This is a genomic window from Coleofasciculus sp. D1-CHI-01 (assembly GCF_040218875.1).
In the GTDB taxonomy this organism is placed as follows: Bacteria; Cyanobacteriota; Cyanobacteriia; order Cyanobacteriales; family Coleofasciculaceae; genus Coleofasciculus.
Genome location: NZ_JAVJQP010000001.1, coordinates 1 through 50,793, shown reverse-complemented (window position 1 = coordinate 50,793; position 50,793 = coordinate 1). Strand labels below are relative to the sequence as shown.

Here is a 50,793-nt window from a genome sequence, read left to right as displayed (position 1 = left end):
TTTTTTCCAAAATTCTCACGAAGCGGGGTGGCTTGAATGTCAAGGGAACCGAAGATGTAGAGGAGGTCATGAAAATTGCCCACGCGGGAGATGCAGATATTATCTTGATGGATGTTTCCCTGGCTCACAGTGTTTACCAAGGTAAGCCAGTTGATGGCATCAAGATTACCCAAATGCTGAAAGCGGACGATCAAACCAGCCATCTGCCCATTATATTAGTCACGGCTCATGCTATGGAAGGCGATCGCGAAACCTTCCTTAAGCAAAGTGGTGCTGATGGTTATATCTCTAAACCTGTTGTTGATCATCAACAGTTTGTCGATCAAATCCTGGCACTTTTGCCCAAAGATGATTAAGCAAACCTGAGTAAGAGCAACACCTGGAGATAACCCTTGTTGGTATAGAACGATTCATCCTCGGAAACTGGGTGCTGACATTGCCGAACCCCTAGAGTCTTGCTAAAGTACACCTGTACTGTACCACAACCGTTTCGGCAAAATATAGAGGATGAAAAACGTCAGAAAGCTTGCGGTTACTTTTGCTTATACATCCCCTGATACCATACCTTAGCAGCGTAGAGACGCGCCATGGCGCGTCTGGAAACACTCAAATTTTGATTCAAGGGGTAACGTCCACTTGTACAGGAACATTGTTACCGGGGGCAATGGTTGCCTGAATTCTGGGGTTTGCCAAGAATTTTTGAGTATCAGAGATCAGACGTTCCCCCCAAAGATTTTCCTTAAGGAAATCTAAATCAGCATAACGCTCATCTGAGCGGAGGGCAGTTTCTCCTAGGGTAAGCCCTCTGTCTTGCTCCCCTTGACTATAAAGGGCTACCGCTACAGCCAGCTTCGGTTCAGCCGCTTCTGGATCAATCGCGATCGAATCTTGCCATTTGTCAATCGCGCCAGCCACATCCCCCTGTTCATACTTGACTAACCCAATATTGTTGATCGCGGGCCACACGGGCCACGTATCGCTCGGTTCCTGATCGGCAGCTTTTTCATAAGCTGCGATCGCCATTGGATACTGATCCAGCATATAGTAGGCGTTGCCTAGATCAAAGAGCGCTTCGGGAACCTCAGGTTCTATCTTCAAGCCAGCTTCTAAACTAGACACAGCTTTTCGATATTCCTCTTTCTGAAAATAGGTATTGCCTAAGGAGAAGAGAACACCAGCCTCTTCAGGTTTTAAGGATTGAGCCTTAGAGAGTGCCTCAATTCCCTCGTCGAATTGTTGGTTTTGGACATACAAGGTTCCCAAAATAAACCAAGTTTCAAAACTGTTGGGGGCAAGCTGAGTAGCGAGTTTAGCTCTAGATAAGGCAAGATCGTATTGCTGAAAACGGGTCAGCTGAACAGCATCCTGCGCCAGATTCAAGCCTTGTTGCTCCAATTCCTCAGCATCGAGCTGTAGGGTATAGGGAAGCAGGGCTTGTCCAGAAACAGGAGCAGGCTTGGTTAGGAAAGCAAGTAGAACAAAAATGGGCAATAACAGGATACGCTTGAACACGGCGAAGTCTCAAACCACAATAAGGAATCTTTCGCTACGTTAACATTCTTGCTGGCGTTCTCGTGCAGGCTACACAGATCTCCGACAACTTCTACGAAGTCGGGGATCTTGCTGGAGTAGGTTGTACTTCATCAACCACCAAATTTGCTGTAATGTAAGCGTCTGGCTCACTAACTTGATGAAGATTTGATTTTTTTTGTGGCAACATTGCCCAGTCCCTGTCAGACTGATGATCAAAGCGCACTTTTTTTCAAAAGACAACTTTCTTGATGCAACGCCCATGAAAACCGTTCTGATTGTAGAAGACGATCCCATTAATCTTCGCGTTTTTTCCAAAGTTCTCACCCAGAGGGGTGGCTTGAATGTCAAGGGAACCGAAGATGTAGAGGAGGTCATGAAAATTGCCCAGGCGGGAGATGCAGATATTATCTTGATGGATGTTTCCCTAGCTCACAGTGTTTACCAGGGTAAGCCAGTTGATGGAATCGAGATTACCCAGATGCTGAAAGCGGATGCTCAAACCAGCAATCTGCCCATTATATTATTATCCGCTAATGCTATGGAACGCGATCGCGAAGCCTTGCATAAGGCAGCTGGTGCGGATGGTTATATTAGAAAACCTATTGTTGATCATCAACAGTTTGTCGATCAAATCTTGGCACTTTTGCCCAAAGATGATTAGTACATCAGCGTAAATAGGACTTACGCTTTCTTGACGGCACAGGCGCTACTAATTGCCCAGTCCCTGTCAGACTGATGATCAAAGCGCACTTTTTTTCAAAAGACAACTTTCTTGATGCAACGCCCATGAAAACCGTTCTGATTGTAGAAGACAATCCCATGAATCTTCGCATTTTTTCCAAAATTCTCACGAAGCGGGGTGGCTTGAATGTCAAGGGAACCGAAGATGTAGAGGAGGTCATGAAAATTGCCCAGGCGGGAGATGCAGATATTATCTTGATGGATGTTTCCCTGGCTCACAGTGTTTACCAGGATAAGCCAGTAGACGGTATCAAGATTACCCAGATGCTGAAAGCGGATGCTCAAACCAGCAATCTGCCCATTATATTAGTAACGGCTCATGCCATGGAAGGCGATCGCGAAGCCTTGCTTAAGCAAAGCGGTGCCGATGGTTATATCTCTAAACCTATTGTTGATCATCAACAGTTTGTCAATCAAATCCTGGCACTTTTGCCTAAAGCTCATTAGTACATCAGCGTAAATAGGGCTTACGCTCTCTTGACGGCACAGGCGCTACTATATGATGTGTTTGTGCGTAAGTCCTGGTAAATAGAGACGTTGTGGCGGAATGTCTCTACCACGGTTGTTCACGAGTATGACAAATCACCGAGTTTTTTAAATGACCAATTGGGTAAGCCAGCCGCTTGGTTTATGTCGTTACCATAGAGAAGAAGAACAGAGAAACTTGAGCGCAAAAACTCTGTTGTAGCAGACTGATGGGGAAACCTGACACAGACTATGGGTAAAGTCAATAATCCTCTCCCTTGGATAATGGGAATCATTACAGCCAGCCTTCTTGTCGCGGGTGGTGCGGGATATTTTGTGATTGCGGCAAAACCAGACACAGTTGATCTTGATGAACTAACTGTGCCAGTGGATGTGCAGGATTTAGCAGTACGGATCACGGCAAATGGTACGGTACAACCGATTCAAACTGTCAACCTCAGTCCGAAAACGTCGGGTCGTTTGGTCAAATTAGAAGTCGAACAAGGGGATCGGGTTGACGCGGGAGATGTGGTGGCGGTAATGGAACAAGAGGATGTTAAAGCTCGGTTTTTAGGAGCCAGAGCTGACCTAAAACAGGCACAAGCCCGTCTCGCTGAAGCCAAAGCGGGTCCTCGTCCGGAAGAAATTGCCCAAGCTAAACAGAGATTTCAGCAAGCACAAGCCCGTTTAGCAGAAGCCCTGGTTGGTAATCCCAGCGAAATTAACCAAGTAGTAGCTCAAGCCCAAACTGCCAGTTCCCGCTTAGATTTAGCTACAGTACGTGTCAAACGCTATCAATATTTAGTAGAGGAGGGCGTTGTATCCCAAGATCAATTTGATGAAGCCTTAACAGAAGCCCGCACTGCTCAAGCCCAGCTTGAAGAAGCCAAACAACGTTTAGCCCAAGTCCGCAATACTAAAAACACTGAGGAGCAAACTAGCCCAGAGATTGTTCGACTCAAAGCGGCGGTGAATGAAGCGGGTTTTGCGGTGCAGCAACTGCTCAAAGGAACTCGTAAAGAGGAAATAGCTCAATTTGAAGCTGCCGTAGAAGCGGCGAAAGCCCAAACCCAAGCTGCCTACATCCAACTACAAGATACGATTATTCGTGCGCCTTTTCCGGGAATTATCACTCAGAAATATGCCACGGTTGGCGCATTTGTCACGCCAACAACCTCGGCATCGAGTACAGCTTCAGCTACCTCGACTTCAATTGTGGCATTAGCCACCCAACAACTAGAGGTTCTGGCTGAAGTTCCAGAGGTTGATATTGGACAAATTCAAGAAAAACAGCCCGTACAAGTTATCTCAGATGCGTTTCCGGATCAGGCTTTCCGAGGTCAAGTGAGACTAGTTGCCCCAGAAGCCGTTGTTCAGAATGATGTCACCTCCTTTCAAGTGCGAGTTGCCCTAGCACCTGAAGCACAAGAAAAGTTGCGATCAGGGATGAATGTTGATCTGACATTTTTAGGAAAACCGATTAGCGATGCTCTGGTTGTTCCGACAGTGGCGGTTGTGACTCAAGAGGGCGAAACTGGAGTTATGGTTCCTGATTTTGAAGATCAGCCTAAGTTTAAACAGGTCACAATTGGAGCAACTATTGAGGATAAAACTCAGATTATCCGGGGATTGAGAGAAGGAGAAAAGGTTTTTATTGATTTACCTGAAAACTACAATCCTGAAGAAGAAGAGTAGAACAAATGTGGAGAAGTTTAAGGGGAACCAAGATCGCTAATTGCCAATCCGTCTTTGTCACCTCTTTTATATCTTGGTCTTCCGAAAAACCCTCTCTAGGTAAACATTGTAGGGGCGACCCGCCATACATTGGTGTCAACTTAAGCCACAACCCCCTCACCCCCAAGCCCCTCTCCCAACCCCCCTCGTTCCCCCCTACCCCCCTCGTTCCCCCCTACAAGAGGGGGGAGGACAGAGGATGCTTCGCTTTTATGGCACGGGGGATGACTAAGGATGCTTCGCTTTTATGGCAGGGGAGAGGGGAGCAAGAAAGGTGTTATATTCCAGATATAGGCAGCTACATCTTTTATCATTAATCATTTCGGTTCCCCTTCTCCCTTGATGGGAGAAGGGGTTAGGGGATGAGGGTGAAACGCTTGCCAGTATTAGTTATCACCTTAAGTTGACATGCATGGCCGCCATACCCAATTAACATTACCTAACCCTTAATTTTACCGCGTCGCCCCCCGCTTACAGGTGTAGCTTTTTTATTTTATGGTTGGGACAAGACAAGAGGAACAAGGTGATAAGAAGACAAGTGTATTTAGACAGGGGCGAGTCGATATAGGTTAATTCTTACACCGCCTACTATGTGCAGCGACTCGCCCCTACAACCACGATAATCCTATAATGTAATGACAAATGACCAATGGATATTGTAGAAAGCATCAAAATGGCATCCACCACGTTGATGGCGAACAAGCTACGCAGTAGCTTAACCATGCTGGGCATTATCATTGGCAATGCCTCAGTGATCGCGATGGTGGGAATTGGACAAGGAGCGCAAAAGCTAGCCTCTGAACAGTTTGAAGCTTTAGGACCTAATGTCCTATTTGTGATTCCCGGCTCTCGTGAAGCGCAACAGACAACGGTTGATTTTCCCAAAACATTAGTTTGGGAAGACGCTAAGGCGATCGCGACTCAAGTTCCAGCCGTTGCTGAAGTTGCCCCGCAAATTAATCTGAGATATTTAATCACATATCGCAATCGCAATAGTAATTCATTGGTGATAGGAACGACTACAGAATTTCCATCTGTTCGCAGCTTTAATATTGCCAAAGGACGGTTTTTCAACGATATTGACATCAAGCGCAATAACCAAGTTGCGATTCTGGGTTCTGAAGTCGTCGAAAAATTATTTGGTTATCAAGATCCGATTGGTCAATCGGTGCGGATTAAAGATGTTAGCTTTGAAGTTATCGGGGTGATGGAACCCAAAGGGACTTTTTTAGGAAATAACCAGGATGATACAGTGTTTATCCCTCTGAGTACGATGGCGAATCGATTGCGGGGACGCACTTCTCCTTACGGGGTTCAAATTAGCTGGATTGCTATTTCTGCTAGGAATCGAGATAGTATTAGTGCCGCACAGTTTCAAATTGAAAACTTACTGCGGCGACGCCACAAGATTGTAGGTGAAGATGATTTTGGCGTTCAGACTCAGGAAGATATCTTACAAATCGTCAATACGGTGACAGGCGCATTAACGATCATGCTTGCCGCGATCGCAGCCATCTCTTTAGTTGTTGGCGGTATCGGCGTGATGAACATTATGCTGGTATCAGTTAGGGAACGAACCCAGGAAATTGGACTGCGGAAAGCCGTGGGTGCTAGAAAAGAGGATATCCTAATTCAGTTTATGATTGAAGCCATTATTCTCTCCGCCGCCGGGGGGATCATTGGAACGGCAATTGGGGTAAGTGGTGTTTTACTTGTCGGTGCTTTCTCGCCATTAAAAGCTGGAATTTCTCCCATCGCTATTCTCGTGGCGGTTGGTGTTTCTGGTGGAATTGGCTTATTCTTTGGCGTTGTCCCCGCCCGACAAGCCGCGAAACTTGACCCAATTGTAGCGTTGAGAAGTGCTTAGAGTGCCATGGCACATCTGTCAATTGTAGGGGCGGGTTTAGGCACAATTGCAGGGGCGGGTTTAGGCACAATTGTAGGGGCGGGTTTAGGCACAATTGTAGGGGCGGGTTTAGGCACAATTGTAGGGGCGGGTTTAGGGAATCAATTCAGCTAGTCACCGATAAATAAACAACAAAACCCGCCCTCCTCACCGATAAATAAACAACAAAACCCGCCCTCCTCACCGATAAATAAACAACAAAACCCACCCTCCTCACCGATAAATAAACAACAAAACCCACCCTTATTCAAAATTTCCTCGTCTCCCTTGTCTCTCCCGCTCCCCTACTCCCCAAGAAGGGCGGGTTTAGTTAAGTTAGGGGTTAGTCTCCAACGTTATCGGTTAAACCCGCCCCTACAACCCTGCACCTGTTCACCAATAGCTTCCCCTAGAATTGGGAATTAGGTCTACAATTGAAAGCTTGAGACCCGAAATCAATCCAGCATGGCAGACCTGACACCGAATTCCAGTTTCAGTTTAACGATTCGTATCCAACTTCCCAATCGTTCTGGGATGTTAGCCACTGTTACTCACGCGATCGCACAGGTAGGGGGAAACCTGGGACAGATTGATCTGATTCACCAAACCCACAAAATTACGACTCGTGAAATCACCATCGATGCGACGAGTACCGAACACGCTGAACAGATTGTGCAAGCGGTTAAGGAACTTACCCATATCAAGGTGATCGATGTCTATGATCGCACGTTCAATCTCCATCGAGGGGGCAAAATTAGCATCGAGAACAAACTTCCCCTGAAAACCCAAGCTGATTTAGCCATGGCGTATACGCCGGGGGTAGGTCGAATTTGTAACGCGATCGCCGATGATCCCCAAGATGTTTACTCCCTGACAATTAAAAGTAATACAGTAGCAATTGTTACAGATGGTAGCGCCGTATTAGGATTAGGCAACTTAGGCGCCCAAGCAGCATTACCCGTCATGGAAGGGAAAGCCATGCTGTTTAAAGAATTTGCCGGAATTGACGCCTTTCCTATATGTCTGGCAAATCAAGACACCGATACAATTATCGAAACCGTTAAAAATATCGCTCCCGTTTTTGGCGGGATTAACCTAGAAGATATCAGCGCCCCCCGTTGCTTTGACATTGAAGTCAAACTGCGGCAAGTCTTAGATATACCCGTTTTCCACGATGATCAGCATGGGACAGCTATTGTCAGTTTAGCGGCGTTAATTAATTCCCTCAAACTGGTGAAGAAATCCCTCGAAGAGGTGCGAATTGTGATTAATGGTGCTGGGGCGGCGGGAATTGCGATCGCGCGGCTATTGCGTCAAGCTGGGGCGAAGAGGATTTGGATGTGTGACTCCAAAGGAATTCTCTCAACCAAACGCACGGATTTAACGTCCCAAAAGCAGGAATTTGCCGTTGAATCCAGTGGTACTTTAGCCGGTGCAATGGTGGGGGCGGATGTGTTTCTCGGCGTCAGTGTGCCCGGTGTTTTGACCCCAGAAATGGTACATTCGATGGCACGAGATCCAATTGTCATGGCAATGGCAAATCCGATCCCCGAAATTCAGCCAGAATTGGTGTTAGATGATGTAGCGGTTATGGCAACGGGGCGCAGTGACTATCCCAATCAGATTAATAATGTTCTGGCGTTTCCTGGTGTTTTTCGTGGCGCCCTTGACTGTCGCGCTTCAGTAATTACCAGTACGATGTATCTAGAAGCGGCAAAAGCGATCGCGTCTTTGATGTCTACGACGGATTTAGACGCTGAACATATTATCCCATCTGTCTTTGATAAGCGCGTGGTGACAGCCGTTTCAGCCGCCGTACAACAAGCCGCACGGAATGAAGGGGTAGCAAAGCGGTAAACACTGATTTCACTGATTTATGTTGAGGGATTGGGGTGGGGATGTGGGCAGTTGGTAGCACTGATGACACTGATGTGTTAAGTAGGTGGGGACAATTAAACTTAACGGCGGAGAACTCGCTTTCGCGAGAAGCAAGCTACGTCATTTGTCATTTGTCATTTGTCAGGGAACAGGGAACAGGTAAGGTAGAGTTTTGAGTTAACTCCCTCAGCTCCCTCAGCTCCCCCTGCTCCCTCAGCTCCCAGACGTGCCATGGCACGTCTCTACATTGCTCCCTCAGCTCCCTCACCACTTATTCAGCAGCCCCTAGTTATTAGTACCCCATGGGTAGAGGATTGTTAGATTACAAGTTTAGACATTGGCTAGTTTTTAAGATCACCAGTCTCTTCTTAGGTTTGCTGGTTACTCCATTATCCGGATGTCAGATTATATCAACGATTAACAAGGGTTTCCATAATTCTCGAATTTCTAGCGAAAATGCTGTTCCTGTACAATTTACTTTCCCGTTTGAGTTAGAGTCGGGACATGATTTTTCTCAGGGGTTAGCGGCGGTTAAGTTGGAGGGGAAGTGGGGCTATATTAATCAAAGCGGAAATTTGGTAATTAAACCGCAATTCGAGTTGGCTGATTCGTTTAATGAAGGGTTAGCCCCGGTCAAAGTTGATGGGAAATGGGGTTATATTGATCAAACAGGTAACTGGGTAATTTCAGCCAAATTCGATGGCGCTCAATCGTTCGCCGAAGGATTAGCCCCGGTTAAACAAGGTGAGGATTGGGGCTATATCGATAAAACTGGCACGGTAATAATTTTACCTCAATTTTACGATGCTGATTTGTTTTCGGAAGGATTGGCAATTGTCGAAAATAATAATCAGTATGGTTATATCGATAAAACCGGAAACTGGATTACTCCACCTCAATTTCAGGAAGCAAAACCGTTTTCTGAGGGGTTAGCTACGGTCAAAGTTAATAATCAGTATGGCTATGTCGATAAAACTGGAAACTGGGCGATTCAACCTCAATTTCAAGATGCGAGTTCTTTTTCCGAAGGCTTGGCGTCTGTAACTAATCAAGCGATGAAATCGGGGTATATTAATCATCAAGGCGAGTTTGTGATTATGCCTTATTTTGATTGGGCGGGGGATTTTGTCCAAGGTGTGGCTGGAATCTCGATGCACGATAAAATTGGTTATATTGATCAGCAGGGAAATATGCTAATTGCTCCCCATTTTGATAACACGTATGACTTTTCTGAAGAGTTAATCGCCATCAAAATAGGCGACAAGTGGGGTTATATTAACAAAATAGGTAATTTAGTCATCAAGCCTCAATTTGATAGTGCTTGGTCATTTCAGCAGGGGGTAGCCAGAGTTAGAATTGATGACAGGTATGCCTTTATCAGTCATCCTCTCAAATAACAAATTATCAGGATAAGCTTAAGAAAATTCATTGTCAATAATCGTGCAATTCTTGTAGTGCGAGCATCTTGCTCGCTACAAATACCCAATTTCAATGTATGACAGTAAAGACGTTGTATGCAACGTCTCTACATTCGGATTGCCAATATGAAAACACTATAAATTTATTCCGACGGACTGTCTTCCTCTTCAGAGTCATTGGGGGGATTTTCAAATTCTGTTTCCTCATTGGGAGAAGCCGTTTCATCCTCTATTGACTGCTTTTTCTCTTCAGAAGAGGACGGCTTTTCAGGAGAGGGAGATGCGGACGGACTTTGGTTAGCCGGTGTCGGTGTTGGTTCAGAGATTGATTCCTCTGTTTCAGTATCAGAGTTATTAGGAGTAGCTTGGTTTTCAGAGGGGTCTTTTTCCTCTGTAGCGGGTTCTGTTTCCTCTGTAGTCGGTTCTGTTTCAGACGTTGATTCCTCGTTTTCCGTATCGGATGGCTCAGTTTCTTCAGGTGTTTCCTCTTTTGTTTGCTCCCATTCTGATAAGGGGCGATTGACAGCATATTCAAAGTCCATGGGGACTAAAAAGACGTTAGATTGCTGGGATTTATCTGAGAACGGATCAATTTGAGCATAGAGGAAACTGTTATTAAAATCTGGTTGTCCCAAAAGAATTTCATGGGTTTCATCGTTTGTAAGTCGCACCGTTACCATGGCTTGGGGTTTGTCTAAGCCATACTCCTTAAGGTTTTCAGGGGAGACATTGGGAATTATGCGATCGCTCTTTCCTTCAACTAGCAAATTTAATAGGAATGCAACCGATGGATCACTAGCGGGGACATCCTTTGGTTCCGTCATTCGCCAACCGGGTTCAGGTTCACTCACCCGTTCAAATTTTCGGCTTTCTTCCTGAATATAAATGTTAACCCGTTGAATCTCATCCTCTTCAAAACTAAACAGTTGCTTCTCAGCTTCCTTCGCGGCTTCCCGTTGGGGAGTTCCCACGATTTCATAAAAATAGACAAACCCTCCCAGGAAAAGGGCGACAATTAATAAAACCCAAGTAGTCTTCTGTAGCTTCATTTGTTATTCGTCATTGGTCATTTGTCATTGGTCATTTGTCATTCGTCATTGGTTATGATCCCTCTGCGTTCCTCTGCGTCAACCTCTGCGTCCCTCTGCGTTAAAAAATATAATCAGACGTGCGAACAATATCACTTGATCGGGGCGGGTTTAGTCACATCTGGGTGACAAATAGATGATAATAGTAAAACCCGCCCCTACAGACATGGGATGGTTTTACCGCCGCAACCACCACAGCATCCCTGCGGTCAAAAAGCCAAACGCTGGAACAATTAACAGGGCTAACCATCCCAATATTCCAGATTGGACTGGTGTTAAATTAATTCGGCGATCTTCGGGTTCTTTGGGACTAATCGAAAGGGCTTGTTCATCTCGCTTGCTTAACCAACTCACAGAGTTGGTAAAAATATCAGGATTGAGTTGCTGATCAAACCAACTATCTGTGGCAAAATTTGAATTACCATACACAATTAATCGTGATTCAGCTTCGTCTTCTTGAGACTGAGACTCATCAGTCTGGATTGGTGAAGGTGAGGCTTCTGGGGATTCCTCTGGCGAAGCCGTGGGAGATGCTTCTGGAGTGTCTGCTTCCGGTTCATCGCTGTCTTCTGGCGACACTTCTGGAGTTTCTTCCGCTTCGGGTTCATCGGTGTCTTCTGGCGACACTTCTGGAGTTTCTTCCGCTTCGGGTTCATCAGTTTCTTCACCTTCAGCTTCTGGAGTTTCTTCCGCTTCCGGTTCTGATGTTGGTGAAGCGCTGGAATCTTGACGACTTAACGCCACCCCTAATACTAAAGGACCAGGGCGATCGCCTTCTTGTTCGTTAAACTCTAACGGTTGTTGTTCTGGCGTATTTTCCGCCCAACTTTGGGGGTTTGTGATCACCAAAGGAGTTTCCTGAATCCCTTCTACAGGTTCCATATCCACGGGTTGCGCTAGGGGATAAATCGAAAATCCGCTACCAAAATCTTGGGTAATCGGATGATCTCCATATTGCGTAACCAAGGGGGTTGCTGGACCTAAACCCACTAACCTCCCTTGACCCGACGCATCAATCACAATCTGATTCGTCAACGTCACTCCCCAATCTGAAAGTAAGGGTTCTAATCCGGGATTAGTATCGGGATCTATCATCACTAACAGACTTCCCCCATCAGCCAAATACTCCTCTAACGCTTGCACTTCCGGTTCAAACAGCGCTCGTTTCGGTCCAGCAATTACGATTAAAGACGCATCATCGGGAACGGCTGGCTGTTCAGCGAGATTTAGGGGTTCGACGGTGAAGTTTTTTGTCTCTAACGCACTTACGGCTTGAGATAATCCACCTTCGTCTGACGCTTCTAAGGGGCGTTCACCATGACCTTGGAGAAAATAGACCTTATCTGTGCGATCGCCTGTGATGCGTTCAATTGCATTGGTTAGCTGGACTTCCGATAACCGTTCCCCTGGGCTAATGGTTTGGACTAACTCCCGTTGATTCCCATATTCTAAGTAAACCTCCCCTATATAATTTACATTAAACTTTTGGGCTAATTCAGGTTGTAGCTGGGGGTCAACAAACTCAAATTCTAAATTTGATCCATAGCGGCGGTAGTTTTCCAGGAGTTCTTGATCGGCGGGATTAGCGGGACTCTCAAACACCCAAACTTTCACCGATTGATCTAAATTTCTCACCACCTGCTGTGACTGGGGTGAAAGGGTAAATAGTTGATTTTCGGTTAAATCAATCTGTACCCCATAACGCACGCCTAAAAAGTTAATTAACCCGATAATCACAAACATCGCTAAGGTGGCGATTATCGCATTAGTTCCCACTTGAGTAGAACGGCGTCCCCAAAAACCAGGGGCGATTTGATCCAGAAGTAGGAACCATAAGCCAATGATTAATAGCCCCGCAATTAGCAGCGCTAAGGAAACAGGAGACCACTCCCCCGCGACTTCTTGGGCGGTAAGTCCCATGATTGTCAGGATCGGTCCGAACCAAAATAGATATTTTAAATACGTCCACTTAATCGGCTTTGTTGTCATAGTTTATAGCGTTTTGATTGTGTAGGGGCGGGTTTTACGATTATTGTTTCTGACCTAACCCAGATTTGACTAAACCCGCCCTGACTGAGTGATAAAATAGTTACAGGTTTGTCATCAATACCAAAATGCTTAGGGCGCTAAAGCGCAACTACGAACTTAAGATCGCTGAAAGCGGAAAGCTTCAATAGACTGAGCGGTAAGAAATATGCCCAAAAAGATATAACTAGCAAATAAAATAAGACTACTGGTATCCAGAACACCCCGAACTAAATTGGTATAATTCTCCATCAACGATAAATAACCTAACGCTTCGCCAAAAGCACCACCGATAAGATTAGCAATTAAATCAATTACCCAGAGGAACAATATCAACACAAACGTGAGGAAAGCTGCCAGAATTGAACTATCGGTTAACGAGGAAATAAACATTCCCAGGGAAAGTACCGATGCGGCGAGTAAAATTAATCCAGCATGGGCTAATAAGGGAACCCAAGGTTGAATGGGTGGATTGGCGGCATTCAAGGCGATCACTTCATAAAGGAGTAACGGTAGCACCATAATCGTAAAGAAGGTTAGCACGCCTAATAGTTTGCCCACGGCTACCGCCCAATTTGTCACTGGCGAAGTTGCCAACAGTTCTAACGTTCCCCGCTTCCGTTCCTCCGAATAGAGTCCCATGGAGAGAATGGGTAAAACAAATAAAATCAGAGAACCCATGACACTCAAAAACATATTCAAAAATTCATACGCCACATCCACAGGAGGTGTAGGCATTCCCAGTTGATCGCGTTGCGCCACTTGCTGAATAATCCCATCGGGACTTAATAGAATCCACACGAAAAAGAACCCCGACAACAGCCAGAAAAACCCAGCCACTATATAAGCCAAAGGTGAAGCAAAATAGCCCTGCAATTCCTTGCGGAAAATTGCCACAATATTGCCAAAGAGTATACGCATTAACGATCTTCTCCTGATTGGGGAACGTCTGATTCAGGAACCTTTGATTCAGGGGCTTGGGATTGAGAAACATTGGATTCAGGGACTTCTGATGGAGAATCAGAGATCGGCGATTCAGCTAAATTGTTCCCTGTCTCTATTTCCGGGTTCTCAGCCCTCCGTTCCTGAGTCGTCAGTTCTAAAAAGACATCTTCCAGGGTAGCGCGAGTGCGACGCATTTCATGCAATCCGATCCCAGCGCCTACGGTAACAGCCGCAATATCTCGTCCCGGATCAGTACCCGGTACCGTCACAATCCGAATTAAGGAGCGATTTGGGAGTAACTGTTGAGTGGGGACAATTTCGACTAAGCAGACTCCCTGCAACACTTGTAATAGCTTTTGCAGTTGAGTCGCATCCCCATCCACTTCTAACTCATAGCCCGCCCCTCCCGTCAACTGCGCCATCAGGTTTTCTGGGCTATTGGTGGCGACGATTTTACCTCGGTTGATAATCGCCACCCGACTACAGGTCATGCTCACCTCTGGCAGAATATGGGTAGACAGGATAATCGTATGTTCACCTGCAAGGCTTTTGATCAAGTTGCGAACATCAATAATTTGCCGAGGATCGAGTCCGACGGTGGGTTCATCTAAGATAATCGCGGGTGGATCATGAACGATCGCTTGAGCAATTCCGACTCGTTGACGAAATCCCTTGGAGAGTTTGCGGATCAAGACTTTGCGCTTTTCCACTAGGTTACAGCGTGCGATCGCCATCTTCACCCGCTTGGCGCGATCGCCTGCGGATACCCCTTTGAGACGAGCGACAAAGTATAAGAATCCCTCAACCGTCATTTCTGGATAAAGGGGAGGGGTTTCGGGTAAATAGCCGATGCGTTGGCGCACCGCCAGAGAATTTTCATGGACATCATACCCAGCAATTCGGGCGGTGCCACTGGTGGCGGGTAAATATCCGGCTAAAATACGCATGGTAGTTGTTTTACCCGCACCATTGGGTCCGAGAAATCCCAGGATTTCCCCCGGTTCTACTTTAAAGCTAACATCCTGAATAGCTGGAGTGACGCCATAGAGCTTACTCAGACGATCCACTTCGATCATAAAGATTACACTGGAGAGGATGGATATTTTTTTAGGCTAACGTTTATCAATCATACATAGTCCGACTACTGATCGGGTTTAGGGAATCTGTAGGGGCGGGTTTAGGGAATAAAACTCGCCCCCCACCGATAAATGAACAACAAAACCCACCAGATTACTAACCGCGATCGCACCTCAAAAATGTCGGGGTAAAAGATTGGGGCAGGGCGGGTTTTGGAGAAAGGTGATTGGTGACTCCATTAATTTTGTCCCTAAACCCGCCCCTACATTAGATTTCCTGTCCCGATATCCGATTTTCTAACCTGAACCCGATCACCTGCGGATACAGTCATTGAGTATCACAAATGCCTGGATGATTTGGGTCGTTTTTGCCATTTTACCAAGGCTATTTTACCTCAAAGGAATCTACTCCTAAAATAGTAACCCTATCAGCTTCTACTCTGGCGATAGCTTTATCTGTTGTAATTGGCAAATAGCCTTTAGAACTTGAAGCAACTTCATAGACGATTCAGCATCCGTTAAACTTAGAAATGGCAGTAACTGATAGGTTGGCGAATTCCCTGTCTGGATATAGACAAACCGATACAGTTCTCCGTTCGTGACTAAACCCCAGACTGACTCTTGAGACTCTAAGCTTTTATAAGCATACGTCAGCAATTGGGGTAAGCCTGTTGATGGAGAAACCGCGCTATTTTTTGATTCAATAACTAAGACCCAAAACGGGACATAATCTCTGGGCTGTCGAGCTTTATTAATTGCCAGGATATCAAATCGACCTGTGATTATGGTGTCTTCAGCCGTAATGGTAATCCGAGAAATTCCTTCTTCAACAGCAATTTGTAAAGGATAGCGATAGAACCCAGCTAATCGTAACAGAGGACTAACCGCAACCAATTTAACCTGACCTTCTGAAGCAGCGGCTGAGGTAAGATGATTGTCAAATTCATGGCGAGTTTGCTCAACTTGCTGCTGTTCAAACTCGGTTACAGGTTCGAGAGATAATAATGATTCAAATGAGGTACTGTACTGTTTGTAAAAATTAAAAAGCTGATGAACATCATCTAAAGTTAAGTTTTTGGCATTGAGCGTCGTCATGGGTTTAGAATGGCAGGAAATAAGTTGGAGTGCATGTCAATTCCAGATGACATGGAATGCTGGAGTGTCAATTCAGCCGCTAAAATCTATCAGGCTTTGTCGATAAAACTCTGGCATTCCGGTATCAAAATATTGTCCTTTGACCCAATATCCCATCAATCCCTCCTCTTGGCGTAATGTATCAAGACAAGTGGTTAACTGAAATTCCCCCTTATAGCGCTGATTCTGATTAATACTGTCAGCCAGAATCTCAAAGATTTTCGGCTTGAGGACATACATGCCAAAAATCCCTAAAAACTTATCCTCCGCCATCCCCTCCACACGTAAGTGCGATCGCGCGTAATCCAGATCCGGTTTTTCACAGACTTGTGTCACCGCTAAAATAGAATTCATCTCCTGCCAAACCCCAGTCACACAACCCGCTTTATGGATAATCTCGGCGGACATTTCTGTCAAACCAATCACACTTTGACCCGTTTTTTCATAAAGTTCTACCACCTGACGAGTACAAGGAATTTCGGTATCGGAGGTATAAACATGATCACCAAGTAACAGTAAAAAAGGCTCTTGATTCACCCAATCCTTGGCACAGAATACCGCATGACCATAGCCTTCTTGCTCATCCTGGGTTAAGATAGTAATCCGCTCTCCTAACTCTTGCAGATACTGACAATAGTCCTGATTTGAACCAGAGAGTTTGTCCAAAAGTGCCTGTTTCGGGGGAGTTTTAAAGAACGCCTCAAAAATGGCGCGATCGCTCGGTTGCACCACAATCCCAATTTCTTCGATACCGCCACGCCTTGCTTCCTCCACAATCGCTAAAATAATGGGCTTCGTCCGCCCATCGCGATCGATAATTGGAAATAGTTCTTTTTTCACCACCTTTGTAGCTGGAAACAGGCGAGTACCAAATCCGGCGGCGGGAATTACGGCTTTACGAACAATCTGGCTGGACATGATCTAAATTATGAATTATGAATCAAAATAAGACAATCTATTTAAAAAATTAGTTTTAATCGTTGCCAATGCCATTAACAACCGCAAACGGTACGGATTGGCAGTTGGGCAACCATTACCGATATTTTTCAAATCAGCACTCAAGCCGCATTAGATGCCCTGCTACCCTACCACATCTGGAATGAACAATTTGCCAGTGGGCGTTTTAAATGGAAGCGCCCCTGTCAGGAAAATGTACCCTTGCTCCCCCAGCTCCCTTGCTCCCCCTCACCACACCACTTATTCAGCAGCCCCTAAGTATCGCCTAACCCATCCTACGGGTTAAGGTTAATTTTGGTCTATAGCACGAAACTAAGTCAAACAAGCGTGAAAGAAATTAATTTATACAACCAAGAAAACAGTGATAGACTCGATCGCTATCTTGCTCAACAATTACCGGATTTGTCTCGTTCTCGAATTCAAAAACTGATTGAAGAGGGCAATGTACAGCTTAACCATAACCTCTGCACCTCTAAAAAAGCCACCATTCAACCCGGAGACTCTATCCACCTAACTATCCCCGACGCCAAACCCTTAGACTTAAAACCGGAAGCGATTCCCCTGGATATCCTCTATGAAGACGACCAAATTCTGATTGTCAACAAACCCGCTAACTTAGTCGTGCATCCCGCCCCTGGACACGAAAACGGCACACTTGTCAATGCCCTGCTTGCCCATTGCCCCAACCTAGCTGGAATTGGTGGCGTACAACGTCCCGGAATTGTCCACCGTTTAGACAAAGATACCACCGGTGCGATCGCGATCGCCAAAACCGACCACGCCCACCATCACCTACAAGCTCAACTCAAAGCCAAAACCGCCCGTCGAGACTATCTCGGCGTCGTCTATGGTTCTCCCGCCACCGAAACTGGCACAATTAACCTCCCCATCGGACGCCATCCGAGCGATCGCAAAAAAATGGCAGTCGTTCCCCCAGAAAAAGGCGGACGCCCAGCGATTACCCATTGGCAGATTAAAGAACGCCTGGGTAACTATACCCTAATCCACTTCCAACTAGAAACCGGACGAACCCATCAAATTCGCGTCCATACCGCCCATATCGGACATCCAATTGTCGGAGACCCCGTGTATAGTAAAGGTCGAGATATCGGCGTCAATCTCCCTGGACAAGCACTTCATGCATGGCGACTACGATTACAGCATCCCAATACAATTGCCCGTCCCCTCTCTCCTAACCAAGGAGACCAGAGGACGGACAATAAATCTGGGGATTGGATTGAGGTTATTGCCCCACTCCCCCCAGCCTTTAGCACACTCCTAACCGTACTGCGGCGGCGTGCTTCATCCGTTAATACCTAACGCTTAGGTACACGGGACATATAATCGATATTCTGGGCAGACACGCGAGGAAGCGGATTAGGTTTGGCATTAACTCCCCGTGCCATATCCAGAAAGTTCGTGGGATCACCGGCTTTAGCCTGCTTGTCTTGCGGGACAAAACGGCGTACCTCGTTCTGCCAAATAATTTGGGGGAAGCCCAGTTTAGCACGGTAGTAGCCGTCGTAGCGGGGTGATTTAATGTTAAAGGGTCTTTCACCTTGACGACGACCCGGCAATACACGACGCCGTTGATAGGGAACGGTGTCATAGCCAAAGTTGGTCAGGTACTCTTCGCTGTTGATTAGTTGATCAACGAAGCCCTTAATCCCCTTCGTCGCCACAACAATAGACCAAGCAATTTTTTCGCGTTCGTTGTAAACATCGCGCCCCAGTACCCGTTGCACGCATTGTTCAACAAAGCGATAGTTGCTGTTTTTCTCGTAGAAGCTGTTGTAGAAGGTTTTCGACAGCAGCAATCCACGAATAAAGTCCCGCACGGTTAGTTGACCATTGCGGAGTTGGGATTCCAAGAACCGTTCCCGATCCCAAGCAAAGGCATAGAAGAAGATCTGACGGTATGCCGCTTCGATCAATTCATCCATGTCTGTGCCGAACAGGATGTTCTCAGTTGTATAAATCCTCGGTTGCTCATCTCCCGATACTTCATAACCAGCGACACGCTGATTTTGACTTACCGGAGTGTAGCTTAATAAAGGTAGCGCCACGTTTAAATCTCCGTAATCTTAGAAAATCTTACAAACCTTAACTTTCAACTATGTGACATCATCCCACACCAAATCAAAGATTCTGGTGTGGGCTTCCAAGCTTCACAACTTGGATTTCCTGGTTTTTCCCGTTCGGCTGACGCTCACGGCGGAAGCCTTGCGGGATTTCGACACTTACCTAGACTGAGACGAGTACATTTCAGTCCCCGGTAGACCGTCTGCACAGGCAGTTTCCATTCCCGCTAGCCCGGCGGTACTGGTTAGTTTGATTTGCCTTGGTTGTTGACGCTTCGACTCCGCGAGGGCGTCAACACCGAGCGGAGTCGAGGTGTTGATTATCGAATTCGAGAATCAACTCACATTGCAGCAATTTCAACTAGCTTTGTGAGCAGATGTATCGAAGTCTATGTCAATTTACCACATTGATGTTGGGGGAGTCCAGTGTATCCCAACGCCCCATTAAAAATTATGGCGTCGGTCTTATTGCTCCCCCATCTTCCCGTTCCCGACTAAAAGTAACCCATCCAGAACGCCAAGGGATTTGCCAGGGAACGACAGTGGGGCCAATTTCGCAAATAGTTTTCTAAATCAGGTTGCCAGACTGGAGGTTGTAATCCGAGTCCTAGGCAAAGATGAGACAAAACGTCAAAAAACCGCCGATCATGACCCGGTGAGCCTAAATGAGCATGGGCATATTCATGGACGACAATACCTAACCAATCTTGCGGTGCGGTTCGTCCCACATCGATGAGGATGGTAACTGGATTGAGGAGAATGTTACAAAAGCCATCAATCCCATATTCTTGGGCTAACGGCGCTGCCCCGATCTGGATCGAACGACGTAATTCTGGATGAAAACAGTCATGACAGGCATTGAGACAAGAATTGAGTTCAACGTTGACTGTATCAATGTTGTAGCCAATCCAGGTACAGATGCGATCGCGTACCCGATGATTATCGCTGATATCAACCATACGTGGCTCTAAAGCGAGCTGACGTACAGCTTCTAGGTACTCATAGCCACGTACCAATGGTTTGTTAATACTTTGGGATTTCTCCACCCAATACGGACTCAATTTGTCTAGCTGCTCAAACATTCCCTAAATTTTAACGGCTTACAGGCTAATAAGCAAGCTCAAACCACGACTAAGCAAGCGTTCAGGACTTTACTCCCGATGGAGACAGTTTGACAGGTTCCCCAAGAACGATAGATAAGCCTGATGAAAATGATAAGCATTAGTTGCTGAAAAAAAACTGCCAAAAAAGATACAAAAAACTCAAAATATATATTTACATTTGTTCACGGTTTGTTAATATTGTTTGTAGTGAATAAAGTTTTTGCCTGCCTCCAGAGAGTTCTAAACGGCTCAGGGCAAGTGCTGACGTAGTATATTCGATAAATTACCTAAACAGGAGATCCTGAATGCCTTTTACCATTGATTCGGCTCGTAGTATATTTCCTGAAACCTTAACAGCCGATGCTGTACCAGCTACGATTGCCCGTTTCAGTCAACTTAGTGCTGAAGATCAATTGGCATTGATCTGGTTTGCTTACCTGGAAATGGGCAAAACCATCACCATTGCTGCACCAGGAGCAGCAAGTATGGTGCTTGCAGAACCAACCTTGAATCAAATTAAGCAAAAGTCCTTCCAAGAGCAAACCCAGGTCATGTGTGACTTGGCAAACCGCGCCGATGCGCCGATTAGCCGCACGTATGCCAGTTGGTCAGCTAATATCAAGCTTGGCTTTTGGTATCAGCTCGGACAATGGATGGAACAGGGAACAGTCGCGCCTATTCCCGAAGGCTATCGCTTATCCGCCAATGCATCCGCCGTGCTACAAGCCATTCGCAACCTCGATCCGGGACAGCAAATTACGGTGCTGCGGAATGCGGTTGTGGATATGGGGTTTGATCCGAGTAAACTGGATAGCTACAAAAAGGTAACTGAGCCGATTGTTCCGCCTCAGCAAATGTCTCAACGGACGTCGGTGGCAATCCAAGGGGTTGACAATCAGACGGTGTTAAGCTACATGAATTACATGAATGCCAATGACTTTGACGCCCTGATCAAACTGTTCACTGATGATGGAGCGCTGCAACCTCCGTTCCAAAGACCGATCATTGGTAAAGATGCCGTTTACCGCTTCTTCCGGGAAGAATGCCAGAACCTGAAGCTACTGCCGGAACAGGGAGTTTCTGAACCGACAGAAGAGGGGTATACTCAGATCAAAGTCACAGGTAAAGTTCAAACGCCTTGGTTCGGTGCCGGAGTAGGAATGAATATGGCGTGGCGATTCTTGCTCAATCCTGAGAACAAAATCTACTTTGTGGCAATTGATTTATTAGCCTCGCCGAAGGAGTTACTCAACTTGGCTCGCTAAAGCCATCCTGAGTAGGGGTAAACTGTAACAAGTTGTTAATGATCGAGCGAACACTCCCTGCTCCTATTGATTGGGAGTGTTCGTCATACTGGATAATGCAAGTAAACGAAATTATTTGGTCTGAAGTAGAGCAGCAAATTGCCAAAGATGCTTTTGAGAAAGCCTATCAACGAGAAACGAATGCTTTGATCACACAGGTGCGGGAATACGCCAGTGGAGTTACTGAACTCGATCAGGTTTGGCGTCTGCACGATTTTTTGAGTGCAAGGCGGCATGATATTGATGGTAAGTACGACTACGACTATTCCGCTCTCCTGTTTCTTTTCGCTCGGTTAGTTAAAGAAGAGTGGCTAAAGTTGGAAGATTTGAGCGGTTTAGAGCAGAGTAAACTGGCTAAAATAAATGCCTTGGCTCGGATGTAACCTTCCACACAGTGACGTACTCCCACAGTCAATCAAAGATTCGGCTGTGGGCTTCTCCTCCCTTTACGGGATTCGCGTTTTATACTGAAACTATTGATCTGAAAGACTTGTCCTATAATCTTTTCAGCAATAATAAGCTTTGCTTATAAGCCAAAGTGCAAGAGAGCCTTTTGGGTTAGTAAAAATAATAGCTTTGCAATAATTCTCGAATGGCATCCATTCTGTTGTTTTATTTGCAACCGAACAGCAATTGCGTTTGGTTTTATGATTTCCCCTCAAACTCCCCGTTTGCTATAATCTTCCTGAATGGTTAAACCCGGAAACCCGGATATCTTAAGTTAGCAAACAGAAAGGACTTTTAGTCGTTTTGGAATTACCACCAATCAAACCTATCAAGCCACCCGAAGAACCGCCGCCTATTCACGGTAATTGGTACTTGGTCAATGTTCGCCACAAGAAACGTGATTTATTTTTGAGATGTCTGAATGTTGTTATCAAACAAAATAATCTGGACGATTTAATTTTAGCGGTTGAAACTCCTGATGATTCAGTGTACGAAGATATCGTTTTATTAAATTTGGCTAGCTTTAAAGCCGTGCGACCTCACATTCAAACGATTGAGTCCTGTCAGAGAATTGAACCGAAACCATTGCCACAAGCACAAGTGAGTCTAATGTTGGCAGCTAGCCGCTAGCTGCTGGATTGTAACTGTGCGATCGCGCGATTGAGCCGTGCTTGTACTACCCGATCCGACTCTTGAGTCAACGCCTGTTGTAAGGGAGGCATAACTTCTGGTTGGGCAATATCTTGTAAAGACGCGATCGCAGCATAACGCAGCGCCCAATCCTCTGGCGTCAATAACGCCCAGGTCAATTTATCTATGGCTTGACGAATAATTGCTGCATCCTTGGCTAAACTGCCAATCCTCCCTAATCCTCTTGCCGCGACGCGCCGGACATTGCCTTGACAGTGGTTGGCGATGGATGTGCCAATGACGTCCTCTAACAAACTCAGCGCTTTTGGATCACCAATTCGCGCTAACGCCTGAATGATATGGGCTTGCACCGCTTGGTCACCAGAGGCTTCAAAGGCGGCAATTAAAGGATTAACGCTGGCTGACCCCAATTCCACTAACCCGTCTACAGCGGCGGCAGGGACAGCCGGATGATGATGACTTAATGCCCCAATTAAGGCTGTGATTACGTCCTCACTAACACGCTGCGGGTGAGCGACTAACGCCTGAATCGCTTCTATGGCTTCGTTAGGCGTAACCGCTTGTTGTAATTTTTGTCCGTTGTTATTTGTCATTGGCCATTTGTCATTGGTCATTGGTCATTTGTCATTGGCATTGGTCATTGGTCATTTGTCATTGGCATTGGTCATTGGTCATTTGTCATTCGTCATTTGTAAATTCTCTCCCTCATCTCCCTCATCTCCCCCAGCTTCCCCAGCTTCCCCAGCTTCCCCAGCTTCCCCAGCTTCCCCAGCTTCCCCAGCTTCCCCAGCTTCCCCAGCTTCCCCAGCTCCCTCTGCTTACCCAGCTCCCTCTGCTCCCTCTGCTCCCTCTGCTCCCTCTGCTCCCTCTGCTCCCTCTGCTTCCCCAGCTCCCTCTGCTTCCCCAGCTCCCTCTGCTTCCTCTGCTTCCCCAGCTCCCTCTGCTTCCCCAGCTCCCCTGCTATAGCTGAATTAATAACTGATCAATGGTGTCCATCAGAAACTGGCATTTATCTGGCTGGTTTGATTCGGCTTCTGGATCACTTTCTAAGATGGCTTCTAACATTCGCTTGATATTCAGCAGCTTTAAACTATTCGGCACCTTCGCCTCAATGATCGCCTGCGCTGCGGCTAAATGACCGATCGCGCCCAGGTCAAACATCGCCGCCCAGCGCAAATACATATTCGGATGATCCAAATTCTGGATAATCCGCTCAATATATTGCGGCTCTTTTGTCAATAGATATAAATACCGAGCCGCCGCACATTGAACCCGTTCCGACGGATGGGTTAAAAAGGGTTCAATCTGGGGACGGGCTTGCCAAACTTCTAATGTTCCTAACGCTTCAATCAAGGCTTCATAGGGTTGCTCTGCTTGAGCGTTTAGCAGATTCAGCAAGGGGGAGACAGCTATGCGATCGCCAATCGCGGCTAAAGCCTGAATCGTTGCCTCTCGGAGGCTGAGATCCGGACAATCTAAGGCAGCAATTAACCCAGGTACAGCTTGGGGATTTTTTAACTCGCCCAATGCTCGCGCCGCCTGACGCCGCAAGGGATATCCACCTGCTTGGGTGCGATAGGCTTCATCTTGGAGGGCTTCACATAGCACCGTCCACGAGTCCTGTACTTTATTCTTACCCAGCCACCACGCGGCATAGTAGCGTAACTGATTATCGTCTCCGTTTAAGGCTGCGATCGCAGTTTCTGCCGAACTTATGGGTTGGGGAGGAGAAGCGGTAGTCATTATATACAAAAATTTTGAGATCTAAATCGCTTTTTATTTATATATATTTTAAATCGAATGGCACTCAAAAGCGGGCATTTAGGGAGCGCTAAAACCTTTGATATACCCTAGGGTGGGTTGAGCGAAGTCGAAACCCACCAGCCTTCTACCTTGCCGCCTTCTACTATAAACAAGATTCGGGTCTGATTGATAGACAATAACTGCTTATCGCCTATCCTCCAGACCCGATACAGGCTAGTACAAGGGAACTCAAGTAGAGCCTACTATTACAAACCCGCTTGTGGTTTGTGTAGATCTGTTCTCAAACATCTCTACTGAATGCATGACTTCCCAGGTAGCCTCAATCATTTCTAGCTCAAAGCATTGATGGCATAGTTGAGGTAAATGTTCGCTTCTCCAGCAACATCTCCCGATAGACCATGATTGTCACGGACAAATTCTAGAGCCGCCACGTACCAACTGGACGACAAACCGAGAGCCGCGTTGAATTCTTTAACGCCAGCAATCACATATTCATCCAGTGGACCCGTTCCACCCACTACGCAACAGTAGCTGATGACGCGCAAGTAGTTGTTAATATCCCGCACACACTTGGACTTGCCTTCTGGAGTCGAGGCATATTGAGGTCCTTCCATTTGAGTGGTGTAGGGGAATTTCTGATAAACATGATTAGCAGCAGCTTCAGACCATCCCTGACCATTATCAGTAAACGCTTTGGCAGCATCCAGACCCGCCTTCGCCCGACTGAAACGACCAAAAATGGCTTGCATTTCAGTATTAGTCGGATAAGAACCGCGCACGTCAGCGGCAGCAATCGCTTCAGTAATTGGGGTTTTCATCAGTATTGTTGTTCTCCTAAATGATTGACTTAGTTAAGTTGTCAGATTTAATTGTCAAAAAGCCGTTTAAACTCGACCTTAAGCAACGGCGGCTGCTGCTGTATCAAAATAGCTCGCTAATTCAGACATCAGAGCGCTGCAATCTCCTTGGGTAATGCCACTGGGGTCATTGGCAATGGCGATCGCGGCATCTTTCATCTTGCCAATCCCGGATGCTACGGCATCTCCTGGTGTTCCTAGCGCTTGGTAGGTTTCCCGCAGACCATTGAGACAACGGTCATTCATCACACTGGCATCTCCTGCCACCATCGAGTAGGCGACATAACGGAGAATAAAGCCCATGTCCCGGATACAAGCGGCATGGTTACGATGATGGTCACAAGGACCACCGGGAGCGAACACTTGGGGACGTTCAGCTACTAATTCTCGGTACGCATTAGCGACGATCATGGAAGCGTTACTGGTGAGACGGTTAACCGTATCTAAACGCTTATTGCTTTCCGACACCATCGCTGAAAGGGCGTTGATTTGATCGCCACTCAGATAGGCACCACTTTTATCGGCTTGCTCCACGACTTTGGAAAACGCATCAAGCATCTTAATTAAGATCTCCTAGCTAAACGTTGTTTGAATCATTGATCTAGGTTTCTTTATACAATAGGCTGAATATTTTTAAGCGTTAAAAAATATTAAGTTGCATGTCATTGTACATGATTTTGCTCAAACCTTCTCATAGAAAGGGTTAAGGATGGTTCCTTTGATTAAAAAATTTACATTTTGTAAACTAATCAGCGATTTTAAGTTTACTTTTGTTAAGACTACGATGCCGAAAATTTACGGGCAATCTTTGATTTACCAACGCTTTGAGCCTTCTATTCCCGTCTGGCACATCATCTCATTCAACGTAATGTTTCTTAATGGATAAGGGTGTTAAGGGGTAGGGGAATATCGTGGGTTTAAGGTGTTAACACTAAATTGCTTTGTAACTACAAAAAAATCAGACAATAATCTTTAGTAAGTATATTTGCTTAAGTAATTATTACCAAATTTCTCATAAAGGCGATGAAGAGGGGGATCAAGATCTCCGCCCCTAGACAGAACTGGAAAATGAGGTTGTCGCGTAATCCGGAAATCTATAACCCTCTGGCAATGGTAGCTTGAGCAGTTTGGACATCCTCAGGATTGGCGAGTTTGATCCGCCAAGGATTAAAAACTTAACAATTTGTAACAAATAAAAACTCAACATCATTGTATAAAAGTAACCTGAAGGGTAAAGATGACAGGTAAATGTTAACCAAAACGCCAAATAACCGTTATTTGGGGGGTTCTCATAATCAGCCGGAAATCTTCTCAGGTTTCTTGACGCTCCGTTTACGTTTTCCTTCTGGGAACGTGATTGGTATTCGTGAGAACAGACCCGATCAGGTGTTAAGGTTTCACTGTCTCGACCTAACCTGTCTAGAATTAAACCCTAGACTCAACCAAGCAAAGGAGGATTTGAGTTCATGTTTGATGCATTCACCAAGGTGGTAAGCCAAGCTGATACGCGAGGCGAAATGCTGACCGGCTCTCAGATAGATGCTTTGAATGCAATGGTTGCTGAAAGCAACAAGCGGATGGATTCGGTTAACCGGATCACCAGCAACTCGTCTAAAATCGTTGCTGATGCGGCTCGTGCTTTGTTTGCTGAACAGCCTCAGTTAATTGCTCCTGGTGGTAACGCCTACACCAGTCGTCGGATGGCGGCTTGCTTGCGGGATATGGAAATCATCCTGCGCTATGTTACCTACGCAATTTTTGCCGGAGATTCCAGTGTACTGAACGATCGCTGCCTAAACGGTTTGCGTGAAACTTATGTAGCGCTGGGTGTACCCGGAGCGTCTGTTGCTGCTGGCGTGCAAAAAATGAAGGATGCCGCGATCGCACTTGCGAATGACCGTAACAATATCACTCCTGGTGATTGCAGCGCTTTAATGTCCGAAATCGGTAGCTACTTTGACATGGCTGCCAACGCGGTTGCCTAAAACAAGGTAAAAAAAGATTGCCTGTTGAAGTTTAAACTTCATCAACACGTTTGAAAAAGTAAGCAAAAGATTAAGGAGATATCTCGACGATGAAGACGCCATTGACAGAAGCAGTCGCCGCTGCCGATTCACAAGGACGTTTCTTAAGCAGCACCGAAATCCAAATTGCCTTTGGTCGGTTTAAGCAAGCTCAAGCCAGCTTACAAGCAGCTAGAGCGTTAACTGACAAAGCGACAAACTTGATCGACGGTGCAGCTAACGCGGTGTACCAAAAGTTCCCCTACACCACTCAGATGCAGGGACCGAACTATGCTTCTACTCCTGTAGGGAAAGCCAAGTGTTCTCGTGACATTGGTTACTACCTGCGGATGGTAACCTACTGCTTAGTCGCAGGCGGTACCGGCCCGATGGATGAGTACCTGATTGCTGGGATTGATGAAATCAACAGCACATTTGAACTGTCTCCTAGCTGGTACATTGAAGCCCTCAAGTACATCAAAGGTAACCATGGCTTGTCTGGCGATCCTGCCGTTGAAGCCAATTCCTATCTTGACTATGCGATCAACGCCCTGAGCTAGATTGATCGCCTTGCCCGGAAAGGCAAGCAGTTGTTAGCAAAAAGGGTTAGCAATTGTTGGCGTTTCCGGGTATCGTTTTATTCATTTTCAGGGAGGGTTGAGATGACAAGTTTAACGGCAGCAAGGCGGTTAGGAATTGCTGCATTTGCGGAGTCTCCAAAAGTGGAGCTGCGTCAAAATTGGACGGAAGATGATTTGCAATTGGTGATCCGAGCCGCTTATCTACAAGTCTTCGGTAACGATAACTTGATGGAGTTTGAGCGGTTAACCAGTGCGGAATCACTGCTGCGTTATGGTCAAATCAGTGTTCGCGATTTTATTAGAACCCTGGGTCAATCGGAACTATACCGGGAGAAGTTTTTCTACTCCACCCCACAAGTGCGATTTATCGAACTGAATTATAAGCACTTTTTGGGACGAGCGCCCTACGACCAGTCAGAGATTGCGTATCATACTGACTTGTACAATCAACAGGGGTATGAGGCAGAGATAAACTCCTACCTGGACTCAATGGAGTATCAAGAGAACTTTGGCGAGTCCATTGTTCCCTATCCGATTGGATTTGAAACCCAACGCAATCAGAAAACCGTAGGGTATAGCCGAATTTTCCAACTATTTGGCGGATTAGGCAGTAGCGATCGCACTCAGCCGGCGGGGAATCGTTCTCGTCTGTTGCGGGAAGTGGCGCTGAATACCTCGTCTGCGATCTACGCTGATTCGCAAGGACAAGCGATCGTGGGTACTCGTGGCGGCACTCGCGAGCAGATTTATATCGTGCAGGTGATTCAAATCCCCAAACCCGGACGCATGACCCGAATCCGCCGCAGTCAGACGGAATATTACGTCCCTTACGAGCAGCTTTCACAAAAGTTACAACAAATCAATAAGATGGGCGGTAAGGTGACAAAAATAATACCCGCTTAAAGATAGTACAGACCAAACTAGCGCGTCTGTACAACCATAAACTGCGAAAACCAAGCGGGCTAACAAAATATCGGGTCCTGTGGAAGACGGGTAGCTGCCTGTGGACGCGGAGTAAGACCAATAGAGGGCAACCTTTGGAGGCGTCGGCGGATGAAGCGGGAAATCCCAAAGACGAATAAGACCGTCCTTGTTTTTAAAAGGTTGGAAGCCAAATAAGAGCGAAGCAAGTTGGGGTACTTCACGATTTCAACATTGGCGTTTAATCAGGAGAAATTTAAGTGGCTATTACAACAGCAGCGTCCCGACTAGGGACAGAAGCGTATAGTAATCCAACTCCGGTAGAATTGCGCCCTGATTGGGTTGAATATGATATCCAAGCGGTGATTCGTGCCGTCTACCGTCAACTGTTGGGTAATGACTATTTGATGGCGTCTGAACGCTTAACCAGTGCCGAGTCACTGCTGCGGAATGGGTATATTAACGTGCGCGAATTTGTGCGTTGTGTTGCCAAATCAGAACTTTATAAAACCAAGTTTTTCTACGGCAATTTTCAAACCCGTGTAATTGAACTCAATTACAAGCACCTATTAGGTCGCGCACCTTACGATGAGTCTGAGGTAATTTACCACCTAGATTTGTACGAAACCCAAGGGTACGACGCCGATATTGACTCTTACATTGATAGTGAAGAGTATCAAGAGAACTTCGGTGATTATATCGTCCCGTATTATCGCGGTTTTGAGACCCAACGGGGTCAGAAAACCGTCGGGTTTACCCGCATGTTCCAACTGTATCGCGGTTATGCCAATAGCGATCGCGCTCAGTTGGCAGGAAGTGAGTCGCGTCTGGCGACTGATTTAGCACAGAATTTTGCTTCAGCCGTGGTTGGACCATCCGGTGCGAATGAGGGCTGGGCATATCGCCAGTCTGCGAAGGGTGAAACCCCTAGTAAGGCATTGGGAGGTCCTGTCCCTTATGGCACACAAGGCAAAGTTTATCGTGTCGAAGTAGCGGGGATTATTAATCCCAGATATCCTAAAGTTCGTCGCAGCAGCAAAGCCTTCTTAGTTCCTTATGAAGAACTATCCAACAAACTCCAACAGATTAACCGTCTAGGGGGTAAAGTGGCTAGTATTACACCAGCTTAGTCCAAGAAGGCAGACGTTGACGTCCTCTAGAAAGAGGGAGATTGAACCGATCTGAACGGAGCAGATGGGACTGGGGACTGGAGAGATTAGGACTAGAGAGAAAATAGCGGAAATCGTTATATTATTTCTAATCTCCTAACTCTTGAGACTCTAGTCCCATTGGTATGTTGAGTGAGCAGACAAGTTGAGAATTAAGCCGGATAAAAATAGCTGTTTATCGGTCTAAATCAGAAACTTGAATGATTGATAATTAAAATAGTTACAAATACTCAAAAGGAGAATTGATTACTATGCTAGGTCAAGTAGCAGCAAGCAGTGCACCTAACAGCCCATCGGGGAACCGTTTCTTTACCTATGAAGTCACGGGTTTGCGTCAAAATGAAACCAATGACAAAAACGAATACCCCTTTCGCAAAAGCGGCAGTGTCTTCATTAAAGTGCCTTACAATCGCATGAATGAAGAAATGCGCCGCATTACCCGCATGGGAGGGACAATTGTCAATATTCATCCCGTGAATTCTGATAGTTAGTTGGCGGATTAAACTGAAGGCTGGTAAACGGTAAGGGGTAAGGGGAAATACTATGCTAATTATCTGTTACCGATTACCAGCTAAGGAGAAACAGTTTTGAATTTTGAGTTTGTAGGGGCGGGTTTTACTACTATCGTTTCTTACTGAACCCAGATATAACTAAACCCGCCCAGACGAGTGAAGGACATAAGACAAATGACATAAGACAAATGACATTTGTAACTGAACAATCGAGTGGTGGCGAGTCTTTAACAATAGAACAAGCACTGACGAACCTCAAGCAAAGGGATGATTTAAGTCTTTGCTATTATGCGGCGTGGTGGCTGGGAAAATTTCGGATTCGAGACGCCGCCGTAATCGACGCCTTGATTGTGGCGTTAGAGGAAGAGGCAGATCGTACCGAGGCGGGCGGATATCCCTTGAAACGCAACGCAGCGCGGGCGCTGGGGAAGTTGGGCGATCGCAAAGCGGTTGTGCCACTGATAAACTGTCTAGACTGCTCCGATTTTTATGTACGAGAAGCCGCCGCGCAGTCGTTAGGAATGTTAGGTGATCCCGTTTGTGTTCCTCAGTTAATGGGGTTATTAGAGGGTGGGATAGAGGCGGCTAAACCTGTACCCGGATCACCCCACTTAGCACAACCTTATAATGCAGTCATAGAGGCGTTAGGTAGTTTAGGAGCAAAAGAGGCGATCGCATTAATCGAACCCTTCCTAGAGCATAATCAAGAACGGATACAGTACGCCGCCACACGAGCCATGTATCAGTTAACCCAGAATCCCGCCTATGGCGATCGCTTAGTGCAAGCTTTAAAAGGGGAAAAGTTACAATTACGACGGGCTGTACTAGCCGATTTAGGGGCAATTGGTTACTTAAAGGCAGCAGATGCGATCGCTCAAACCTTAGCGGAAAATAGTTTAAAGCTCATTTCTCTCAAAGGGGTATTAGAGCATGAAGTGAAAAACTCCGCCAGCGAATCCGTTCAGCTATCACAAGGATCAATCCATCTGATGAAGCTAATGGATGACTTGCTGTAACCTTGTAAATTTACGAAAGTGCTAATAGTACACCCAAATGTAGAGGCGCAAGCCTTGGCATCCGTGTCAACTTGAGCCATAACCCCCTCACCCCCAGCCCCTCTCCCACCAGGGGAGAGGGGAGCAATAAGAAGCGCCCCAAATAAGTAAACTGGCGTCCTCACATAAGTACCTAATCCTGATGAGAAACACAATATAACACATAACGAATGATAGAACTTGATTCTCGCCTTGCGAGTATGACAAATGACGAATGACGAATGACAAATGACAAATGACCAAAACCTAATTCAAGCCGTTGAACAAGCCGATTCTTCCCCTCGCTTACTTGCTGCGGTGCGAACCTTAGCCAATGCCAAGATAGAAGCGGGGATACCCACATTAATTGCCGTTCTCAGTTATAACAACCCCGGTGCCGCAGTCGCCGCCGTCGATGGATTGGTGCAATTAGGAGACGTGGCTGTAGAACCATTACTCAACCTGCTTGATGAATATAACTATGGAGGAAGGGCTTGGGCGATTCGAGCCTTAGCCCAACTTGCTGATCCTAGAGCCTTAGACACCTTACTGAATGCGGCTGAAACCGACTTTGCTCTAAGCGTGCGTCGTGCGGCGGCGAAAGGTTTAGGAGATATACAATGGTCAAAATTGTCTCCTGCAGAGAGTCCCTCAGCCCAAGGGCGAGTGCTGAAAACGTTACAGGTAACCTCCCATGATCCCGAATGGGTAGTGCGTTATGCTTCCGTGGTAGGGTTGCAAGGATTAGCCACTGTAGTAACCGAAACCCAACCGGATTATTGGCAACAGATAGTCGCTCATTTTGAGCAACTGATGAAAGATGAGTCAGATTTAGCCGTTCGCACCCGCGTACAATTCGCCTTAGCACAACTGCAACCGGAAATGGCAAAGGCTGGGTAATGGCGTGGCAGACTTAATTTGATAGATTAGGCTTGTAGTAAGGGCTTTAGCCCTATATGGTTCAAAGACTTACCCAGTAAGCTTTAGCGACTATACCTATGTTTCCGTTCCAATATCCCGTACCGCAAACTGATCCACCCTTGTCGCCGAGAGAAACACTGCCGACGATGTATGATCTCAAGAGTGAAGATCCGGAGGAGCCTGGTTTGCCTGATGAATTCCATGATTGGCAGGCACAATTGTTGAGTTTGACATTTCGTCCGCCTCATTATCCGCCACAGCAGGTATTTTATGCCAGTGACATGAACCTTTACTACGACGTGCGTCATCCAGGATGGTACAAGCGACCCGATTGGTTTGGGGTGGTGGGTGTACCTCGACTTTATGAGCAAGTCGATATGCGTTTGTCTTACGTGGTGTGGCAAGAAGGTGTGAATCCTTATGTGGTGGTAGAATTGCTCTCTCTAGGAACGGAGAAGGAAGATTTAGGGGAAACGGAAGCGGAAGCACTACCCGTTGAATCGAGGGAAGGTATAGGAAATGGGCAAGTAATTGAGCCTCAAGTTGAGCATAAACCGCCGCGAAAATGGCAAGTTTATGAGCGGATTTTACGGATTCCTTATTATGCCGTTTTTAGTCGTTATACGAATCAGTTACGAGTCTTTACATTAGCCGGGGGACATTACCAAGAGTTAGAGTTACAGGAGTCGCGAGTGTGGATTCCTGAGTTGGATTTAGGTTTGGGATTGTGGCAAGGGGAATTTCAAGGAATTGAGCGTTTGTGGTTGCGTTGGTATGATGCTCAAGGGAATTGGATTTTGACTGAGACGGAACAGGAGAGACAACGAGCAGAAACGGCGGAAACTCAGTTACAGTCTTTGCTGGAGCGATTGCGGGAATCAGGAATTGATCCTAATACATTGTTGGGTGGTTAGAGTGGAATCGAATGGTGCGATCGCGTCTTCGTGTTACCTTAGCTCCAGGTTAGACTCTATTGGCATCAGAGTGGTTTAGGGCTAGCGCAAGCAATGTGGTCAACACCTCTTATAGCTTCACATAAAAGCCATAATGTCAAGCATGGGGAGTGAGTTTACAGATAAGCGATGGTGCAGGCTCCCTCGCGATTTATCCGAGGGATGAAACCAAGCAAGGCATTTAGCCTAGCAACTTTAGTTGCTTTTCTTGTTAGATTTAGGTACAATAGTGACGTGAGAAACAGAGTTTGTCGGTGATAACTCTGTATACATAAAAACCTTCTGAAAAACATAAACGGTGTAATTGATCTTGCTAGGATTTCAAACGAGCCAAAATTCGTACAATGCCGATTTTCTCAGTCGGAATAGCATTTTTGTAAAAACTAAATAGTTAATAAGTACCGTAGGGCATACGGAAACTTCCTAATTAATTTAGGTAAAAGCTTGGAGAGCTACCCTAAAAAGTGGAGTTCTAGATATTAAGTGATATTCTAGTTTGCTTCGGGTATGACATAATCGTGTAAGACCTAATTAGAGGTGACTCGAAATGGCAACGATTAGCTCAAGAATCCCCCGTCTTTTAAGCGGGGGAGTGTCAACAGAAATCGATAATCAAGTTCCTGCGGTTAATCCTGTCTTTGCCCGCCACGAGACGTTTCATCCTCGGTTTGGCTGGCTGAAGAAGGGTTTTGACAAGGCAACTGAAGATCCAGGAATTTTTTTGAGTCCGGATGCACCTGTACGTTTGGGCGTGGGGAAGAATATGGTGCGCTCGATTCGTTACTGGTGTTCGGCGTTCAAAGTGCTGGACAATGATAGTCCCTCAGAATTTGGCAAACAATTGTTGGCGGATAACGCTTGGGATGAATTTCTAGAAGATCCCGCCTCGCTGTGGCTACTCCATTGGTATCTCCTCAAACCCACCTGCTCGGCGACGGCTTGGTATTTTGCGTTTCATGTCTTTCGTCCGGTTGAATTTTCAGCCGATGATTTATTTGAGGCGCTTTGTGACTATAGGGATAGTCTGGGTAGTCGTATTGTCGATGCCTCACTAAAAAAAGACATCACCTGCATCTTGCGGATGTATGTAGAACCCGATACCAAGACAGGCGTGAGTGAGGATTCCATTGACTGTCCTTTTGCCGAACTTGGCATTATCCAAACCCTAGGGAACTCAAAGCACTACAGATTTCAAATGGGTGCAAAAACGAATCTCCCCGCCGAGGTTGTCGTTGCTGCTTGTTTGGAGTTTGCCGCGTTTAAAGGGAATCAGAAAACCATATCCATTGCCAGTCTTACCTTTGATCCAGGTAGCCCGGGTTTGGCGTTCAAGCTGAATGAAAGTGCTGTCTGTGACGCCATTGAACAGGTGGGGCGGTGGTCAAAGGATCTCACTCTCTCTGACTCAGCGGGATTGATTCAGTTTTCCTTCAAAAAGCAGGCAAAGGCGCTAGCACACGATATCCTAGACAGGTACTACAGTACGAGAAGACGCGGTGGGGCAAAGTAATGAAACGACCATTATCTGACTATTTCAGCCTCAATCGGCGCTATTCTCGCTCGATTAATTTAGAGCGAGATTTGCAGCAACTTGATGCCCTGGAGGGGTATGTTCCCACCACTCGCTCTGTTGATGCCCTCAGACGAATTTTAGCGGGTTGGCAAGACTCCCAATCCCAGCGGGCTTGGACGCTAACCAGTGTCTATGGCACGGGGAAGTCGGCGTTTGCTCACTTTGTATCGGCTCTATGTGCCAAAGACAATGATCAGATTAAGCAGCAGGCGCTGGAGATTGCTCGAAACGCTTTGGGCGCTGATAGTGCAGAGTATTGTCGTCTCAGGGAAACACAACCCAAGCAAGGTTTAGTCAGAGCCGTGGCTACGGCACAGCGAGAACCGATTGGTAACACGGTGATTCGGGCTTTAGCCAGAGGTATTAAGCTATTCTGGTCATCAGCAGAGATCTCAAAAATAGCCATTGCTGGTCAACTTTTGGACTGGGAAGCGGCAATTGCCAATGGAGAAACCGTTGATAGCCGAGGGCTTCCTCAGATAGTGCAGGAACTTGCTCAGGCGGCTCAAACGGGTGTCTTTTTAATTATTGATGAGTTAGGCAAAAATCTAGAATTTGCTGCCTATAACGAAGGGGCGGAAGATTTATATTTGTTGCAGCAGTTAACTGAACTGCCCAGAGAGGGACATTATCCTGTGTATATACTGGGGATACTGCACCAAGCCTTTGCTGAATATGGTCAGAGATTAGCCTCTGTCCAACGGAACGAATGGGCAAAGATTCAAGGGCGGTTTGAAGATATCCCCTTTACAGAATCGGCTGGACAAATGGTGCGGTTGATTGGTCAAGTTATTGATCAATCCCAGGCAGAAAGTTTTCATTGTGCGATCAATAACCAAGCAGAGGAATGGTTGGATGAGCGCTGGAAAGATATCGCCATGGCGGAAGAACTGACGCCACAAGTTCTGGGATCGGTGTATCCGTTACATCCCCTCTCAGCGTTAGTGTTGCCCATGCTATGCGCTAAGTATGGGCAAAATGACCGCTCACTCTTTACGTTTCTCACCAGTTCTGAACCCTATTCATTTAAGAAGTTTCTAGATGAAACAACGGTGCAGGGTGATCCATTGCCAACCCTGAAATTGGATCGGGTTTATGATTATTTCGTTGAAGCCACCGGATTGGGTTTAGGTTCTCGATTGGGTTTGCAACGGTGGGTAGAGATTCAGAACTTAATTGCCGATGCCAAACATCTGGATACGGATTCGCTTAGGGTTTTAAAGACCATTGGCTTGCTTAACTTAGTAACAACAACGGGTGCGGTGAAAGCCACTCACGAACTGGTGACGCTGGCAATGTGCGATTCACCCAATCAGGAACAAGATCAGCAGTATTGGGATGATATTATTGACCGTTTATTACGACGAAATGTAATTACCCATCGTCGGTTGTTGGATGAACTGCGGCTTTGGGAAGGCTCTGATTTTAATGTCGAAGGCGAAGTGGCGGCGTTGATTGAGCAAGAGCGATCGCCTCTGTCTAGTCTTTTGTCACAAACCTATCCGCTGAAGCCGTTAGTGGCGCAACGGCATAGTTATAAAACGGGTACGTTGCGGTATTTTGAGCGACGATATGTTAATCGGACACAGGATTTAGCGCAACTACGTTGTCAGAGTAAAGATAGTGATGGATTAATTGCTTGTTGGGTGGATGAAGAATTACCTAGTCAACCCCCGGCTTTGACCGCCGATGGGAAGCCGTTAATTGTTTTGTGTGCCAAAAAACTGGGTATTCTGCGAATTAGGGCGCTAGAATTTGCCGCACTTGATAAAATTCAGAGTAGTGCGGCTCAACTTCAGACGGATGCGGTGGCGAGACGGGAAGTTCAGTATCGGTTATTCGAGACGAAACGATTACTTGATGAAAGTTTGAGTCAAGCGTTTGATATAGCCGTTAATCAGAATGTTTGTTGGATTCAGGGAAAACGAGAAACCATCAACCATGCGACAGACTTGAATACCAAGTTATCAGATGTTTGTGACAGGGTTTATCTGAAAACACCGATTCTTTGGAATGAGTTGATTAATCGCCGCGAACTGACGTCTCAAGGCGCTAAGGCGAGACGGGAACTGATTGAGGCGATGTTGGAAAATGCCGAGGTAGAAAAATTAGGATTAGAAGGGTATGGTCCAGAAGTCGCCATGTATTATTCTCTACTTGGTGAGACAGGGATTCATCGACAGGAGGAGGACGGTTGGGGATTCTATCCACCGGATAAAAACTCCAATGTTTTGACGGTTTGGCAGGCAATTGAAGCGTTTCAAAAATCGGCTAACGATAAACAAAACCCCTTAGACAAACTTTACCAACAATTAGAAGCACCACCATTCGGTGTCAAGCAAGGGTCAATTCCAGTGCTGCTAGCGGCAGTTTTGCTGTACCACACTGATGATGTTGGGGTTTATAAAGATGGGACATTTATCCCGATTTTGGGATCAGAGCATTTTGAACTGTTGGTGAAAGATCCCTCACGTTTTGCGGTTAAATATTTTGAAGTCGTGGGGTTGCGATCGCGTGTCTTTAAGGAACTCGAAGCGGTGTTGAAATCGCCTCAGTCTCGAATGCCTGCGGGAGTCAGGAATGTAACTCTTTTGGCGGTGGCGAAGCCTCTATTTCAGTTTGTGAAAAAGCTACCTGCGTACACGCTGAAAACCAGGAGTCTCAGTTCAGAAGCACAAGCGGTTTTACAAACCTTAAAGCAAGCCCAGGAACCCGACGTATTACTGTTTAAATCCTTACCGGAAGCTTGCGGGTTGCCAGCTATTGGTACGAATGAAGTTGACGAGGGTAAGACGGCGAAAACCTTACGGAAAAAGTTAGTGCAAGCGCTGCACGAGATTCAGACAGCTTATGACTGCTTGCTGAGTGACTGTAAATCACGATTGCACGATGCCTTTGGGATTAGCAGCAATGAAGCTAAATTGCGGGAAGATTTAAGAGTGCGAGCCAGTCGCCTAGTGAGACAATCTGTTGAGAGTATGCTAAAACGTTTTACCGATGCGGCAGTTGATGAAACCAAAACAGATACCGAATGGTTAGAAGCCCTAGTCATGATTGTGGCAGATAAGCCGGCTGAGTCTTGGAGTGATGAAGATATGACTCAGTTTGAAATTAACCTCTGTGATGTGGCTAGGCGGTTTAAGAATTTGGAGGCGTTGCGGGCAGACGTTGATGCCAAAGGTGGGGGTTTTGAGGCACTTAGAATCACCGTAACTCGTCAGGATGGGCAAGAAATTAATCAAATTGTGGGAATTGATCGCGACTTGCAGACCCAAGCAGAGGAACTGGTAGAAAATATGCAGAAAACGCTGCCTAATAATAACACACAACTGCGGCAATTTGCCATTTCCCTACTGGTGCAGAGAGAGTTTGATTTAGCGTCTGAAACATTGCCTCAAATTGGGGAGGGGCGTCAAAATCGAGGGGACGGGCAAAAACAAGATTATGCCTAGGTTGTCGTTTATCATCCGATAATAATTGTCAACATAAGGGAACAGCAGGCAAGGATTAGTGCTATGACTACAGTAACAACTCCAGTAGAAAATTATCCGTTGGTGTTGCATTTACACCCGATAATTAATCTAACCGATGAGCAGTTTTTTGACTTCTGTCAAATTAATCGCGACTTACGAATTGAACGCACGGCGACAGGAGAATTGCTAATTATGCCTCCCACGGGTTCGGAAACAGGTGGACGCAATTTTAGACTGAATGGACAATTGTACAATTGGACGGAACAGAATGGGACTGGTGTTGGCTTTGACTCCAGCACTGGCTTTACGCTTCCCAATAGTGCCAAGGTTTCCCCTGATGCGGCTTGGGTAAAACGAGAACGATGGAACGCTCTAACCCCTGAACAGCAGCAAACCTTTGCTCCCATCTGTCCTGATTTTGTGGTGGAACTGCGATCAGTTTCTGATAATTTGACACCGCTTAAAACTAAGATGCAGGAGTATATTGAAAATGGGGCGCTGTTAGGATGGCTGATTGACTGCAAAAAGCGACAGGTTTATATTTATCGTCCAAGAGTAGCGGTGGAATGTTTGGATAATCCAGCAACAGTAAGTGCTGATCCAGTATTACTCGGATTTGTGCTGGATTTAAGCAAAATCTGGTGAGGGTAGCTAGGGAGAGCGCTGTACTAAGCTGTCATGCATTTAAATTGGGAATGGGTAGCGAGCAAGATGCTCGCACTACAAGGATTTCGCCATTATTGATATTAAGGTTTAAATGCCGAACAGCTTATTTCACAACAGCCGCCAAGGATGTGTGCCATGACAATGACAGAAGCAACGACTCAAGTAGAAAATTCTCCGTTGGTGTTGCATTTACAGCCAATAATTAATCTGACAGATGAGCAATTTTTTGAGTTCTGTCAAATTAATCGCGACTTGCGAATTGAACGCACGGTGACAGGAGAATTGCTGATTATGCCCCCCACCGGATCAGACACGGGAAATCGAAATGCTAAGTTGATTGTGAAGTTGGGAGTTTGGTCAGAGCGTGACGGAACGGGGATTTATTTCGATTCTAGTACAGGCTTCACACTTCCTAATGGTGCAAAGGTTTCCCCTGATGCGGCTTGGGTAAAACTAGAACGATGGAACGCCCTGACTACCGAACAGCAGCAAAAGTTTGCTCCCATCTGTCCTGACTTTGTGGTGGAACTGCGATCGGCTTCTGATAATTTGACCCCGCTTAAAACTAAGATGCAGGAGTACATTGATAATGGGGCGCTGTTAGGTTGGCTGATTGACCGCAAAAAGCGACAGGTTTATATCTATCGTCCAGGAGTCGCGGTGGAATGTCTAGATAATCCAGCTACGATTAGCGGTGATCCGGTATTACCCGGATTTGTTCTGGATTTAAGCAAAATTTGGTGAATTTCCAGGACGCGATCGCGAACAGATTTCTCAAGTTCTCAATTTTAGAACTGACAATCTTTGTTGAAAGATAGTATCGAGTCGGGAAAACGCTGCTTCTGTATATCGATAAGCTTCCTGAATAATGCTTTGCCAAAGGGAGTTAAGAGCTTGCAAGTTTGGGCAAAAGCGTATCAAAGTACGACAAGCAGCAATCCATTGTTCGAGTTGGCGGTAACTAATAAAATAACTACCGAGTCCCTGGATATGTACCCAGAGGACATTGTACCATTTTTCCCAATTCAGGATACGCTCTGGCTTGATTTTCAAGTATTTGGCAATTTGGCGGAGAGTAATGACAAAAGTTTTGGGGTTTATCCGATGACGTAGTGGTTGCATAGTTATTACAGATTTTTCAGGTTTGCTGTGTAAGAATCCTTCGCCAAAATTCCTGGCTTCCCCCCAAAATGGGGGGATTTCAACGAGTTTCTCAGAGATTTAACTCACCTGAGAAAGCCAGAATCACTTTAGACATCAGGCTTGTTAACCAGAATTTTCTCAACCACAGGATCGAAGATTAGCTCGAATACTGCTGCTGGAATGAAACGCCGCAACAGCCTGAGAGAGTCATCCGCGTCTTGACGATTGTAGTAACGGGCGACAACGCAACGCTGACACTTGGGCAAAATCCGAACAACCGCCCAAGGGCAATCCTGTAGATGGCTTGAACGTTCTATCATGGTTGAAGGTCTCCTTTTCAATACGGAATGGAACCCAAAAGGCAGCGACGATCTGTAGGAGGTGAAGCGCTGCCTTTTGTCTTGCAAGCCCTGTATTCAGAGGGATAGAGCTTTATGCCAGGGGCGAAACTCTGAGCAATAAAGTTATCATAAACGCTAACTAATTACCTGTAAAGTGTTATTATTAAAGTTAACGATTCTAGCTTACGCTTTTTTGACGTAATCAAACCTATGGGACAGGCAGGCAAAGCACTTCGACACGTACTAGAAACATACAGCATCAGTCAAAGCAGTCTGGCAAGTGCATTGGGAGTTGACCGCCCTGTGGTATTTCGCTGGTTCCATGAACAAACCGATCCGACGGCTGAAACTGTCGCTAGTATTGTCAGAGTGCTTCGAGAACTCAATCCAACCGCCGCCAAGGACTTTATCCAGTTTTATCTAGTTGACCCAACTCAGGCTGGAGAAATGGATCTGATGGCAACTCCCATCCAGGAATTGCCCAAATCTGACACAGTGGATGTGTCGGCATTCTCTAGGCTATTAAAAAAAACGACAAATTCCTACAAATATCTTTTTTTTATTTCAATTTTGGATATTATACAAAGGCGACAGTTTGATGTTTTATCACCAATTAGTTTTCAAGAAATTATTATTGAAATGCTGGCTAATGCTTGGTATCCGCACACTTATTTCAAGCTGTCCTTTGGTCTACAAGATAAAATAGCTGATAAATTAGACTTTCTTTATATTAATATTTCGGATACAAAAATAATCTTTAATGATACAGGCAAAAAACACTTGCGGAGAATAATTAGTGATCAACCCATAGAAGATATTGTTTCAAGTCTCAAACGATATGTACCATTTCTCTTGATTCGACCGTTTTTTGAACAAGAAGTAAAAGCAAGCAAGGCGGGTAGAAAGAAGCGAACGAATCCGGGTGATGACGAACAAGAAATTGTCAACCTAGCCGCTGCACTCTTTGATAGTAAAAAACCGTTGTACCGCTTTGATGCGAGTCTCTATAAGGATTGCAGTTCGATCACTTTACATCCCGAATGGGTATCATACCTAGAAAATAACTATTCAATTGTTCGTGCTTGGGCATCTTGGGAATGGCTCAAGTATATGCAGCAACGTAATCCTAATGTGCCTGCTATTGCGAACAAGCTATTCCCACCTCAAGAAAGAGGTTCTCTGAATAATCAAAAAGCTTACTGGAAATTGATTTTACAACAAACGAATCTACAGTGCATTTACTCCAAGCGAACTCTGCCTTCTTCCGGTTTTTCCCTGGATCATTATTTGCCTTGGTCATTTGTCGCTCACGATCAGCCTTGGAACTTAATCCCAACGTTTCCAGAGGTGAATTCATCAAAATCCAATTATCTCCCTAATGATGACTATATTGATAACTTTGTGAATCTACAGCACATAGGGCTTTCTATTTCCAAGAAAATCATGGGGAGGAAAAAATGGAGCAATTATATTGAAGCTTATATCAATGACTTAAAAATATATAATGAAAATGATCTTCTTGATTTGCCAATTTTAAAATCTGCTTATGAATCTACTCTCACTCCTTTAATATCTATAGCCGTCAGACAAGGGTTTAGTCAATGGTATTATCGATAGTCACAGATGTAAATTAATAGAATCCAGAAGAATTGGTTGATTTACGATGCTCAAAGCAATGCTGCTGTTGATTATAATCTCTAACTGCCCTTTATGGTAGTCTAGGGGTGATTACTTCCTTGCTCACGCTAAAAGATTGACTCATGCAACTAGAAGACTACTTAGACTTCATTACCCCTGATGATATTCGTATCAAAGGCACACGGATTGGAATTGAAACCATCCTGTACGAATACATCTATCGCCGCCGTACAGCCGAAGAAATAGCCCAAACCTATTCCTCGTTAACTCTAGAGCAAGTTTATGCCACAATTCTTTACTACCTGCATCATAAAGAAACAGTAAGCAACTATATAGGAAACTGGTTAGAGTATTGCCTACAATCCGAACAAGATCAGGAGAAAAATCCTCCCCCTGCTGTCGTCAGACTACTGAAATTAAAAGCCGAGCAAGAACCAGGAAAAGTTGCTCTCAATGCAAATTAAAATTAACTGAACATTTATCCCAAGGTTGTCACATTCCAGGAATCTTTGTACTTCGCCTTAGAGCAGAAATTGGATAAATTATTGATAACTTAATTTTCATTGCCCTAGCAGCAGAATAAAATGAATTTCAAGACCAAATTCTTCACATCCCTTTAAAGTAGGATTAGCATTGTAGGGGCGCACCGACGTGCGCCCGATTTAACCGTAAAATCTATTCCACCATTGTAGCTGTGTTACGCTACCATCGTGCATTAGCACTCTGGGTAACTTACCGAATCAACTGCTTTGCGATCGCCAACCACTCCAGTTTAGTTTTTCCATGACTCATCTAGAGCAAAATTACGAATATTTTTCAGTACAAAAAGCTCATTCGCTTTAACTAAATCCCCCGTACAAACTACTGGTAAACGTTCTTGATAAGCTTTAACAGCGAAGGGATAGTCTGTTGCTGTTAAATCAAACTTAATTTTACGGAACTTCCCGACAGCACACCCCATCAAAATTACACGTTCAGCTTCACCCAACTTGTCCAACTGAGTAATAATTCCCTGAACGTGAATATTCGTAGCTTGAGTGACTAAATCACCTAAGATTTGAAAGTAAGAACGATTTTCCACAAGTTCTAGCGTTTGCACCACCTCATAAAGGCGTAACGCAAAACCAGGAATTTCAGGCTTCAATGGTAAAACTATCTCAAATTCTGGCTCTGAATTAGCTGGTAATGTCCAAATCGAAGCTTTCTCTTCCATCCGATTTTGTTCATGCCAACCATGAGATTGTAGATACTTAGCAACTTCTGTCGGTTGTATACCCAGTAGTAAATCCGCATTTTGAATCGTTGGTTTCATAATGTTTCTCCTTTTTCCAGACTGTCCATAATCCTCTTCAAGGCATCAGCCGTAAAAACATTTTGGCGCGGAATTGAGACAGTGACAGACGTTTGATTAGAGATAGCAGGTTGACCTTGCAATGACACCTCCTGATTGATATAACCAGTCATTAATGTTATCAGGTACTACAACAACCACGAGGATTAGAGGTGGATATTGCTGGGGAACTCTCAGTTCTTTGTAATTCTTAACTTTGAGTGGATACTTCAGATAATTCTCATCTAGAATTGCTCTTGAAGTACATTTGAGTTGAACGTAAAGCTGAGGATTCCCCATTATGCCCTGCACACCAATCCCTGTAAAGATTAAGTCAATTCCCAGTTGATCTAAGGGCGTAGTTGTTCTCTGGAACGAGTAACCTGCGGCTGAGGCGATCGCATAAACATAAGCATAGCTGAATTCTTCTTTTTGGATGTTAATATTCACCCTGATTAAAGCTTCTACCCAGTTATCGCAAATTAAATTATGTCCCTATCCCAGCAGTCCAGCCAATCCCGCCCCATATACCTCGACTACCACTCTACCACCCCCACTGACCCCAGAGTGGCAACCCAAATGCTACACTACATGACTACCGCCTTTGGTAACGCTAGCAGCATTGACCATACTTATGGAGATGAAGCCGAACAAGCTGTCTCCCAAGCCGCAACTCATATCGCTCACTTAATCAGTTCATCCACCAAGGAAATTATCTTCACCTCTGGCGCAACTGAAAGCATTAACCTCGCCCTGCAAGGATTCGTTAGATTACACCATAGCTGTGTGTTATGGCAGCCAATAACGAAATTGGCACGATTTATCCCATCCAAAATATCGGACAAATTGCCCAAACCTACAGAATTCCCTTCCTCTGTGATGCATCCCAAGCCGTCGGAAAAATTCCCATCAATTTTCACGACTGGGGGATCACCTACCTCGCCATCTCCGCCCATAAACTCTATGGACCCAAGGGTTCAGGCGCATTAGTGGTGCGAAAAAAATATCCCCTAGAACCGATTCTCTGGGGTGGAGGTCATCAGAACGGTATGCGATCGGGTACACTTAATGTTCCCGGTATTGTCGGTTTAGGTGAAGCCTGTCGCCTGCGTCAGTTAGAAATGACCGAAGATGAAACCGCGATCGCATTCTCTAGAGATAAACTGCAAACCCTATTGCAAGACAGCATTCCCGGCGTTGTCATTAATGGCGATACCACGAACCGCCTTGCTGAGAATCTCCATATTTCTATTCCCGATATTCCCAATAGTGCAGTGATTGCCAGAATCCGTTCCCAACTCGCCATCTCCACTGGTTCCGCCTGTACGTCGGGGGTAGAAACACCGTCTCATGTACTGCGAGCGATCAAGTTATCGGATAATTTAATAGAGGGGGCATTACGTATCGGTTTAGGCAAATTCACAACCGATACAGAAATTAGTCAAGCCGCTGAAATTTTGTCAACAGCCGTTAGCAAAATTCGTCAAGCTATTGATGGAAATTAGACAAAAACCAAGCACCATTGTAGAGACGTTGCATGCAACGTCTCTACAAACTTGGTAATGCGATCGCGAATTCCGTTCCTTGACCGGGAATCGACTCACAGCGCAACTCACCCCCATGGCGTTCCACGACAATCTGATAACTGATGGATAATCCTAAACCTGTTCCCTTACCCACAGGTTTTGTGGTAAAAAATGGATCAAATATACGCTGATAAACCTCGGTCGGTATTTCTGCCCCATTGTTTCCCATATATATTACCACCTTTGAACTCCCCTGATTCTCGCTATCTTTCGACTCTTCCTTACCAGGAATGACAGCCGTGCGAACCCAAAGTTTGGGTTCAAAGTCCAGGTCAGTTTCCAGTTTCTCCTCTAGCGCATCAATGGCATTACTGAGGATATTCATAAACACCTGATTTAGCTGACCCGGATAACATTTAAGCTTTGGTAATTGACAATACTCTTTAATCACCTGAATTTGAGGACGATGGGATTGTTCTTTAAGTCGGTGCTGTAAGAGTAACAGCGTATTATCAATCCCGTCCTGAATATTGACCTGCTTGCACTCCGCTTCATCCAAACGAGAAAAATTGCGTAAGGATTGGACAATCTTAATGATTCGATTCGCCCCCTCTTCCATAGAGGCTAGTAGTTTGGGGAAATCGTAGGCAATAAAATCAACATCGATACTATCCAGTTCTTCCGCGATCGCGCTGACAGGTTCTGGGTAATGCTGTCGATAAAGCTGGACTAAGTGGAGCAGAGTTTGAGCATACTCCGTTGCTGGCTCGATATTCCCATAGATAAAACTGGTGGGATTATTAATTTCGTGGGCAATTCCCGCCACCATTTGTCCCAACGAAGACATTTTTTCGGCTTGAATCAGTTGGGTTTGAGTGCGTTTTAATTGATTGAGAGTGAATTCTAACTCCCGTGTTTTTTGCCGCTCTCGTTCCTCCGCCTGCTTGCGATCGGTGATATCAGTAATTGAACCAACAGCACGGATAGGATTGCCTATCTCATCCCAATGTGCCTGTCCCCGCACCAACACCCATTTATAACTTCCATCTTGACAGCGCATCTGATACTCTAGGGAATAATCAGGTGTTTCGCGGTTTAGATGCCGTTGAAAGGTGTCCTGAACTAAAGGAACATGATCAGGATGAATGTAACTCATCCATTTGTCAAACGTATTGATATCCTCATAGTCATATCCGAGTATTTCTAGACAACGGGGCGATAAGAAATGCTCATTGGTAATCAGATTATGATCCCAAATCCCATCATTATTGCCTGAGAGCGCTAATTGCCAGCGTTCCTCACTCTTTCTCAGTTTGATTTCTGCCCGTTTGCGCTCGGTAATATCTTGCCCAATGCCAATACTGGTACCATCACTGAGGCGAATATTTGCCCAAGAGGTTTCCAGAATTTGACCGTTTTTAGTCCGCAGGCTGAAATCTTGCCATTTCCCGGACGCATTGAACATAAAGTTCAAAACCTGCTGACGATCTTTGGGATTGGGATAACATTCGGTTAACAAATCAATCGTATCCAATTCAGCTTTAGACCACCCTAAAACCCGTTCCACTTCTCGGTTCACTAATCGAATATAACCCGTGGCATCATAAAAACAAATCATCACCGGAATATGGTCAAAAATCTTTTGTAACAGTTCTTTCTGATAGCGAAGTTGTTCTTCAGCTTGTTTGCGTTCGGTGATATCGCGGGTAGAACCCACCATTCGCACCGGATATCCAGCCTCATCCCAGAGGGCTTGGGCGCGAGAGTGTAGCCACTTGTAGGTTCCATCCTGACAGCGTAGACGATACTCGATCGCGTAATGGGGTATTTTTTGCGCTAGGTAATCTTGTAGACTCTGATTCACCAAGGGAATATCATCCGGATGCAGATGGTTTTGCCATCCCTGAAAATCAAGTTTAAATTGAGCGGTATCGTATTCCAGGATTTCGCGGTAGCGATCAGAAATTAAGGCTTCCCCCGTGGTGATATTCCAATCCCAAATCCCATCCTGATTCCCCTGAAGCGCTAATTGCCAACGTTCTTCACTTTCCCGCAGGGCGGCTTCAGCTTGTTTGTGTGCGCTAATATCGGTGGCTGTGCCTAAAATTTGCTCCGGTTTCCCCTCTTGGTTCCAGGTAAAGACAGTCTCTCGACTAGACAGCCAGCGCCATTCCCCATTTTTGTGCTTAATTCGATATTCTAAATCAAAAACTTGGTCGGGTTTAGCCGTTTCTAGGTGCTGCAAATGGTGGAGAATTCCCGGTAAATCATCGGGGTGCATTAGTGTGACTAGAACATCTTCCTCCATTTGGATCACGTCTTCCGGTGTATAGCCAAGTAGGTTCTGGATTTTGCGATTAAAGTAAAGAATTTGCTTATTGATGCGGTCATAAATATACAAGATACTGGGATTTGCCTGAGTAATCGCCCGCAGCAACCGTTGATTTCCTTGCAGGGCTTCTTCAATCCGTTTTCGCTTGGTAATATCTTGCATTTGGGCAAGACGATACAACGGGTTACCCCGACTATCTCGCACCAGGGAAACGCTCAAGAGAATCCAGATACTATGTCCCTGTTTATGAATATATCGCTTTTCTAAATGGTAGTAACGAATTTCACCGTTGAGGAGTTGACGAGTATACTCACGTTCCGCCTCTAAGTCACTGGGATGGGTAATTTCTGGGCAAGTCTTGGCTAATAATTCGGCTTCGGAATAGCCAAGAATTTCACACAAGTAACGATTCACTTTCAGGAAATAACCATCGAGGGCGACTAACGCCATCCCACTAGCCGCGTAGTTAAACGCCTTACGGAAACAGTCTTCACTCTCTCGCAGTTCAGCTTCCATCCGTTTGCGATCGCTAATATCCCGCGCCACCCAGACAACCGAGTGTTCTGCGATCGGGGAAATACTGGCACTAAACCAAACCTCTTGCCCCTGTAGCCAAAGACAGTAATCTAGAGTCAGTGTTTGTTGAGTTGCGATCGCCTGTTGAATCGTTTCCACCCATACTGAATCCGTTTCTGTGGGATCTCCTAACAATCGCTGGATTATCTGATCTATAAATGTTCCATCCTCATACAGACAACTTGAAGACGTGGGAATAACTTCAATCTCTTGAATCTGGTGATCATGAGTATTAATAACCAGGACGATATCCGTCATTGCCTCAAATACAGCCCGGATCTTGGCTTCAGAGGATTGAAATTTCGCTTGCAGTAATTCACGCTTACTAATTTCCTGTCGCAGTTGCTGATTTAACTGGCGTAATTGATAGGTTTGCTGATCTAACAAATGTTCTAAGGTATCCACGGTTTGATAAATATCAATGGGATTAATCGTGTTCAGGATCTGCGTCTGAGTAATTAAACCCGCCAATTCTCCGGTTTCATCTGATACAACTAACCGTCGCACGCGATGCTGCTGCATGAGTTGATGGGCACTCCAAATCGAGTCAGTAGGTTGAATGAGTAATAAAGGCGTACTCATTACGGTGGTAACGGGGGTGTTCGCCAGATCCAATCCCAAGTTGCCAAACTGGACAATATCTCGTTCGGTGACAATACCCACTGGGCGAAGCAAGTTTTGATTGTGTAGGGGCGGGTTTAGGGAATTTGGTTGCCCTATTGATGGTAACGTTTCAACACCCGCCCTGACTAAATTTTGCGTTGAAACAGGAAACTCAGCCTCCTCAACAATCACCACACAACTGACTCGCTGTGCATTCATCACTTGTGCCAATTCCAGAATAGAAATGTCCATGGCGTGAATCACACGGGTAGCCATCACCTCAGAGACTTTTTTGTGGTTAAGTAAATCAACGGGTTGGAGAACATGGCGAATCGTTTGCGGGGTGATTACACCGATTAAGTTTCCCATCTCTCCCACCACCGGAAGATGACGAATTTTATATTGACGCAGCCGATTAATCACGGTAACAATATCTTGAGCTTCAGTTTCTGTGATCGTCATCACTGAAGTCGTCATCACAGACGCCAGAGATAAGGTTCGCCAGTCAACACCGGAAGCAATGAGTTGCACGGTATCTCGTTCAGTAAAAATACCTACAACCGGACTATTCGGCTGATGATTTGCTAGTACAAGTAGACAACTGCTGTGAGTCTGAGTCATCCGCGCTAAAGCCTCATCCACCGAGATATCGGGTGTCACGGTGGGAGGATAGCGATTGATCGCTAAACCATTGTTATGATTCAGTTTAAAAGCAGTAGCAATGCTCATGGAGAAGCGCTCCTGAAGCCAACGGTTTTTCTGTCTTCCTATTTAATTCAAGATTTCTAGACTTGTTTCAGGGTTTTATCTAATTTTTTCTCTCGATACTTCATACTGGCTGGCTGGGGCGATGATTTTTTTTCTGCGATCGCCACGAAATGACTTAGGATTAAACCTGTCAAATCCAATGAGTAAACCTTAAGTATAGACGACTTTTGGGGATATCTGTATTTTGTAGTCAGAGAAATACTATGGAACGCTTAATTTCTGCCTTGGGGCTGCTGGTATTCATCGGCTTAGGCTACGTTTTATCAGTCAATCGGCGGGCGATTCGCTGGCAACCTGTATTATGGGGAATTGCCTTGCAGTTAATTCTGGCGGTGTTAATTCTCAGGACAGCACCAGGGTTGGTTGTCTTTGAGTTTTTAGGGCAGTTAGTGACTCAGTTTCTGGATTTCTCTGATGCTGGGGCAAAGTTTGTCTTGGGTGAAAATTTAGAGGAGCGCTTTATTGCCTTCAAAGTTTTACCTACGATTATCTTTTTCTCGTCTTTCATCACGATTCTTTATCACTATAAAATTCTGCCCCAGGTGGTTAAGGCGGTAGCTTGGGTAATGTTCAAAACCTTGAAAACATCGGGCGCAGAAACCCTGAGTGCAGCAGCGAATATCTTTGTCGGTTCAACGGAAGCCCCGCTATTAATCAAACCTTACGTATCAACAATGACGCTTTCGGAGTTACACGCCGTCATGACAGGAGGATTTGCCACTGTAGCTGGGGGTGTCTTGGCTGCTTATATTTCCTTTGGAATTCCTCCCGAACATCTCATCGCTGCTTCGGTGATGTCCGCACCAGCCGCTTTAGCCATTTCTAAACTCTTGTATCCGGAAACAGAATCCTCGAAAACCGCTGGGAAAATTACCCTGGAGGTAAAGCCGACAACAGTGAATGGGATTGATGCGGCGGCGACGGGGGCGCTGGATGGGTTAAAATTAGCCGCCAATGTAGCGGCGATGTTGATTGCATTCTTGGGATTGTTAGCCATGGTGAACGGCATTTTGGGGTGGTTGGGTGGATTAGTAGGACTACCCCAGCTCACGCTAGAATCAATTTTAGCGATTATTTTGGCTCCCGTGGCATGGTTGATGGGCGTTCCTTGGTCAGATTGTGGTCAGGTGGCAATTTTGTTAGGAAAAAAGACGATTTTGAATGAATTTATTGCTTATCTGGATCTCAAAGCCTTGATTGAGCAATCTCAGCTATCGGAACGGTCAATTATTATTGCTACTTACGCCTTGTGTGGCTTTTCCAATATTGGTTCAATTGGGATTCAACTGGGTGGAATTGGCGGAATCGCACCGAATCGGCAACCTGATTTAGCACGATTAGGGGTGAGAGCTTTAATTGGCGGAACACTCGCTTGTTTTATGACGGCTTGTATTGCTGGAATGTTATTGTAGAAACTATAAACTAACATGGCACGTATTTCATTAAAACTCGTTCTTTCTTCTACAGTAGGGGCAAGTTTAGCCACAATTGTAGAGGCGGGTTTAGCCACAAACGTAGGGGCGGGTTTAGGGACAAACGTAGGGGCGGGTTTAGGGACAAACGTAGGGGCGGGTTTAGGGACAAACGTAGGGGCGGGTTTAGGGACAAACGTAGGGGCGGGTTTAGGGACAAACGTAGGGGCGG

At 45.6% G+C, this 50,793-nt stretch carries 45 protein-coding genes and 3 pseudogenes; 30 read left to right on the top strand and 18 right to left on the bottom strand.

What is annotated here, in order from left to right; genetic code table 11:
• Positions 1-356, top strand: a 356-nt coding sequence (locus RIB93_RS00240; RefSeq protein WP_446369163.1) for a response regulator, incomplete at its 5' end; no start/stop codon positions are given.
• Positions 357-618: 262 nt separating this feature from the next.
• Here RIB93_RS00240 and RIB93_RS00235 read toward each other — a convergent pair.
• A complete protein-coding gene (locus tag RIB93_RS00235) occupies positions 619-1,512 on the bottom strand; it encodes a tetratricopeptide repeat protein (RefSeq protein WP_446369161.1) in 894 nt (297 codons plus the stop codon).
• 280 nt (positions 1,513-1,792) lie between these two features.
• Here RIB93_RS00235 and RIB93_RS00230 point away from each other — a divergent pair, with 280 nt between their 5' ends.
• The 7 genes from RIB93_RS00230 (at position 1,793) to RIB93_RS00200 (ending at position 9,633) form a co-directional block, all read left to right on the top strand.
• Positions 1,793-2,194, top strand: a complete 402-nt coding sequence (locus RIB93_RS00230; protein WP_446369159.1) for a response regulator — start codon at positions 1,793-1,795, stop codon at positions 2,192-2,194.
• A gap of 125 nt (positions 2,195-2,319) precedes the next feature.
• The gene (locus RIB93_RS00225; protein ID WP_446369157.1) at positions 2,320-2,721 is read left to right on the top strand and encodes a response regulator; all 402 of its coding nucleotides are present in this window, start codon (positions 2,320-2,322) and stop codon (positions 2,719-2,721) included.
• A gap of 270 nt (positions 2,722-2,991) precedes the next feature.
• On the top strand, positions 2,992-4,434 hold the full coding sequence (locus RIB93_RS00220; protein WP_446369155.1) for an HlyD family secretion protein: 1,443 nt from the start codon (positions 2,992-2,994) through the stop codon (positions 4,432-4,434).
• A 688-nt stretch (positions 4,435-5,122) separates the two neighbouring features.
• On the top strand, positions 5,123-6,340 hold the full coding sequence (locus tag RIB93_RS00215) for an ABC transporter permease (protein WP_446369153.1): 1,218 nt from the start codon (positions 5,123-5,125) through the stop codon (positions 6,338-6,340).
• Positions 6,341-6,346: 6 nt separating this feature from the next.
• Positions 6,347-6,493, top strand: coding sequence for a glycine zipper domain-containing protein (locus RIB93_RS00210; protein WP_446369151.1), 147 nt, complete (start codon positions 6,347-6,349; stop codon positions 6,491-6,493).
• Between the two features lie 330 nt (positions 6,494-6,823).
• Entirely contained in the window at positions 6,824-8,215 is a 1,392-nt protein-coding gene (locus RIB93_RS00205) for a malic enzyme-like NAD(P)-binding protein (protein ID WP_446369149.1), read from the top strand.
• Positions 8,216-8,610: 395 nt separating this feature from the next.
• Positions 8,611-9,633 (top strand): WG repeat-containing protein, encoded by a 1,023-nt coding sequence (locus RIB93_RS00200; RefSeq protein ID WP_446369147.1) that lies wholly within the window; start codon positions 8,611-8,613, stop codon positions 9,631-9,633.
• A gap of 164 nt (positions 9,634-9,797) precedes the next feature.
• Here RIB93_RS00200 and RIB93_RS00195 read toward each other — a convergent pair whose 3' ends face one another.
• The 6 genes from RIB93_RS00195 to RIB93_RS00170 all read right to left on the bottom strand — a co-directional run bounded on the left by RIB93_RS00195 (position 9,798) and on the right by RIB93_RS00170 (position 16,840).
• Complete coding sequence (locus RIB93_RS00195) at positions 9,798-10,703, bottom strand: DUF4340 domain-containing protein (RefSeq protein WP_446369145.1); 906 nt, start codon at positions 10,701-10,703, stop codon at positions 9,798-9,800.
• A 216-nt stretch (positions 10,704-10,919) separates the two neighbouring features.
• A complete protein-coding gene (locus tag RIB93_RS00190; protein WP_446369143.1) occupies positions 10,920-12,731 on the bottom strand; it encodes a Gldg family protein in 1,812 nt (603 codons plus the stop codon).
• A 156-nt stretch (positions 12,732-12,887) separates the two neighbouring features.
• Complete coding sequence (locus RIB93_RS00185) at positions 12,888-13,688, bottom strand: ABC transporter permease (protein WP_006104075.1); 801 nt, start codon at positions 13,686-13,688, stop codon at positions 12,888-12,890.
• Positions 13,688-14,788, bottom strand: a complete 1,101-nt coding sequence (locus tag RIB93_RS00180; protein WP_446369141.1) for an ABC transporter ATP-binding protein — start codon at positions 14,786-14,788, stop codon at positions 13,688-13,690. Before RIB93_RS00180 ends, RIB93_RS00185 begins: the two co-directional genes overlap by 1 nt.
• Before the next feature lie 435 nt (positions 14,789-15,223).
• Positions 15,224-15,883, bottom strand: a complete 660-nt coding sequence (locus RIB93_RS00175) for a restriction endonuclease subunit R (protein WP_446369139.1) — start codon at positions 15,881-15,883, stop codon at positions 15,224-15,226.
• 72 nt (positions 15,884-15,955) lie between these two features.
• The gene (locus RIB93_RS00170) at positions 15,956-16,840 is read right to left on the bottom strand and encodes a sugar phosphate nucleotidyltransferase (RefSeq protein ID WP_446369137.1); all 885 of its coding nucleotides are present in this window, start codon (positions 16,838-16,840) and stop codon (positions 15,956-15,958) included.
• An 81-nt stretch (positions 16,841-16,921) separates the two neighbouring features.
• Here RIB93_RS00170 and RIB93_RS00165 point away from each other — a divergent pair.
• A pseudogene (locus RIB93_RS00165) lies at positions 16,922-17,056 on the top strand (DUF1802 family protein); the annotation flags it as partial.
• Positions 17,057-17,206: 150 nt separating this feature from the next.
• A complete protein-coding gene (locus tag RIB93_RS00160; protein WP_446369135.1) occupies positions 17,207-18,199 on the top strand; it encodes an RluA family pseudouridine synthase in 993 nt (330 codons plus the stop codon).
• On the opposite strand, the gene RIB93_RS00155 is transcribed toward RIB93_RS00160, so the two are convergent.
• Together RIB93_RS00155 and RIB93_RS00150 are read right to left on the bottom strand one after the other, a co-directional pair.
• Positions 18,196-18,945 (bottom strand): phycobilisome rod-core linker polypeptide, encoded by a 750-nt coding sequence (locus RIB93_RS00155; RefSeq protein ID WP_446369133.1) that lies wholly within the window; start codon positions 18,943-18,945, stop codon positions 18,196-18,198. The two genes, RIB93_RS00160 and RIB93_RS00155, sit on opposite strands and share 4 nt — an antisense overlap.
• A 509-nt stretch (positions 18,946-19,454) precedes the next feature.
• Positions 19,455-20,042: a hypothetical protein gene (locus RIB93_RS00150; protein WP_446369131.1), complete on the bottom strand. Its 588-nt coding sequence runs from the start codon at positions 20,040-20,042 to the stop codon at positions 19,455-19,457.
• Between the two features lie 326 nt (positions 20,043-20,368).
• Here RIB93_RS00150 and RIB93_RS00145 point away from each other — a divergent pair, with 326 nt between their 5' ends.
• The 3 genes from RIB93_RS00145 (at position 20,369) to RIB93_RS00135 (ending at position 22,444) form a co-directional block, all read left to right on the top strand.
• On the top strand, positions 20,369-21,328 hold the full coding sequence (locus tag RIB93_RS00145) for an orange carotenoid-binding protein (protein WP_446369129.1): 960 nt from the start codon (positions 20,369-20,371) through the stop codon (positions 21,326-21,328).
• A gap of 95 nt (positions 21,329-21,423) precedes the next feature.
• A complete protein-coding gene (locus RIB93_RS00140; RefSeq protein ID WP_446369127.1) occupies positions 21,424-21,750 on the top strand; it encodes a hypothetical protein in 327 nt (108 codons plus the stop codon).
• A 367-nt stretch (positions 21,751-22,117) separates the two neighbouring features.
• Positions 22,118-22,444 (top strand): chromosome segregation ATPase, encoded by a 327-nt coding sequence (locus RIB93_RS00135; RefSeq protein ID WP_446369125.1) that lies wholly within the window; start codon positions 22,118-22,120, stop codon positions 22,442-22,444.
• On the opposite strand, the gene RIB93_RS00130 is transcribed toward RIB93_RS00135, so the two are convergent.
• The 4 genes from RIB93_RS00130 to RIB93_RS00115 all read right to left on the bottom strand — a co-directional run bounded on the left by RIB93_RS00130 (position 22,441) and on the right by RIB93_RS00115 (position 25,644).
• Complete coding sequence (locus RIB93_RS00130; protein WP_446369123.1) at positions 22,441-23,058, bottom strand: HEAT repeat domain-containing protein; 618 nt, start codon at positions 23,056-23,058, stop codon at positions 22,441-22,443. The genes RIB93_RS00135 and RIB93_RS00130 overlap by 4 nt on opposite strands.
• A 367-nt stretch (positions 23,059-23,425) precedes the next feature.
• Positions 23,426-24,208, bottom strand: coding sequence for a HEAT repeat domain-containing protein (locus tag RIB93_RS00125; RefSeq protein WP_446369121.1), 783 nt, complete (start codon positions 24,206-24,208; stop codon positions 23,426-23,428).
• 350 nt (positions 24,209-24,558) lie between these two features.
• Positions 24,559-25,047, bottom strand: coding sequence for a phycobilisome protein (locus RIB93_RS00120; protein ID WP_006103226.1), 489 nt, complete (start codon positions 25,045-25,047; stop codon positions 24,559-24,561).
• A 78-nt stretch (positions 25,048-25,125) separates the two neighbouring features.
• Complete coding sequence (locus RIB93_RS00115; protein WP_446369119.1) at positions 25,126-25,644, bottom strand: phycocyanin subunit beta; 519 nt, start codon at positions 25,642-25,644, stop codon at positions 25,126-25,128.
• Between the two features lie 908 nt (positions 25,645-26,552).
• Between RIB93_RS00115 and RIB93_RS00110 the strand changes: the two genes are divergently transcribed.
• From RIB93_RS00110 to RIB93_RS00055, 12 genes are all read left to right on the top strand, one after another.
• A complete protein-coding gene (locus RIB93_RS00110) occupies positions 26,553-27,071 on the top strand; it encodes a phycocyanin subunit beta (protein WP_446348749.1) in 519 nt (172 codons plus the stop codon).
• A gap of 89 nt (positions 27,072-27,160) precedes the next feature.
• Positions 27,161-27,649: a phycocyanin subunit alpha gene (gene cpcA / locus RIB93_RS00105; RefSeq protein WP_446369117.1), complete on the top strand. Its 489-nt coding sequence runs from the start codon at positions 27,161-27,163 to the stop codon at positions 27,647-27,649.
• A gap of 102 nt (positions 27,650-27,751) precedes the next feature.
• Entirely contained in the window at positions 27,752-28,573 is an 822-nt protein-coding gene (locus RIB93_RS00100) for a phycobilisome rod-core linker polypeptide (RefSeq protein ID WP_446369115.1), read from the top strand.
• A gap of 278 nt (positions 28,574-28,851) precedes the next feature.
• Complete coding sequence (locus tag RIB93_RS00095) at positions 28,852-29,721, top strand: phycobilisome rod-core linker polypeptide (protein ID WP_446369113.1); 870 nt, start codon at positions 28,852-28,854, stop codon at positions 29,719-29,721.
• 290 nt (positions 29,722-30,011) lie between these two features.
• On the top strand, positions 30,012-30,251 hold the full coding sequence (locus RIB93_RS00090; RefSeq protein WP_446369111.1) for a phycobilisome linker polypeptide: 240 nt from the start codon (positions 30,012-30,014) through the stop codon (positions 30,249-30,251).
• A 209-nt stretch (positions 30,252-30,460) separates the two neighbouring features.
• On the top strand, positions 30,461-31,288 hold the full coding sequence (locus RIB93_RS00085) for a HEAT repeat domain-containing protein (protein ID WP_446369109.1): 828 nt from the start codon (positions 30,461-30,463) through the stop codon (positions 31,286-31,288).
• Between the two features lie 267 nt (positions 31,289-31,555).
• On the top strand, positions 31,556-32,206 hold the full coding sequence (locus tag RIB93_RS00080) for a HEAT repeat domain-containing protein (RefSeq protein WP_446369107.1): 651 nt from the start codon (positions 31,556-31,558) through the stop codon (positions 32,204-32,206).
• Positions 32,207-32,304: 98 nt separating this feature from the next.
• Positions 32,305-33,141, top strand: coding sequence for a Uma2 family endonuclease (locus RIB93_RS00075; RefSeq protein WP_446369105.1), 837 nt, complete (start codon positions 32,305-32,307; stop codon positions 33,139-33,141).
• 586 nt (positions 33,142-33,727) lie between these two features.
• Positions 33,728-34,690, top strand: coding sequence for a DUF4007 family protein (locus tag RIB93_RS00070; protein ID WP_446369103.1), 963 nt, complete (start codon positions 33,728-33,730; stop codon positions 34,688-34,690).
• The gene (locus RIB93_RS00065) at positions 34,690-38,205 is read left to right on the top strand and encodes a hypothetical protein (protein ID WP_446369101.1); all 3,516 of its coding nucleotides are present in this window, start codon (positions 34,690-34,692) and stop codon (positions 38,203-38,205) included. Before RIB93_RS00070 ends, RIB93_RS00065 begins: the two co-directional genes overlap by 1 nt.
• Before the next feature lie 63 nt (positions 38,206-38,268).
• Entirely contained in the window at positions 38,269-38,871 is a 603-nt protein-coding gene (locus RIB93_RS00060; RefSeq protein ID WP_446369099.1) for a Uma2 family endonuclease, read from the top strand.
• Between the two features lie 162 nt (positions 38,872-39,033).
• Positions 39,034-39,636, top strand: a complete 603-nt coding sequence (locus RIB93_RS00055) for a Uma2 family endonuclease (protein ID WP_446369165.1) — start codon at positions 39,034-39,036, stop codon at positions 39,634-39,636.
• Positions 39,637-39,666: 30 nt separating this feature from the next.
• On the opposite strand, the gene RIB93_RS00050 is transcribed toward RIB93_RS00055, so the two are convergent.
• Together RIB93_RS00050 and RIB93_RS00045 are read right to left on the bottom strand one after the other, a co-directional pair.
• On the bottom strand, positions 39,667-40,014 hold the full coding sequence (locus tag RIB93_RS00050; RefSeq protein WP_446369097.1) for a hypothetical protein: 348 nt from the start codon (positions 40,012-40,014) through the stop codon (positions 39,667-39,669).
• Positions 40,015-40,142: 128 nt separating this feature from the next.
• On the bottom strand, positions 40,143-40,355 hold the full coding sequence (locus RIB93_RS00045) for a hypothetical protein (protein ID WP_446369095.1): 213 nt from the start codon (positions 40,353-40,355) through the stop codon (positions 40,143-40,145).
• A gap of 231 nt (positions 40,356-40,586) precedes the next feature.
• Here RIB93_RS00045 and RIB93_RS00040 point away from each other — a divergent pair, with 231 nt between their 5' ends.
• Both RIB93_RS00040 and RIB93_RS00035 read left to right on the top strand, forming a co-directional pair.
• The gene (locus RIB93_RS00040; RefSeq protein ID WP_446369093.1) at positions 40,587-41,993 is read left to right on the top strand and encodes an HNH endonuclease domain-containing protein; all 1,407 of its coding nucleotides are present in this window, start codon (positions 40,587-40,589) and stop codon (positions 41,991-41,993) included.
• Between the two features lie 143 nt (positions 41,994-42,136).
• A complete protein-coding gene (locus RIB93_RS00035) occupies positions 42,137-42,478 on the top strand; it encodes a DUF433 domain-containing protein (RefSeq protein ID WP_446369091.1) in 342 nt (113 codons plus the stop codon).
• A 308-nt stretch (positions 42,479-42,786) separates the two neighbouring features.
• On the opposite strand, the gene RIB93_RS00030 is transcribed toward RIB93_RS00035, so the two are convergent.
• Positions 42,787-43,326 carry a hypothetical protein gene (locus RIB93_RS00030; protein ID WP_446369089.1) on the bottom strand — a complete coding sequence of 180 codons (540 nt, stop codon included), beginning with the start codon at positions 43,324-43,326 and terminating at the stop codon, positions 42,787-42,789.
• Positions 43,327-43,422: 96 nt separating this feature from the next.
• Complete coding sequence (locus RIB93_RS00025; protein ID WP_446369087.1) at positions 43,423-43,794, bottom strand: DUF4365 domain-containing protein; 372 nt, start codon at positions 43,792-43,794, stop codon at positions 43,423-43,425.
• Positions 43,795-43,833: 39 nt separating this feature from the next.
• Between RIB93_RS00025 and RIB93_RS00020 the strand changes: the two are divergent.
• Positions 43,834-44,849 (top strand): annotated as a pseudogene (locus tag RIB93_RS00020) (cysteine desulfurase family protein).
• 43 nt (positions 44,850-44,892) lie between these two features.
• Here RIB93_RS00020 and RIB93_RS00015 read toward each other — a convergent pair.
• On the bottom strand, positions 44,893-49,110 hold the full coding sequence (locus RIB93_RS00015) for a PAS domain S-box protein (protein WP_446369085.1): 4,218 nt from the start codon (positions 49,108-49,110) through the stop codon (positions 44,893-44,895).
• A gap of 242 nt (positions 49,111-49,352) precedes the next feature.
• On the opposite strand from RIB93_RS00015, the gene RIB93_RS00010 reads away from it, so the two are divergent.
• On the top strand, positions 49,353-50,561 hold the full coding sequence (locus RIB93_RS00010; protein ID WP_446369083.1) for a NupC/NupG family nucleoside CNT transporter: 1,209 nt from the start codon (positions 49,353-49,355) through the stop codon (positions 50,559-50,561).
• 15 nt (positions 50,562-50,576) lie between these two features.
• Positions 50,577-50,793: pseudogene (locus RIB93_RS00005) on the top strand (IniB N-terminal domain-containing protein); the annotation flags it as partial.

Excerpts from the sequence above, each read along its gene's own strand:
- RIB93_RS00230 (WP_446369159.1), top strand. The coding sequence starts at position 1,793 with ATGAAAACCGTTCTGATTGTAGAAGACGATCCCATTAATCTTCGCGTT.
- RIB93_RS00225 (WP_446369157.1), top strand. The coding sequence starts at position 2,320 with ATGAAAACCGTTCTGATTGTAGAAGACAATCCCATGAATCTTCGCATT.
- RIB93_RS00220 (WP_446369155.1), top strand. The coding sequence starts at position 2,992 with ATGGGTAAAGTCAATAATCCTCTCCCTTGGATAATGGGAATCATTACA.
- RIB93_RS00215 (WP_446369153.1), top strand. The coding sequence starts at position 5,123 with ATGGATATTGTAGAAAGCATCAAAATGGCATCCACCACGTTGATGGCG.
- RIB93_RS00210 (WP_446369151.1), top strand. The coding sequence starts at position 6,347 with ATGGCACATCTGTCAATTGTAGGGGCGGGTTTAGGCACAATTGCAGGG.
- RIB93_RS00205 (WP_446369149.1), top strand. The coding sequence starts at position 6,824 with ATGGCAGACCTGACACCGAATTCCAGTTTCAGTTTAACGATTCGTATC.
- RIB93_RS00195 (WP_446369145.1), bottom strand. The coding sequence starts at position 10,703 with ATGAAGCTACAGAAGACTACTTGGGTTTTATTAATTGTCGCCCTTTTC.
- RIB93_RS00190 (WP_446369143.1), bottom strand. The coding sequence starts at position 12,731 with ATGACAACAAAGCCGATTAAGTGGACGTATTTAAAATATCTATTTTGG.
- RIB93_RS00185 (WP_006104075.1), bottom strand. The coding sequence starts at position 13,688 with ATGCGTATACTCTTTGGCAATATTGTGGCAATTTTCCGCAAGGAATTG.
- RIB93_RS00180 (WP_446369141.1), bottom strand. The coding sequence starts at position 14,788 with ATGATCGAAGTGGATCGTCTGAGTAAGCTCTATGGCGTCACTCCAGCT.
- RIB93_RS00175 (WP_446369139.1), bottom strand. The coding sequence starts at position 15,883 with ATGACGACGCTCAATGCCAAAAACTTAACTTTAGATGATGTTCATCAG.
- RIB93_RS00170 (WP_446369137.1), bottom strand. The coding sequence starts at position 16,840 with ATGTCCAGCCAGATTGTTCGTAAAGCCGTAATTCCCGCCGCCGGATTT.
- RIB93_RS00150 (WP_446369131.1), bottom strand. The coding sequence starts at position 20,042 with ATGTTTGAGCAGCTAGACAAATTGAGTCCGTATTGGGTGGAGAAATCC.
- RIB93_RS00145 (WP_446369129.1), top strand. The coding sequence starts at position 20,369 with ATGCCTTTTACCATTGATTCGGCTCGTAGTATATTTCCTGAAACCTTA.
- RIB93_RS00140 (WP_446369127.1), top strand. The coding sequence starts at position 21,424 with ATGCAAGTAAACGAAATTATTTGGTCTGAAGTAGAGCAGCAAATTGCC.
- RIB93_RS00130 (WP_446369123.1), bottom strand. The coding sequence starts at position 23,058 with ATGACAAATAACAACGGACAAAAATTACAACAAGCGGTTACGCCTAAC.
- RIB93_RS00125 (WP_446369121.1), bottom strand. The coding sequence starts at position 24,208 with ATGACTACCGCTTCTCCTCCCCAACCCATAAGTTCGGCAGAAACTGCG.
- RIB93_RS00120 (WP_006103226.1), bottom strand. The coding sequence starts at position 25,047 with ATGAAAACCCCAATTACTGAAGCGATTGCTGCCGCTGACGTGCGCGGT.
- RIB93_RS00115 (WP_446369119.1), bottom strand. The coding sequence starts at position 25,644 with ATGCTTGATGCGTTTTCCAAAGTCGTGGAGCAAGCCGATAAAAGTGGT.
- RIB93_RS00110 (WP_446348749.1), top strand. The coding sequence starts at position 26,553 with ATGTTTGATGCATTCACCAAGGTGGTAAGCCAAGCTGATACGCGAGGC.
- cpcA (WP_446369117.1), top strand. The coding sequence starts at position 27,161 with ATGAAGACGCCATTGACAGAAGCAGTCGCCGCTGCCGATTCACAAGGA.
- RIB93_RS00100 (WP_446369115.1), top strand. The coding sequence starts at position 27,752 with ATGACAAGTTTAACGGCAGCAAGGCGGTTAGGAATTGCTGCATTTGCG.
- RIB93_RS00090 (WP_446369111.1), top strand. The coding sequence starts at position 30,012 with ATGCTAGGTCAAGTAGCAGCAAGCAGTGCACCTAACAGCCCATCGGGG.
- RIB93_RS00085 (WP_446369109.1), top strand. The coding sequence starts at position 30,461 with ATGACATTTGTAACTGAACAATCGAGTGGTGGCGAGTCTTTAACAATA.
- RIB93_RS00080 (WP_446369107.1), top strand. The coding sequence starts at position 31,556 with ATGACAAATGACCAAAACCTAATTCAAGCCGTTGAACAAGCCGATTCT.
- RIB93_RS00075 (WP_446369105.1), top strand. The coding sequence starts at position 32,305 with ATGTTTCCGTTCCAATATCCCGTACCGCAAACTGATCCACCCTTGTCG.
- RIB93_RS00070 (WP_446369103.1), top strand. The coding sequence starts at position 33,728 with ATGGCAACGATTAGCTCAAGAATCCCCCGTCTTTTAAGCGGGGGAGTG.
- RIB93_RS00065 (WP_446369101.1), top strand. The coding sequence starts at position 34,690 with ATGAAACGACCATTATCTGACTATTTCAGCCTCAATCGGCGCTATTCT.
- RIB93_RS00060 (WP_446369099.1), top strand. The coding sequence starts at position 38,269 with ATGACTACAGTAACAACTCCAGTAGAAAATTATCCGTTGGTGTTGCAT.
- RIB93_RS00055 (WP_446369165.1), top strand. The coding sequence starts at position 39,034 with ATGACAGAAGCAACGACTCAAGTAGAAAATTCTCCGTTGGTGTTGCAT.
- RIB93_RS00050 (WP_446369097.1), bottom strand. The coding sequence starts at position 40,014 with ATGCAACCACTACGTCATCGGATAAACCCCAAAACTTTTGTCATTACT.
- RIB93_RS00045 (WP_446369095.1), bottom strand. The coding sequence starts at position 40,355 with ATGATAGAACGTTCAAGCCATCTACAGGATTGCCCTTGGGCGGTTGTT.
- RIB93_RS00040 (WP_446369093.1), top strand. The coding sequence starts at position 40,587 with ATGGGACAGGCAGGCAAAGCACTTCGACACGTACTAGAAACATACAGC.
- RIB93_RS00035 (WP_446369091.1), top strand. The coding sequence starts at position 42,137 with ATGCAACTAGAAGACTACTTAGACTTCATTACCCCTGATGATATTCGT.
- RIB93_RS00030 (WP_446369089.1), bottom strand. The coding sequence starts at position 43,326 with ATGAAACCAACGATTCAAAATGCGGATTTACTACTGGGTATACAACCG.
- RIB93_RS00015 (WP_446369085.1), bottom strand. The coding sequence starts at position 49,110 with ATGAGCATTGCTACTGCTTTTAAACTGAATCATAACAATGGTTTAGCG.
- RIB93_RS00010 (WP_446369083.1), top strand. The coding sequence starts at position 49,353 with ATGGAACGCTTAATTTCTGCCTTGGGGCTGCTGGTATTCATCGGCTTA.